Origin of the sequence: Bacillus sp. CCB-MMP212, assembly GCF_022748145.1 — a bacterium.
In the GTDB taxonomy this organism is placed as follows: domain Bacteria; phylum Bacillota; class Bacilli; order Bacillales; family Bacillaceae_G; genus Bacillus_A; species Bacillus_A cereus.
In genome coordinates this window covers 1-50,018 of record NZ_JALDQE010000021.1, presented here as the reverse complement: position 1 = coordinate 50,018, position 50,018 = coordinate 1, and the positions used below count along the sequence as shown (strand labels likewise).

The following is a 50,018-nucleotide window of genomic DNA, read 5'->3' as shown; positions in this document are numbered from 1 at the left end:
CTGTCTTAGGACGAATTCGTTAGCTACCAAAAGTAACGACTAACCGAGAAGCCCCCACTTCAAACAGTCCGTTAGGACGTTAAGTGGCGGGTAGTTCACGTTTGATTATAAGGCATGTGATATTTTGTGGCTCAAAAAATCCATACCTTATCAATTAAACCGATTGGTAACACATATTCCTTTTTTGTGATTTCCTTATATATAATGATTTTAAGAATTTATACAATTAAAATACTTGCTAATTTGTAATAACTCCTCTTTTATATTCTGAGAAAGGGGGCTTTTGTCAGAAACTGATAAGTCTTCTAATAGCTAACTGATTTTTTATTATTATTTTCTTATTTCCAACAGAGGCCATGAGTCCTAAACTTTCAAACTTATTCAATTTACGACTAATAGTCTCTCTTGTTACCCCCGCATAATTTGCCAATTCCTCTCGTGTCAATGGCAAGTTAATAAGTATTCCATCCTCAGTACTTTTGCCATATTTATCACAAAACTCCAATAGTATGTGAGCAATTCTAACTTCAGGATTGTTTGTAGCTAAATTTTGCACTAAATTCTCTATCTTAGCTAAACGTTTTGTGACAACTTTTAACAACTTTAATGCAATACTTGGATTTCGTTCCATTATATAATCCATATTTTCTTTTTTTAGCATACAGATATGAGTATCTTCTATAGCATATGCACTAAAATTACTTTTTTCATCATAATTAAATATATTTAATTCACAAAAGGATTCACCACTTGTTAGTATATGCAATATTTGCTCTTTCCCTTGAAGAGTTAATGTACATAGCTTTACTTGTCCACTATTAATAATAAATAATGTATCTGATTTATCTCCCTCAAGAATTAATGGCTGGCCCTTTTTAAACTTCCTATGTTTTGTCATTGAAGCTATATTACTAATTTCCTCTTCGGAAAGGGTCTTAAAAATTAGTACTTTTCTTGGACAAAGCTCTCTTGATTTTTTATGATTATCGACCATATTTTCTCACCTTACTTTAACTATAGAATTAAAAATATACTGATATTCAAGGTTATTATAGACATTTTTATCAAATATTGCAGTAACCCAAATCACAACTATATGTTTATGAAGACAGTGATATACACTATCCTCATAAACATATTTTGATATGGCATAGAAAAATATGGCCCTGAGGAGAAAGGGTGGCGCCAGGGCCATATAGAGTGTACCGAGAATGGCTGAATCGGTATAAGTATCTGCTACAAAATTATTATAGAATTTTTTAAAGAATATTTCTGTGACCAGAATCACATTCAAAAATATAAAAAACAATGAGAATACTGTGCAGTATTCTCATTGTTTTTTCCTTCTTATTCATCTAGTGGTGCAAAATGATTTTTATCTTCTCCGCACACAGGACAAACCCAGTCCTCTGGTAAATCTTCGAAACTTGTTCCTGGTTCTATATCCTCATCTGGATCCCCTACCTCTGGGTTATAAATATATCCACATGGTAAACAAATGTATTTTTTCATGATTTCCTCTCCTTTTTGTACAGCTTTATATTTTTTCTTTTAACTTGCTCATTATTTCACTTATGTTTGTATTTAATAAATCTATTCCTTCTAACGATACATGCTTTTCAATCGCAGATTTGTAAGGAATAGATGCAGCAACTCCTTCTAATGAAATCACACCGACTATTTTATTATCCTTAATAAATAACCTTGTATACTTCTCCTTACCATCTTCTTCAACAATTGTTGTATCACATTGCTCTTCATTAACAACTCCAATTGAAAATAAAGATACATTGAATGCGTTAAAAATAGTAGTTGGAATTTCTTTTTTATAAATAGCAGTTTTAGAGACCATATTACTACCTGCTACTCTTCCTTGTTCCAAGGCAGTCCCCCATAAGCCTTCAATTTCATTATTTACTTCTGCAACATCTCCCACAGCGTATACGGAGTCTATATTTGTTCTCATCTTCTCATCTACAACAATACCTCTATTTAATTTAATAGCAGTATCATGTACAAGTTTAGTGTTCGGAGTAACGCCAATTGAGTAAACAATACTATCACAATTAATTTGAGAATTGTCTTTCATCTTTATGCCAGTTACAGATTCTTTCCCGAGAATAGAATCAATAGAAGTATTTAAATACACCTTTACTCCTTCCTTTTCAATTTTTCGTTTCAAGAGAAGCGAAGATTTTGTATCTAATTGTCTTCTCATTAATAAAGGAGCTACTTCTACAATGGATACCTTTTTACCAGCTTTCAGAATAGACCATGCTGTTTCTAACCCTTGTACACCCCCACCAATGGTCACAACACTTTCTTTGTCTTCTAAATGACCTTTAAGCTCATCTGCTTCTTTCATGTCCCTAATAGTAAAAATATTTTTTTTATTAATTCCATTCATCTCTAATCTTCTATTATTCGCTCCTGTACAAATTAATAGTTTATGATAAGAAAATACCGCTTCATTGGATGTAACAATAAATTGCTCATCTGTATTAATTTTTACCACCTTTGTATTTATAAAAACTGATATGTGATTATCTTGATACCACTTTTTCTTTTTAATTAACACTTTTTCACTGTGTAAATCTGAATACAGATCCTTTGATAATTTAATTCTTTTATAAGGTAGTAATGGCTCTTCACCAAAAATAAATATATTTGATCCTTTATCATACTCTCTAATAGTTTTAGCGGCATTTACAGCAGCTACACCACTCCCAATAATAACAAAATTCTTTTCCATGTTTTCACCTCCATTTTTCTATTAAATAGAACTCAATAATAAATCTGTAACAAATGTTGTTGCATGTTGGATTTTCTTTACTTTTCCCTCATCTCTTGGAGAGAATCTAATCCGAATAGGAAATTCAACATGAGTCATACCTGTAGATTTGATAACTTTTGATGTGCTTTGTACATTCATATTTGTTTCATTGAGGTAATCTTGTATCACCTCAATTGCCTCTCCACTCCAACCATATGAACCGAATGAAGCTGCAATTTTCCCTTCTAGGTTCATTTCTGTCATTTCTTTTAAAATGTCTTCTAAATTACCAATCATATCTGCATATCTAGTTGAAGATCCTATGAAAACTGCATCTGCTTCTTGGATACTCTTTAAAACCTCTAATTTTTTTGATTTATCAGCGTTAAATACTGTTACATGAATATTATCTGCTTCTAAAGTTTCTTTAATAATATTTGCTACTTTTTTTGTATTATTTTTAATTGTTGTATATACAATTGTTACTTTTTTATCTTGATTCGTATCTTTACTCATATCCGCATATAATTTAATATACTTCTGTATATCCTGACGTAAAATGTAGCCATGTGATGGTGCAATCATTTGTACATCCAAATCTTTTAGAGCTTCTATTAATGTTCTTACATATCTTCTATGTGGATGGATAATGGCATTATAATAGCCAATAAAATCTTCCGTAATATCTACATTCGCTTTATCACTGAAAATCTCGTCATTTGCTATATGAGTACTAAAAATATCACAAGGAAATAAAATTTTATCCTCTACACAGTAGGTAATCATTGTTTCTTCAGTATGAAGATATGGCGTTTCTTTAAATTTCAATGTTTTTCCACCAATATCTAATGTATCACCGTCTTTTACTATTAAAAACTTTCGATTATGCAGCTTATACATCTCTTGTATTTCTGGTACTGCAATTTCTGTACATACAATCGTTGCATTAGTAGCTCTTGATGCTAATGCTGCCAATCCCCCTGAATGGTCGGGCTCTGTATGATTCACTACGATATACTGAATTTCTTGTGGATCAATTAATTTACTTAATGATTCTACAAATTCTCTTCCAAACTCTATATCAACTGTATCAATCACTGTTGGTTTTTCCGTTTTTAGCAAGTACGCGTTATAAGTTGTTCCTTTTGCTAAGATTAAACGATGAAATGGAACTTCTCTATTATCAACTTTTCCTACCCAATATATATCTTTAGTTAACTTAATTTCTTTGCCCATATAACTCAATTCCTCCTCAATTAGATTCGATTTACCACTGAATTATATAAACTTTTTTATAATTAAAAGAGGACTAGAATCACATTTTAAAAAATTAATAAAAAAACACCTGAGTAACAGCTTTCTACTCAGGTGTTTTTAAAATTTATTTTGTTGCTACAATTACTAATGCCGGACCATCAAGTGAATATATTTTTTTATCAAAATTAGCGTAAGTTTCTACTGACTCAAATCCACAATCTATTAATATGGGAAGTAATTGTTTTTTTGTAATTGGATATAACTCTATACTATTTGAGAATTCTTCACCACTTGTATTTAATGTTACAGTAAATAGCACCTTGTTTCTCTCTATTGCATAATCTCGTTTGAATGAGAAATGTTCTTTCTTAATTACTGGAAATATGAAATTTTTTTGATTTAATACTTTTTCATAGTTTACAATTTGAACTATGAACTTTCCATTTTTCTTAAGTTTTTTAAAAGAACGTTGAATGAAATCAGTAATTTCCTGTACATTGTCCAAATGAACCAACGTATTTCCAATACAATAAATACCATCAAATATCCCAGGCAAATCGTCTATTTGCTGCATTCTAAGTGTATTTACAAAAAGTCTTTCCTTATGGGTTATAGCCTTCTCAGAAATTTTATCAGCCATTTTCTTCTCTGGTTCCATCGCAGTTACAATCATTCCTTTTTCAACTAATGCATTAGCCACATTCCCTGTTGCCGCACCTACATCAATTACGGAGTCCCCCTCTTGTAAATATGAAGCAATAAAATTCAATTGTTTTTCATTTTCTGGAAAAATTTCATCATAATACGGCATTAATTTTTGGTAAAAAGTCATTATTTATACATTCCTTTCTACATCCAAGATTGGAGAAAACATTAATATAACAATTAATCCAAACGAATTAATATACGAATATAACATAAACAATATAAATCATTATTAGTCTTTACGAGACAAAATATTTAAATACTATTATTGTTGTAATAAAAACGTAAATAGCATTTATACTCTCTAAAATCCCCACTTTTAAGATTGAAATATTTCTTCCATACAGTACTATAGACCGTATCAAACTTGGGATAAAAATAATGGTAATCGTTGGTGATAAAATAAGCGTAACAATCACAAGTAATAAATGGTACCACCATGACAGAATGCGATACGTTGGATTCTTTTTTTCACGTATCATTGTTTTTACATAAAACGTACTTCCTATAAAATATAAAAATGTTATAGTCGCTATTATCAATATATTTTTATCGACTGTTTTCATTGTGAAGTAATAACTTATAATGCCCCCTATACAAAACAAAAGAATTGCACATACATCATTTAATAAGGCTCGTTCATTTTTTTTGCTAGAAAAATAAATGTTTATACAAAAAAACGGGAGCATAATAATAGAAAAGTAAACTATACGCCATTCATAACTAAGAGCAATAGCTGTACATATACAAGCCTCACCAAAGTAAAGAAAAAAATAATATAAATAATACTTCTTTCGCGGCTGTTTTACATACATCAATAAAGGATATGTAGCTAAATACACAAAAAACCACGCTAAAAAAAGAGGTATATGATACCATGTCCATTTACCAGTTAAAATACCTAAAACAAATGGAATAAGCAGCATTCCCCAGGCTCCATGCTGCTTTGGAATAATTAACTTCATTCTTCCACACCTCACATTTAATTTTTTATCAAAATGTTACGTAAGAATGATAATAAGTAGCATATATATCATTAAATTTATAGATAAAAAACTTTACCAGTGAGAGAATCCCCCCACTGGTAATCATACTCCACCAATTTAGGGAATACCCATCCCAAATAGTAAAATATAATGAATTTCTCATACTCACTCTTCCCTTATAAGATAAACTATGTTTTTAAAAAATACTGTGAGTGAAATCACTGCATTCTATTTTTATACCTTTTATTTTATAAAATAAAACATTCTTCATTGTGTTTTTACTCTCTATTGATACCCTCACTCTTTGAACCTAAAACAAAAGAATTTTTATCTATAAATAATTGAATCATTCTATATCTTTTCATTTTTTATGAGCAAGATAATACAATAAACTTCTAGATTTAATCTCTTCTAAATAGAAAAGATCACATACTTCATTTATTAGTACCATTGCAGAAATAAACTATATATAGTATCATTTATCAAGGTTGAGTACTAGATATTGAAAAGGAGTGGATTTCATGAACAACTCAGACAATGTAAAACAGCAAAAAAATACTTTATGGACAACTTTTCATAAAATTATAAACAGTAACGATCAAGACTTAATGCAAGAAAATGCAAATGTTGATGGTCGATCTCCAATGGGAATGATGGGAACATTTGCATCAGAGAGCGCAAAACTTTATGTAAGGGAACATTTGCTTTCTAAGCAAGTAAAAGAAGCTATTAATCAAAATATTTTATACCCACACGATTTAGATTTTTATGCAACAGGAACAACCACGTGTTCACAAATCCCTTTAGCACAATTGCTGAAAAAAGGGTTCCACACTGGACATGGCCATATGAGACAACCACAAGATATTAAAAGTGCATTAGCACTCTCGTCTATTATTCTTCAAGCCAATCAAAATATGCAACATGGTGGGCAATCTCTTGCCATGTTTGATATAGATTTAGCACCCTATGTGAGGAAAACATTTGAAAGAAATAAGAAAAAGTTAATAGACTATCCGCTAACAAAAGAACAAATCGAAGTGTTTGCATGGAGAGAAACAGAAAACGATACATATCAAGCATGTGAAGCATTTATTCATAATTCCAATAGTATGCATAGCCGTGGTGGTGGACAAGTTCCGTTTATTTCAATTAATTACGGAACGGACACATCAAAGGAAGGAAGACTATTAATTAAACAATTACTACAGGCAACACAAGCGGGATTAGGAAAAAGCGAAACGCCTATTTTCCCCATTCAAATTTTTAAGTTAAAAAAAGGTGTAAATTTTGAAGAAAAAAATCCAAATTATGATTTATTTGAACTTGCATTAGAAACAACAGCGAAGCGATTGTTCCCTAACTTTTCATTTTTAGATGCGCCATTTAATGCAGCGTATTATAATGGGCACCCAGAAAGTGAAGTATGTTATATGGGGTGTCGTACTCGTGTGATGTCTAATATTCATGGTGAGGAGACAGCAATTGGCAGAGGAAATCTATCATTCACCTCTATTAATCTAGTAAAATTGGCTTTAATAAATGATTCAAAAGAAGGATTTTTCAAATCGTTAAATCATTATATCAAACTTGGCATTCGTCAATTGCTAGAAAGATATTCATATCAATGTACAAAAAAGGCAAGAGATTTTCAATTCCTATATTCACAAGGGATTTGGCGCAATGGAGAAAAACTACAACCAGAAGACTCAGTTACTGAGATTTTAAAGCAAGGAACATTGAGTCTTGGTTTTATTGGACTTGCGGAATGCCTAGTTGCCCTAACAGGAAAACACCATGGGGAAGATACAGATTCATGGCGACTTGGAAAAGAAATTGTTACCTTTATGAGAAAAAAGATGGACCAAGCAACAAAAGAGCATTGCTTGAATTTCACCTTAATTGCAACTCCTGCCGAGGGACTATCAGGAAAGTTTATCAAAAAGGATCGTGCTGAGTTTGGAACTATTACAGGTGTAACCAATCATGATTACTATACAAATTCATTTCATATTCCAGTTTATTATCCTATTCAAGCAATTAATAAAATACGTTTAGAAGGACCTTTTCATGCTCTTTGCAACGGTGGTCATATTACATATATTGAACTAGATGGAGCGGCAGCACATAATCAAATGGCTTTAAAACAGATTGTTCAAGCAATGGCTCAGTATGAAGTAGGATATGGTTCAATTAATCATCCGGTGGATCGTTGTAAATGTTGTGACTATAATGGAGTGATTGAAAATGAGTGCCCTAGCTGTGGAAATTTAGAAGATCATCATATTGAAAGAATTCGCCGTATTACTGGATATCTTGTGGGGGACATGTCAAAATGGAACAATGCAAAGCGTAGTGAAGAAGCAGATCGTGTGAAACATAAATGAAGGTAATGAATATTATTCATGATAGTGTAGTAGATGGTGAAGGGCTACGGACAGTTGTGTTTTTTGCCGGTTGTCCGCATCATTGTTTAGGTTGCCATAACCCCAAATCATGGAATCTTTATAATGGTACCGAGATGAGTGTGAAAGAAATTATAAAAGAAATTTCCAAAAATCCTCTAACTGATGTAACATTTTCAGGTGGTGACCCATTTTTTCAAGCTATCGAGGTCAAAGAAGTTGCAAAAGCTGTAAAAAGTTTAAATAAAAATCTCTGGATTTACACTGGCTATACACTAGAAGAGATACAAAATTCACAAAACAAAGATATGATTGAGCTGTTACATTATGGAGATGTTTTAGTTGATGGAAGATTTGAAATCGAAAAAAGAGATTTGACTCTTCCATTTCGCGGAAGCTCAAATCAACGTATTATACGCTTAAAATAAATGTAATTTCTTTGCTTTTTTTCGATTATTAGTCATCACTAATCCAATATTTATGAGCAGAAAATATCTGCTCATAAATACTGGAAATATACAATAAAAAAATTTATAAAACAGGTTAAAAAAAGGACATGCTCAATTCTTACACTTTTTTTGCAATGCTTTTGGAACATATACACAAAAAGGCTCACTTTCCATGTAATCCCCCGTCATCGCAAATGCCCTAGAACGAGATCCCCCACAAACATATCGAAACTCACAAACACCGCATTTGCCTTTATAATTGTCTGGATTACGAAGACTTTGAAAAACAGGAGAGTTTCGATAAATTTCAGCTATCGGTGTTGATTTAATATTCCCGGTTTTAATCGGCAATAGCCCACTTGGGTATACATCTCCAATATGAGAAATAAATACAACTCCATTTCCATCATTCACTCCTTTTGGAGCGCGTCCAAGTCCATTAATTCCGTCCGTCATCCCTTCCATCAATACATCTCTATATTGAATAATTTGATCTATTTTTTTAATTCCCTTCATTTTTTCTTGAAGAACAACGCGTCTATAGTGCTGAGCAGCTGTGGTTTTTATATCAAAAGAAACAGTTTTACTAAGCTGATATAGCCAGCGGAACACTCTTTCATGTTGAATTGGTGAAATCATATCTTTCTTTTTACCACGTCCTGTTGGGACTAAGAAAAATACACTCCACAACACACAACCTAATTCTTCTACTAAATTTGCCATATCTTTAAGTACACTCAAATTATAATTAGAAACAACTGTATTAATTTGAATAGGGATTTTTAATTCATTTAAATGATGAATTGCATCCATTGTTAATTTAAATGACCCCTCTATTCCTCTAAAATGATCGTGTACTTCAGCTGTTGGTCCATCTATACTAAATGCCCATCTAGCAATCCCAACATCTTTTGCTTTTTTAATTGCTTCTTTAGTAACCTTTGGAGTAGCACTGGGCGTCATAGAAACCCGAATACCTTTCTTCACCGCGTATTCCGCAATATCATATATATCCGAACGCATTAATGGATCCCCACCAGTAAAAACAAGCATCGGATTATCCATTTCATAAATATCATCAATTAGTTTTTTTCCTTCTTCTAATGTTAACTCAAAAGGATCACGATAATGCTGTGCTTCAGCACGACAATGTAGACATTTTAATTTACATGCTCTTGTTAACTCCCATATTACAATAAATGGGTTTTTATTATAATCACGATTTGTCAAAAAGAAAGCCTCCCATCAACTTACATACTATATTGTAAAATTATATGTTCATTTATGTTGTGAGTTTTATCACGCATAAGTTTTTAGCAATTAAAAATCCCTCACCAAAATTGATCAAATTAAGATAAAAAAGCACTCACCTATAAGTAGGAGAGCACTTTTTATTTTAAAAATATCTTAAAAATTTATATTTTATATTTTTTTTATATAAATTTTATTTATTTATTATTTCTATTAGATTTCATCAAATCATCTAGTAATAAATCTAATTCTCTACTATAACAAATTACCTTTTCATGAGTGAATCCATACTGCTTAACAAGCGATATTAATTCCTCTTTTTTTTCAATTACTTGATTTAACTTCTTATAATTAGACATAGCTTTTGTACACTCCCATCTTACCTACATACAGGTCATCTAGGCAGCATTTTTGTTAGATGTTCTATTTAAAACAATGCTGTTTATAATATATATTTCCCCTTAACACCCATATACAATATATTTACAAATATCAAATACAAAATCTATGAACTTAAAAAGTTATACCTACTTAACTTATTACACACCTTTATATGCTTGTTTATATACTTCTTTTAATTCTGAAATCAATGGAAGTTTCGGATTTGCTGGTGTACATTGATCTTCAAATGCTCTTTCCGATAAGACATCCACAACATTGTCAAATGCTTCTTGTTTTACTCCTTGTCCTGCAATACTCATATTAATATTCAATTCTTTTCCAAGGCTGATAATTGCTTGTACAAGAGATTCTACCCCTTCTTCTACTGTACTTGCTGGCAGCCCCAATGTTCTTGCAATATATGCATAACGTTCATCTGCCACAAAATGCTCATATTTTGGGAACAATGCATGTTTTCTCGGCTTAATAGCATTATAGCGAATTACATGCGGCATTAAGATTGCGTTAGCGCGTCCATGTGGAATGTGAAATTCTGGTCCAAGCTTATGTGCCAAACTATGATTAATACCAAGAAATGCATTTGCAAAAGCCATACCTGCAATTGCAGAAGCATTATGCATTTTCTCACGTGCTTCTTCATCATTTCCATTTTTATATGCTCTCGGTAAATATTTGAATACGAGATCAATAGCTTTTAATGCTAATCCATCTGTATAGTCATTTGCCATAATAGACACGTATGCTTCAATCGCATGTGTTAACACATCCATTCCAGTGTCTGCTGTTACATGAGGTGGCACTGTCATTACAAACTGTGGATCAATAATCGCTACATCTGGTGTTAATTCATAATCAGCAAGTGGATATTTTATATTATTTTTTTTATCTGTAATAACCGCGAATGGTGTCACTTCTGACCCTGTTCCTGATGTTGTTGGAATCGCAACAAATTGTGCTTTTTGCCCTAGTGTTGGAAATTTACATGTACGTTTTCTAATATCTAAAAACTTTTGTTTGATTCCAAAGAATTTTGTTTCTGGATATTCATAAAATAGCCACATTCCTTTTGCTGCATCCATTGCTGAACCTCCGCCCAATGCAATAATTACATCAGGTTTGAAGCTTCTCATCATCTCAGCACCCTTGAATACTGTTTCATCTGATGGATCTGGTTCTACCTCTGAGAAAACACCTACTTTTACATCATTTAAATGCTGTTGTAAGTAATGTGTAACTGTATCAACATATCCCAGTTCTACCATTCCTGGATCCGTTACAATGAATGCTCGTGAAATGTTTGGCATCTTAGCTAAATATTGTGTCGCATGTTTTTCAAAAAAAACCTTAGGTGGTAATTTGAACCATTGCATATTATTTTTTCTATTCGCCAAACGCTTTACATTTATTAAATGTGTAGCTGTTACGTTTTGAGAAACAGAATTTTTACCGTATGATCCACAACCTAATGTTAAAGATGGAATAAATGCGTTATATATATCACCAATCCCACCTTGTGCTGACGGTGAATTTACAATAAGGCGACAAGCTTTCATTCTTAAACCAAATAGTTTTTGTACTTCTTTATTTGTAGAATGAATAACCGCTGAATGCCCTAAGCCACCTAAATTTAACATTTCTTCACAGTATTTAAATCCTTCTTCTCGTGAATTTGCTTTGATACAAGCTAATACTGGGCTCAATTTTTCACGTGATAGTGGATATTCTGCACCCACTCCCTTAATTTCAGCTACAAGTATTTTTGTATCTTCTGGTACCTTAATGCCTACTAATGATGCAATATAATGTGCTGATTTCCCAACGATATCACTATTTACTGCACATGTATTTTCATTAATAACAAGCTTCTCTAGTTTTATTCTCTCTTCTTCGGTAACAAAATAACAATTGTTGTCTTGCATTTCTTTTTTTACACTATTATAGATTTCTTTATCTACAATGATTGCTTGTTCAGAAGCACAAATCATACCATTATCAAATGTTTTTGATAAAATTAAATCATTTACAGCTCGTTTTACATGTGCTGATTTCTCTAAATAACAAGGTACATTCCCAGGTCCTACCCCTAAGGCCGGTTTCCCTGTAGAATATGCTGATTTCACCATTCCAGCACCCCCGGTTGCAAGAACAAGTGCAACCCCCTCATGGTTCATTAATCTTTTTGTTGCCTCAACAGAAGGTTTTTCGATCCATTGAATGCAATTCTCCGGTGCCCCTGCCTTAATTGCAGCATCTCTTAAAATTTTAGCCGCTGCAACAGAGCATTGCTGAGCAGATGGATGAAAAGCGAAAATAATTGGATTTCGTGTTTTCATTGCAATAATTGCTTTAAACATAGTTGTTGATGTAGGATTCGTTACTGGTGTCACACCAGCAACTACACCTACTGGTTCGGCAATTTCAATGACTTCTTCATGTGGATCTTCATGAATAATTCCTACAGTCTTATCTTTTTTTATGCTATGCCAAATATATTCAGTCGCAAATATGTTCTTTGTACATTTATCCTCATACACACCTCGACCAGTTTCCTCAACCGCCATTTTTGCTAATGGCATATGTTGATCTAATCCAGATAGTGCCATTTCATGAACAATATGATCTACTTGCTCTTGCGTATAAGATTCCAGTGCTTTTAGTGCTTCTTTTCCATTTTCAACTAAAGTATTAACAACTTCTTGTACATCATTTTCATCTTTAATTACTACGTTGACCATTGCTTGTACTTCTTTTTCATCTGTCTTGTTTGTCATATTAAAGCCTCCAGATCACTATAAAAATAGATTTAAAATGTTGTAACTTATTGTTTTCATCTTGCCTATTAAGTAAAGTCTTAAATCATGTGAAGTATTTCACAAATAATAATATGAAATTTTCAACTACTCCTACTATACATGAAATGACTATTTTTTATTGTGTATTTTTTGTGAAGTATTTCACAAATATTTATAATAATTCTAATCAATAATTACTTATTTACACCATCAATATATACAATTACATTCTCAGTTGTATTATTTCTCAATTCAATGTACACCTCAGCATTAAAATACAATATTTGTTGATGCCTTAATATCTCAATTTCATTATCAATTATAACCATTGTTTCACCGAAAACTGCATACATACATATATCCTTGTTCAAATATTTTGGTATGACAACATTACCTGACGGATTAATGAAAAAAAATGATGGAAATGTATTTTCAGTTTTATTAATAATTGTTTTGAATACCTCATCATTTAATCCCATAGGTGTTACATTTTTTAGCTGCATAAATATCACTCCTATTCATGTATAAAAAATTTAATAAAGTATAATAAATTTATACTCTATTTTTACAAACTTATAGCTAGGATCTCGACTTTGCCTATAAGTTTATAACTATTAATTTCCTAAAGCAACAGTAATTCATCTCCGTGTAAAGAACTATTAATTTGTTATAGTACGTAAATCTCTTTGTTGTGATAACTTTACTAAAGAAGACACTTAACACTTATATGTAATTTATCTAGTAGTATTTAATGTGTATAGTAGTTAGAACTTTTTATTAATAAATTTTAAAAACATTAGTATATATAATATAAATTATTTTTTTATTTAAAAATATATTGTTTGTCCCCATCCTTTCTAAAATATTCCCCCTTTTCTTAAAATCTTATATAAATATATATCTTATATATATTAAAAATATAAAGATAAAACTTTTATAGGTTCATAAAATATAGAATAAAGCTTGATATAACAATGTTTTTAACATGCCCTACTGTAAAAAATCATAAATGGTATGTAATGGGAGTGTAAAAATAGACTTTGTTGTACCATCCTTTCTACATAAAATCATAAAATAATACCACTATTCCTACATAAAAAATGAAGAAAAATAATTCACTGATAAGTATATTTATTCACTCATAAATAAGAAGATATTCTCAATATTTGTCCCCAATTTGTAGTCATTTGTACACAATCTATACACAATGATCATAATTTAATCCACTTAATCCAGTTATTCATATTTAATCACATAAAACTTGATGAATTTTAGTAGATTTACTTATAGAACCCTTATATAGCAACAATAGTATGATATTTTTATTCACAAATGATACTTTTTATAAACATATCCACTAAAAATTTAATTTTCCTTATGATTTTATGTAGAATAAAATCTCTATTTATATAGGTATTGGATACCTTTTCAAGTTACTATTGTGGAAATTAAGAATCATGAATAACTTATATTGTATAGAAGTGCATAAAAAAAGATTCTATTTTTAATAGAATCTTGTAGAAAAGTATATAAATGTATCTAATAGAAAGACTTTGAATGATAGAGCCAACACGAATAGCCCTCTACTTTGATTTTTTCAAATATAGAGAGCTGAAAATGATTACATTTCTTCCATTACTTTTAATACCTGTTCAGTTGATGTTACTTGAATTCCAGCACGTATCAGCTGTTCCATGGCACGTATAAAGGTAATTAAATTTATGCTATCAGGTACTTCAATTACCCTTAGCTTTTCTTTTGGTAATTTATCTATCTTTTCAATGAACAATTCACGTACATCACTAGGAATAAAGCGTTCTTTATGTCCTTTTATTTTTAGAAGTTCACGCATTTCTATTTCTAAAGCCATATAAGCATTTAGATTTGCACCTTGTTCATAAGCGTATTTTCTAAATAATGTTTCTTCTTGATATCTTAGATAATTACGATGGTAAGATTCCTCTGTAACAGGTACGGCAAATTTGTTCTTTAATAACTCAAATGTTTTACGGAACAGCTTCTTGATGCTTCGGCGAGAGTACATAGAGAAATGCAATCCGAAATCAAATATAGCTTGTTCTTTTTGTTTTGCTGGTACGTGCTGTGTAATAAGAGGATAAATCCCTTCTTTAGCTGCGGTATCAAGAATATGATACTGTGATGTTTGATTCAGTAATTTTTTCAGTGTATATACTAACTTACTTGGGTATTTTTCAGTGCGATCAATCATGTCACGCAAACTATGTATTACACTACGAATTTGTCGATGACAGGTATTTTTAAGTACATGAATAAATTTATTCATGTCTCGTGTAAATTCCCCAATATGCATTTCTTGTAGTGTAGATTCAATAAATCGGGCTTTACGGGCATACGTAACCTTTGGAGTAAAAGGATCACGATACTGTAGTTCGCCTGATTCTTTTCCACATAAGAAGTCTGAATGAATAGATAAAAATAAAGTCGTGTATTTTTTCTTGTTTTGAACCCCTTTTTGTAGTTTACAGATTTTGAATAGTGGAGTTCCTGTACAAGGCAATACAGTCGTTAGTTCTTTCATAACTGCACGAATTTGATGTGGATACTTCTTATGTAGAAAGCGGTACATCCCACCAAAGTGAGTCTTATTACCTCTTTCATCCTGTTTGTCTAAAGAACGTTTTAATGTAGTTTCTCTATGCTGTTGCATAGCAATATCTAAGAATAGCTTCTTAGATGCTACTGAAAGTTCAAAGAAAGCTTTTGTAAAGACTACAGGACTAATGTAAACATAAGGATTTGCTTTTTCTGTTTCTTCATTCATAAAATGAGTTATTTTAATGGTGTATCGACTATCTAATTCATTTTCAATCGTAATAATGTTATGTAGGCTTAATTTTTTTAATGCAATATAGAATTGAGAATGCTGTATACATGCCAATTCTTCTTTGTATTGCTTATAGTCTTCCCAAAGCATATGTACTGTTACGTTTGGAATAATACCATTCGTATAGCATTTTTTATGTAGGTAAAGGAATACTTCAAGATCTGCATTTGTAATACCGTACAATTTATGTTTTCTTTCCATTGTCTTTGAAGTAGTATGACGTGAAAAAGATGGCTTTGCTTGTGCAACAAATCCATCGATATCCGCAATACGTTCTTCATACGACATTTGATTAATAATATCTTCAAGGTATGTATCTTTATAGCTATAGTATTTTCCTTCCAATGCATCAACAAGTGCTTGCCAAGATTTTAATGTAACTATAACCGCATTAGTAGATTGTCCATCTAGACTACGTTGATTACGAATAACAAATGATTTGCTCATCTTTTTCACCTCCTATACAAATTAAAATATACATATCCGTACAATATAAAATATACCGATTTTAATTATAGCAAATCAAAAGTTGATGAAATGGGCCCCTTTAAGAGCCAACATGAAAAAATGAAATGTACGTTAATCCCTTTCATACCAAGGGGTTTCGGGTTTTGTTCTATTTTTTTTATGGACATGATATCACTATGAATTTTCATGTTCCGAATAAATAAGAAAATGAGTTGTAAAATGCTAATAAACGTTGTTCTAATGGGGTTAGAAGCTTATTTTCACAAAAATATAAGGGACATGATAGAGCTGTAGATTTTCATATTTCTATTTATTATAATTTACATGAAAATCATCAATAAACATTGATGTTAAAGGGATTTATATGAAATTTGGTATTTATAAAAGGAACGTGATACCGCTAGGGGTGATTCATCTTTTCAGATAGAAAGGGACATGATACCGCTATGAATTTTCATGTTTTATAATTCCCTGAAATTTGAGAAGATGTTGTATAAATGTATGTTATATAAGGGGTTTAGGAGGATTTATGAAACAAGAAAGGGACATGATACCGCTATAAATTTTCTTGTTTCATACCTTGAATATAGAAGAAACCCTTTTGTATCAAGGGTAGAAAAGATTATGAAAAAATATATAGTTTAATTTCATGAAACATTTTAGGCTGGATTTTTTTCATGTTTTAATCAAAAGGGACATGATACCGCTATAAATTTTCACTTTGTATGCAAAATTTAATGAGTTTTACCATATATACAGCGAAACTGTTAAAACATGAATAACCTAGCTTTTTCATGTTTAGTCAAAAGGGACATGATATCGCAAAAGAATTTCATGTTTCAGCTAATCCCTTGAAAAATATTGGTTTTCATATAACGTCTTGCCTTTTCCAAATGGATACAGTCTTGTATAATCAGTAAAAGAGGTGGTTATAAGCATACGTGCTAGATTATCACTAAGGGATGGTTGGATAGAACTTACTGTATTCTTTTTTATTTTCATGAATAAGAACATCATAAGGCTATATAGATTTAAGTTTAAATCATTCTCAATTGTAAATTAAATAAGGAGAAGGATGTATATGGATAATGTTCTACAATTGTTTAAAGATGCATTAGTAATATCAGCACCTATCTATAAACATAATGAACAATTGTGGTATAAATGGAATGCTTATTACTTAGAAGTTAAAGAAGATACTAGTAGGATCGTAACTTCGGACTATTTTTCCCCATCATTTTCAATGCTTGTACAGTGGCTTGAACAGCAACAAAAAAAGGGAATCTCCTCTTTGGAAATATTCACCAACATAGAAGCTTACCAAATTGAAATTGATGTGGCGATAGGATTATTTGTGGAGCAAGAGTTTTCAAGAGCTAACAATGAAACCTTGCAGCAACCAAAGGAATCTAATACAGGTTTAGAGCATGAGAATTATTATGAAGTAAATAATTCTGCGGTTTATTATAAATTAAGAGATGGTATAGCAAAGAATCAATTTGAAGAAGATGAAAATACAAAGTTGAAATCTTATCCAATTGAAACGAAAGATAGTAGTGGAGTTGCACAACTTTCTTCACATAAGGATGAAGATTTAAGATTAATAAATATTGAAGAAGCTGCTCGTTGGAATACATTGGTTGATGGTGTAATGAGTAATATGGATGATTTAACTGCTGACTGTCTAGATGCAATTACTATCCAATGGTTAAATGAGGCAAAGTCCCCTGATGAATTCATAGACTTTTCATATAATCAGGTATTAGAAATGTGTAGCATACCTAAAGCAAAGGCTAATAATACAGAATATTATCGAGCAGAAGATAAAATAAAGGTTGCCAAACGTATTGCTGCCTTAGCAAGTATTTTTATCTATTTAAATGATGATAATGAGGTAGTTGTATTAAATGATCGAGCTGAAGCAGGTAAACATTATGAAGTAAAGCGAGAAGTTATTAAGAGGCTTTTTGTATTAGATTCTGTGGTACTCTGGAGAGATACTAACACTAACGAATATATGGGGATAGAATCTTGCAGGATTAAGCCAGGGAGCTTCTTATCAAGTTATTTATATGGTTCTAGTAGTACAACGGCACTATTATCAAAAAAAGCGTTAGAATATAATAGTTATAGACATAAATATCATAAGAGGTTGATTCGTTATTTAACTTGGCAGTGGAGAATTCGTCAAATGTTCTCTAGTTTAAAAAGGCCTTACTCTATAGGAGGAGATAAGGGATTACTGGCTGTCATGGGTATAAATCAAAATCAAAAGCCAAATCGTATCCGTGAACAGTTAGAAAATGTTCTTATTGATTTAGAGAAGGAAAAGGTAATATCACATTGGGAGTACAGTGAAGATTTAAAAGAGGAAATGTTAACAAAGAAGAATTGGTTTAAGAACTATTATGCTCAGTTAGGTATAATAATTTTACCGCCGAAAGAATTAATGAATTCAATAGAAAAAATAGCGAAGAAAAAAACAGTAGAGATCATACAAGAAGATTCTCCAGTGAAAATAGAAAATAACACTTTAGATGTTGATGATTATGAAAATTCAATTAGAGAAAAAATATCATTCTTCCATATGAATAAAAAGATTACAATGCGAGAACTTTCAAAAGAAATAGGTATATCACAACCTACCCTTTCTAGGTTTTATAATAAGAAAACAAAACGCCTTTCAGGCACGGCTAAAGATAAATTAAATCAGTGGTATAAAAGACAAATTATTATTGATAAGATGTAGAAAAAGCTTAACTCCATGATAAAAAAGAGTCCCTAAAATAGGGACTCTTTTTTATCATGGAGTAATAACGCTAGTTACCAAATAAATTGGCCGTATCCAGATCTTCATATTCATCTTTTAGTACTGCTTTTTCAGTTGTTGATTCATTTTCTATATGTGTATCTTTAGAAGTAGAATTCTTTTCATTAGATGAGATTATTCTATTTGAATCAGCTACCTCTTCTTCAATTGCTTGGCTTTCTTTTTGAATAGTAAGGTTTGAATTATTTAAAAGTATACGCTTAACATCATTTAAAAAGTCTTTATCTTGAAGTAAAATTTCTTTTTGCATTTGTTGCTGTATCTTATAATCAGCCACGTCTTGTAAACCGTGTTTATCAATAAAATAGCAAACAAGTTTATACAAAGAATCGGCTATATTACTTTGTGACTCGAACCATTTAAAGAATTCTTCATTCTCAATCTTCTTGAGGTTCCAGAAGAAGGATTCTCTTTTTTTGTCGGACATACTATTTCACCTTTTTTCGAGAAAGAATTTTCTTGATAATTTGCATCCCCTTAGCATTCATATCTACAGCGTATTTCTCTGGAATCCACAATAAGTACATTCCAACTCGCTCACAATACTCTAATAATTGATTATATAATTCATCTTTAAAAGTAATACTTCCCCCACCATACACACATAAAACTTCAGCTTCACTGGCTGTATTGTTTACATATTTTTCATCTGTATCTTCTAGGATTAGTTCAGCTTGTTCCACTTTTGTAATATTAAAGTGGGTTGTTGCCTCTTCATGGTATTTATGATCTATATCTTGAAGAATTTGAGAGAATTGTTGGCGTTTAATGTTTGTGCCACGTTCTTGATTTAATAATTTTACAGCTTCTTCTGTAGCATGACCGACGCCACGTCTTTCACCGCTACAAGCATCAATTACTGGGTTCACGCCAACTGTATAGATATACTCAGTTGTTCCATCCCCAATATCAGAATGTAGAATCTTTTTGTTTTTAAAGAAAGAGCCGTCAATTTTTTTGATTTCAAGTTTTTTTGCATATAGTTTAGTAAAATCAGTAAACATCTCCTCTTCCCCTTCAAGAATTGCAAATAACGGAGGAACACCCTCTTGTGTAATGTTTGCACTATTAAATGTTAAGCTAACTGTTACCTGCTCTTCTCCTACATAAACCACTACAACATGATTTGAATTAGTAAAACGCTGTTCTAAATGTTTAGCGTTTACGGGTGTCCATTGGCTTGCTGGGATAGCTGAAATAAGGTCGACAGTCACATTGATTGATTGTGGTAGTTCTTCTGTGCGTTCCCATTCAAGTTGAACTGATTTGTTTGCAATTAATCCTAGCATATTAATTAGAGGCAAATCATCATTGTATTTTTGACCTACTTTAATGTTCATGTTTTTAGGATTTTTCCCTGTTAACATCGCTCGATTACCAATGAAATACATTCCGGATCTTCGAATTGATTTACTAGCAATATTCACGAACATATTATCTACTAAATTAACTACGTTTTTTTGGATGTTTGTCTCAGTAACATTAGGCATTGAGTAAACACTTTGATATACATTTTTCATTTTTATGTATTCACCATTGATGTAACCTTTAAATGAATCGTTCCCAATATCACCTTCTATGTCTATATGAAGAGTTTTGCCTTTTAAACTTGCCATTATACATCACCTCTATGAAATTTATTTCTAATTTATATCTAATAAATATATTATAACCTATAAAACCTTTAACAACAAGAGTTTTATAAGGTTTATGAATGAAAAATATAATTAAAATATAAAATAAATATAAATTAGATACTAAATCGAGGTGGGGTGGGTTATTTTGGGATATTTTTGATCTTTTGTATTTTTAGGTATATATTAAATATCTTTTAAATATCCATAAAATATCTATAAAATATAAAAGGCGTTATTGGTGGGAGGAATACGTTTGTCGAAGATGCCTTTTAAAATATCATGTTGTTTCTATGGTTTACGGATAGACTATTGATGATATATTTTGGGAATCCAAGGGATATCTAGTGGAATGAGGTATACATTTTAATTAGGAGGAAGAAAATTAGAATGCAAATAAGATTAATTACGAATATGACTTATACATACTTGAATAGTTAAAATGGTTAGCCGAATAAACGTTATAAAGGTGTTATTTCGGTGTTTGATATTATGTGAACGCTAGGCGTTATCAATGCGTTAAACCCCTTTATATCAACGATTTCAATGGTTTTTATAAACAAATAGCTGATAAAAGAAATGAGATTGGAAGATTAGATGTTTTTTGGTGTAGTAACGCATTGAAAGACGGTTTTAAACCGAGATTTTTATTATATAAGTTTGTTTTTGGCTATTTTGATGATAACTATAACTAAAAGACTAAAAAAGTAGTATGCAAATTAACCCTCTACATATCAAGTTACAATATGTATTTTTGTTGTATATGTTCTATTTGTATCTGCAGCACTCCTTTAAAAGAATAGAGAATCTATGAAATTTGATTTGAATATAAAAATTGAACAGGATTAATTACAGATTCATATATATTTGCTAAACAAACGTTATTATGGTGTTTATCTGGCGAACTTAGCAGATGAACACTAGGCGTTTTTAAAGCGTTAAACACTGTAATAGTAACATTTAAAGGTGGTTTTAAAGAGAAAATGGTTTACGTAATGATAAAACCTATAAATTTATTTTTCGAGTTCAATAATAAAAAAGTAGTTTGTATAGGCTGGCTGTAAAAAATTCAATTGAAGTATTTCTATATAAAAAATCACATAGATATCAAAGTAGTCTCTACATACTTACTTAGGTCATAGTGGCAATATAAAGCTATGTTGAAAAGATGTTTTTTAGGAGATCCATGGGTAACATACTTTGAAAAATATAACTTCTATCTGAAGCAACTAATATAATATGATTTAGGATTGGGTATATATCTAGAGTGTTGATTGGTTTGCATACTTTTACTGTTTATAGTATGAATGTAGTAATTGATTCTCCGTGAATGCCATGCGTTCACGGAGAATCGCAGGAATGCTGGCTTAAAGTTTAAAAGTAAGATACTTAAATAGATAATGAATAACCTTTATTGCTCTTGTTTTATTTTTGAAATTAACTCTAAATTTTTATGGTAAGACATCAAATTTTTTAACCAAAACTATATATTTAAGTTTCTTAAGTTACATTAAATACAATAGTTTTGTTATATGAACGTTTTAGAAGTGTTATTTAGGCGTTGTTATTTTGTAATGGGGCCTACTTGAATCAATGTTTAGTTGCATATTTACATATTAATTAATTCGATGTTTTTGATGGATAGAGCAGAAGCTTTGGTAAAGAGATAATATGAGTGTAATTTAAAAGAATCTTCTTTTTTATATAAGGAGATTCAAGATAGAAATCTTAGTCCGGAGAGAAGTACGATGGATATAAGCATATGTTTTTTGAAATGAATTACTCTAGTCCAAACAAAATAAAATTCTACAAAAAAACAAACGAACGGAAATATGGTTATAATGGTGATCAAACAAAAATATCTATAATCTACAGTGGAACGCTGTTGGCAAAGCCTATGAATTAGTACGACTGTTAGATGATACATAAAAGAATTAATGAAAATTGGTACTTCTGTTGAGAATGATGTGGGATTAGAAATTAAAGAAGTCTTTTTATTTATAAAAAAGCTAAATTTGTTCCAACAGTAGAAACTAGCTAATAAAAACAAAACGTATTCTTTTCAGAAGAACGAATGATACTTTGAACTGGCATATGTAGTCTAAAGAAGGCAATAAATTTTGATGTATCTTAGATGTAATTTCAATAACGTTGGAGTCGAAGGCAAAATGTAATGAGGAGAAAGTTATAGTTGTATCTAATCGCATGCTTTAGGCACTTATTTTAGAGGTTTTACGAATGAATTTTTCATTATTATGGCACATTTCATAATAGATATATTAATCAAGGATTAACTAAAAAAATAAATCAATTCATTTCTAGCTTTACAATATAATTATAAAAAAATAGAAAAATTTTATAATGGGATTTATGAGTGTAACGAAAGTTACTATCACACACTGAGGGTTTCATGAACGTTATAAAAACGGTCGTGAAACCCTCAGAAAATATTTTTAACACTACTAACAATTTTTTGTATAGGATGTATTTAATATGAGAATACTATTTATGTGAAACTGTGAACTCTTAACAATATTGCGATCTATTTAATATATGAGATTACTGTTTTATCCTGTTTTTCATAATTTCGTCAAGCATGGGACGATAGTTTACAATTGCAATGAGTTTTCTGCAACCAACATCCTATCTTAAGAATTCATGAAAAGCAATAGCTACAATTATATGATAACAAGCCAAGCATTTTGGCTTACGTCAATTGGCATACACCTACCACGTTCACATTTTTGAGGAAATAGTTCTTTGTCAGAGATTGATAAAATTTATGCAATAATTTTGAGAATGCTACTTTTAAGCAACTATGCTTTTAAATGATGTTACCAAATCGAAGACGTTATAAATTTCAATTATTAATCCTAACTATAATCTATAAAGGTTAAGTGAATATTTTAAGGTATCGGGATTCTCGGAGAATCTAAACGTTATCAAAGTGTTATTTTAGTGTTTATTTTCACGTGAACGCTATCCGTTATTTTACCGACTAATCCCTTAACTACAACGTTAAGAGTTATTTAAAGAGCGTTATACCTAACAGATGTATGAATAAATAAAATATATCTATAAATAAATTAGCATTCTATATATCATTTAATTTTTATAATATAATATATTGTTTTATAACTGGTACTAAATGTTATAAAAACAATTTCAACTAAATGAAGTAAAAATATATCGTATTAAATTCTTTAAACAGGGATCAACTTGCAAGAAGCAAAGCATAATCTTCAAAGGGCGTATTTCAAGAAATCCCCTAATTTTAGCCGTGTTATAGATGTTCATGAGAGTTTCATTCTTATAACACACATTATGATAAAGGTATTAACACAAGTTTAAATCATAAGAACGAAGTATTTTATTTATAAAGTATATGAATTATGAGAATAGCCACCTAACAAATAAGAAATGGAGTGTCTTTTTATTTAGTAATCTTGCGCCTCAAACAGCCTGTAAGGATGTTTGAGGCGCAAGATGTTTAATACTGTAGGAATAAAAAAATGAACGCTTACGAAACGTTAATTTAACGATTCGTAAAACGTGAACGCTATGCGTTCACAAGGAATCCGGTACATTAACATTATACGTTTAGATATAAATATATCTAAACGTATAATGTGGCTTTAGGATAGATATGTCTTATTTAACAGTGTTGATAACGCGTATAAATTAGTAATAATGAACGCTACGATGGTATGGTGCTTTTTTATTATTACAAATCTTAAGATCTATCCTAAGTTAATGTTAAGCTTAATATAACAAATACAATCTGATAAATTTATTAAAGTAGGCTGGAGATATATGAAGTATCTTTGGAATCCATAAGGCAGGACAAAGAGATAAGTAGTTGTGATTATGCTAAAATCTTTTTTAACTTAAGTGTTATTGATTGTTTTTTATGTGAACACTACCCGTTTTTTTGGCGTTTACCTCTTTAATATCAAGATCCTGAGTTGTTTAAAGGATACAATTTATGCTAAAGCAATATATAAAAATCTGATAGGGTGTATCAATTAATAGTCCATAATAAAGCTGTATGTTTCTATGGTGTACTAATTAATGAACGTTATAATAACGACCCTGACTATGCTATATATGTCATAAAGTATTTTAAGCAAGTGGTATGAAATAAAGTAGTTGCTAAATTAAAAATAGTTGATGTTAGTAGACTATGTTCGAAGTATGATTACGGAAATATAGACATTAATTGGCGTGTTCTTCCCGTGGTACATATCTTATTAGCAAAGTTTTAAATTATAAGAGCGATAAGAATCGTCTAAAAGGCCTAGGAGCTATGTGATAGCGGCCTAACAAATTAAAGAATGGAAAATTTTCTGTGTTTAGTGTTTTGAACTTGAAACGATCTGTAAGGATATTAGATGGCAAGTATTTTAATACAATAAAAAAAACGATATGAGCGCTTACAAAACGTTAATTTAACGTTTTGTAAATAATGAACGCATAGCGTTCATTAGAGATTCAGTGCATAAATATAGTAGTTTTCCTTTAAGGATATAATGTAACTTTAGAAGTAAAGATATGGCCTTTAATAATAGCGTTTATAACGTATAGGATTTAATAATAATGAATGTTGTGATTGATGACATTTATATGAAAAAATTTAGTCTGGCAAAATGAATTAAAGAAGACTAGAAAAAACATGGAGTTTCCTATACAGGTTTATTATGGGGTTAAGAAATTAGAGGATTTGTCAATCTTCCCTAAAAATTGACGAAGTAAACACTTAACTAATTTTAGGAAAAAGGATTAACATGTTTCTATTAGCGATATAGAGAGTTTTTGGAATCCATAAGAAAGGTCCAATAAGATATGTTAAGCAAAATATATTGGACAACTGAGTACTTAGTATCCTTGAGGTAATGGATACCTAAGTACTGAAGCCAAACGGTTTCTAATTCAGTAGGCTATCCCGATAGTGCCTACGGTTAGCTTCATTTCTAAGATTGAGTGCTGTGTTACGATCTCTATCATGATGTGTGCCACAATAAGGATAATCCTACTCACGAATGTTTAGATTTTTAGCATCTATGTTTTTATAGTTGCAATTGGAACATAATTGACTAGAAGCAAATGTTTTAGATATTACAACTAATTGTTCACTACACCACTTTACTTTATATTTCAACATTGTTTGAAATTGTGACCAAGACATGTCACTAATCGCTTTTACAAGCTTTCTATTTTTGAGCATACCACTGAATTATAAGTATTCTTTACCAATGACATGATGCTTTTTGATGATTTTAGTATAAAGTTTATGTAATTAATCAACCCTTATAATAGCATCATGTATCACAGGCTATTTATTCTAGTTAGGATTAGTAACACAAGTTGTAAAAAACTACACTCTTCGAAATTAAACAAGAAAAAACATATCATAGAAATTTTTTTACAAAACTACATATTCGTGTTGTAAGGATGAGCAAAAAAAAGCGGTAGCTACCGCTTTTTTTTGCTCAATTAGATATATTTGATAAAAAACGTATATCTGATTTAATTTAGATTAAATAAACGTTGAATGAACGTTTTTTTGGTGTTATCTTGCTGTTCTTGGCGATCTTCATTTAATAGTTCAATTGCTTTATCCAGTTTTTCTTGTAATAACTGAATCTGTAGATCTTTGTCTTCTTTTTCTGAGCGTTCCTGTAATAACAATTTAATGATATCTTGGTTCTGTTGTACAATTTTATCTTGTTGCTCAAGCATGTGAGAAAATTTTTCTTGAATCATCAAAATATCAGTTTCTGAACGTTTTCTGAGCGTTACTTGAACTTCATTTTCCTCGTGAACGCTATCCGTTTTCTGAGCGTTCTCTTCAGTATTCTCAATGCTTTCCATGCTTCTTGTTGCAGCTTCTTCTAGTTTCCAGTTTTGATTTAAGTATTCTTTCATTTGCTTTAAGATATCTATATCATTCTCATAGTAAATTCGTTGATTACGCTCATTTCTTTCAAATATATATTCCATTTTTTCTAATTCAATTGACCATCTGCGAAGTGTATTGGTGTTTATATCTAGTTGTTTTGCTACTTCTTGTGCAAAATATCCATATTCCAAACTTCACACCTCCATTATTTGTATGTTAGATATTGATTCGTTCTTGAAAAGATCTTTCCTTTAAGAGTAGAAATTTTTATAGACAGCCATCTAATCATTTGTACTCATATCAGTTTGTTTGTATACATACTTATATATTAAGTCAGTCTATACATCTAGCGTTAATGTTTTTTCAATAATGAACGCTATTCGTTCTAATAGCGTTCATTGTTGGAAGTGAACAAGTATTTATACAACATTAATGTACGTAGGAAACTAATTTAAAACTAACTATTAATATTAGAAGTTTGTTGCTGATATAAGAATTTTACTAGATATTTGCAATAGAATCAAAGCTTTCATTAATAGAATTAGCAATTAAGTACGGTTTTTATAGTACATATGCCTAAAAAGTAAATAATAAGTTTTATTTATATGTGAACGCTATGCGTTAAAGTAGCGTTTAATTGTTGTATGAAAGCTTGCATCAGTATTGTTTGAACTTTCAAACAATACTGATGTTATTTGTTAGGTTTTGAATCTGGAACAGGGTTATTTTTATAAGTGAAAAGTAATGAGGATATTGGGAGGTGAAATGTATTAATTGAATATCAAATAATTATAGCTGAAAAAACTTAATTTGAGGTTTTACTTGTATTAGTATGGACCAGATTTCTGAATAATATACATCATAAATTTGATATGAAATGTAGATATGTATAGGAAGATGAAAAGGGGAGCAATAGATCCAGACGTTTATTAATTTTATTAGTAATTAGGGTGAAGGATTTCAAGAGTCGTTAAAAGTAATAGAACAGATGTTAGAACAAAATGTAGATTGTACAATAGTTGAAAAGGGGGACGAAGACGCTTGTATAATGAAATCAGTTGTTAAGACAATGCGTGAAATAACTTATTATACTTTTTAAAGAGTGAAATCAATGAGTACGAAGATTTTAAAGAACATAAATAATTTAGAAAAAATCAATTGAATTATTGAACAATTTTGATGAATAACAAAAGGCCAATGTAGTCATATAACTAATAGAATCATATTTTAATCGATTGTTTAAAATATGATTTATGCCAAATTATATAAAAAATTAGGGAATCTTTTAGAAAATATGCTAAGTCTCCCTAAAAAGTTACAAATAGATGCAAAGTATTATATTTAATAAATCTTGTTTTAGAGATTAAAATAAATAAAAACATTAGAATTAATATTTGGGCCATAATGGTTATTGTATCAAGGTATTGGAGATTTTTACTTAGTAAATTTCTAAGTAAATAGTTTAGTAAATAATAATTGAATATACTGGATTCATAAGGTTTAAATTTTATAGTTGAATTCAAAAGAAAAAATTATAGTACATAGAAAATATATATGATTTATGAGTTGTTTGATTGAAGACCAACAAGGTTATAAAGAACTATAGGAAGACATTACAAATAGCCTTGCTGTATATGTTTTTTTCAGCAAGGCTATTTGTAATTGGATTTTTTTGATTTTAATCGTGTTCTTCTAAAAAATTATAGAAAACAAATGTATGACTATTAGTTGTATCTAAGAGTGAGCTTGTATTTTGTGCATTACGTTTTCTACGTTCTTGCTTCTGTTTAGATTTTTGATTAAACATTTTTATGAAATGTGCAGGATTACTGTTTTCAGCTTTATTAAACTGGAACCATTGCACACATTCTTCAAAATCCCATCTTGTGTAGCGATCAATATCCGGTGGCAATCTTAAGGCAATTGTATACGCATCAGTTTCAGATAGGTATGTTAGCTCTTGACTCAAAATGTAGTAATACGCTCTTTTCTGATCTTCACTCAAATAATCATTTAAGTTTTGTAATCTATTATTTTTCCCTTGTTTCTCATGATTGACAGCAGGTTTTGATTGCTCTTCAATGCCGAAAAAATCTAAGGAAGGTGAAGGTTTAAAATTGTTCTTTTGCATAAATTCGGGATCTGTTACATCAGACTTTTACTAATTTTGTTCTTTAAAAATCTAGTAAAAGTAGCACAAACATCAATTGCTACAGCCCATTTTATCTTGAAATATTCAACAATCCTTAAATAGTTATTATGTATTGTTAAGATGTAAACAGAGGGGGCGATCTTTCCATGCCGTCTTACCTTTATTTGTTGGCATACCCCTAAATCTTGCAGCCAATTAAAAACGTAATTAATAATAGGTTTTGAAATCCCAGATTTTTTGCTGATGTGTTCTTGTCTAACTTGACTATAGCCTTCTTGTACTAAATAAGATAAAACAGTCTCTAAAGCTTCGTATTTCCTTTTGGTAAGATAATCTTTTGCGGTAGCACCTTCACACTCTAGGACAATACTATCAATATAAGAAATTATTTTCTTGATTTCTTGATTGATAGCTCCAGGAGTTTTAGATAAGTGATGAATGTGGGGACTTAGTTCCGCTTTTGCTCGACTTAACAAAAAGTTTCGTGAATTCACAAAAAAACCTCCAATTTCTCCCACTAAACACATACAGAAAAAACATGGAAAAATAGAGGTTCTTATTCACATTAAATTCACCTTATGTTATAATTATCGTCATAAGTGAACATTAAAAATGTTAAATAAGACCCTTGCTATTCTAGGAGTTTTAAATTGGTTCATGTCGCCAAACTAGAGCCCAATTTAAAACTGAGTATAGTGGGGTTTTTTTCTGTCTACATATTTAAAAAAACATTTTTTCTTCAAAATACAATCTTTCTTTTTATCTTATATTGTTATTAAAATAATATCAATCCCCTCAAGTAGCATTTGCTATCCCATCTGTAAAAAACATGTGGATATATTCACTCTAAAAGCATATCTGAATTTAAAAGTTTGTATTTTCTTATTAAATTTTTAATTTTCTGATAAATATAAAATTTTTATAATGAGCACTTTACACATAACTATAAGGCCTTCGTGTTAAAATATTTCTAATTATACAATTTATGAGAAAAATATTAAGTTATATAATATAATGACAAGTTTTGATTACCCGATTATAAAAATTAATTATTAACCTCCAAGAATATATCAAAATACTACACTATAGATTAAAATGTCTTTTTAATAATTTATATTGGGTGATGTGTCTTGTGCTTGGAAGGGGGCTTTACATTGAAGAATTTAATGGGGAAATTGTCAGAAATTAAAACTGAAAAGAAAATAAGTAGTAGACAACTAGCAAAGGAAATTGGAACAAGTAAAACAACAATTGATAACGGACTTCAATGTAAAACAGAAGAGTTTAAATTTGAGATTTTCTTAAGGTTAGTTCAAGCCATTTGTGATAGTTCGGAAGAGCAAGGAAAAATCATTCATGAATATATTCTTCTTTGTAAAACACCATTAAATGTACAAAAAGCATTATGCTATTGCCAAGCAATGGGAGAATACAAATTAATAGCAGATATTATAGAAAAACATTCAGATACAAAAGGATTAAAGAAGTACTTAGCGGTTTATAAAATACAGAACAAAAGGAATCAAAACATAGCAAGAGGTCAGCAACTATTGGATGAGATGTATGTTAAAGATTTCTCTTCAGATACGGTGTGCCAAGCAGCCGTAAACATTTTATATATGGAAGCTATGTATGATAAGCAAAATTATAATGCTGTTATCCCTTATGCTGATCGCACAGATGTTATTTTAAAAGAAATAAAACAAGAGTACGTTAAGCAATGCTTGGAAATGAAATATAAAGAGCGTTTGGCTTATATATACTTAATGAGAAATGACTTAGAAAGATGTCGCAATACATGCTATGAAATTCTGGATTCTGAATTAGATATTTCTATTATTAAAGCTACAGCTTGGTGTTGTTTAGGAGAAAGTTTCACATTTGAATGCCCATCTACAGCTGAGAAGTATATTAAGAAAGCTATTTCTCTTTGTGAAAGTATTCAAGTTCCACAAAAAACACAAAAATATGTAGCGTTTCATACTACACTAGCGCATTTATATATAGAAAATGGTGTTAATTTGGATGAGATAAGATTTGATCTTATTCATTTATCTGAGAAAGCTTTTTTTGAATGTATGCATGGTGATAGGGAAACAGGAATTAAGCTATATGAAGAACTGAGAAAAGATGGCAAAAAATTCACGGCTTTTCAACAGTATTCGTTTTCGAAAATAAATAATGATATAATAGGATTAAAAGAATCATTAGAATCTTTTGAATTGACAGGTAATATATTTTATTCGCAATACGTCAAGAAAGAGCTATTAAAAGAAGAGGTGAAGTCAAGTGAATAAATTTTTAGCGGTTACGTTATATACCGTAATGCTATTGACATCGTTTTTTCAATTAGAAACACCAGATTCACAACATGCAAAAGTGCAAGATACAAATAAATATGTTATGCAAAGAATGGTCGACCCCGGCGGTGGTTAAGCCGTTTAAACAAGAAAGACGCTACTAAAAGGTAGCGTCTTTCGTACTTTATAATGGTGGTTCATTATTTAAAAGCGTAAAAATTTCGTGCCACTAACACATGAAAATATAAAAAATTCACGTAAATACGGGAGGGTTACAAAATGAATCTTAATCAAGAATGGTTTAATGAAATGATTGACCAGGACAATCAAATTTTAGAAACTTATCGTTAATTATTACTGTTAATTGGAAACTTTCAAGAAGAATAATGGATTTCAGCTATCTTTTAGTTTATTTTTAGTCTCAATTCTATGCGTTAAATATTTTGCATACTCAATCAATTCATTTTCTAATAGTGGTTTATCCTTATCAGGAACATTTTTATAACTTTCGTACAAATCTTGGGCTAAACGTTCTACAATTATTTTTCGATCTTCTGTTGTAAGAGCTTCACTATCACCAATTTTATGATTTAGGAGTCGATCAGTACTTACATTAAAATAAATGGAGATCTTTTGGAGCGTTTCAAAACTTGGCTCTTTCCTGTTATTTTCCCAGTTGGAAATAGTACTACTAGCGACTCCTAAAACATCACCAAGTTCCTTCATATTTAATCCTTTAAGTGTTCTTAGAATTCTAACATTTTCCCCGAAAAAATTCTGTATCATTTATTTCACTCCAATCGATTTATTCACCTTTGGGATAAAAAAGTTTCCCGAAAGGATTGACATTCTACTTTAAGGAGAATAGAATGTGATTAAGGGGGTGAGAAATTGACTGTTATACGCAATATTAGAGAATCAAAAGGGTTAACAATTCAAGAGCTGTCGGAGGCTTCTGAAATACCCGTGAAAACCCTGTATCACATTGAAACTGGTACAAAAGGAGTTATTGAAAATAGGGCCAAACTTCTTGCCGATATTTTCAATGAACCGATTGAAAAACTTTTTTTTGCTACGTACTATCGAGCAAGATTAGAATGAAACAAATTTCATTTACTCATTAAACAATAATTATACATCTATATTGTAAATGAACAATACAGAAAAAGGATAACTTAATTAGTATTTTTCAAGTTAATAAAACTGAAAATTCGGTTTTTGATGATCTTTGAAAATTGTATACCATATGAGGGAGCTGTTAGTCATGTTGAGACGTTCGTATCAAATGCTACTCATTACAATGAGTACGCTTCTTGTAGCAATAAACTTCCTATTTCCGTTTACTAAGGTAAGTGCTGAAGTAATTCAGCGTGAGCAATATAAAATGGATTGGAGTTATAGCCATCAATATGGGAAAGATGTTCGAACGGAACCCCTCAAAAATTCTAATGGGCAAATTGCGTACTGTCTTACATATGGACTACGTTCACCGAATGGTGAGGATCTTCCAGAAGTAGGGCGAACAGATAATGTGGTATATAGAATTTTAATGAATGGATACCCACAGAAATCTCCACAAGAATTAGGTGTTTCGAATTGGAAGGAAGCTCATTATGCAACGCAATTAGCGGTTTGGAATGCATTAGGACAATTATCTATTTTGGAGCTTGAGCATCGTAATGCTAATGTTGAAAAAGCAGCTAAGGCGATTATTTATGCGGTGAATCATAGTAACGCAACACAAGAAACTTACATGAATGTAATTCCAACTGATAAACAAGAAGCAAAACTTAATGGTGAGTACTTTGAAACGAGTTTGTACCAAGTAGAAAGTAACGCTAAAAATGGTGTATTCACTGTAAACCTTAAAAATGCACCGAATGGTACAAAAATTGTTGCTGAGAATGGAGAAATGAAAGAACAATTCCAATTGGGAGAGAAATTCCGTATTTTGGTTCCGAAATCCTCCAATACAGGTAACCTTTCCTTAAAAATCACTTCTAACCTAGTCAATTTACATGCAGTTGCTTACAAAGGAACTGATAAAATTCAAGATGCTACCGTACTATTAGAGCGTAGTGAAGAAAAAGTAAGTACGGATTTAAATGTGAGTTGGAAATCAGTAGGTCAATTAGAAGTTATTAAAGTAGGAGAACAAAAAGAAGTATTACAAGGTGCTGTATTTGATGTGTTTAATAGTACGAATGAAAAGGTTGGTACTATTACTACAAATGAAAAAGGAATTGCTAGCCTTTCTAGTTTAGAAATCGGAACTTATACTCTTAAAGAGGTAAAATCACCTACTGGTTATGTAATGAATGAACAGCCACAACAGATTGAAGTTAAAACAGGTGAGATTGCAAGAGTTACAGTACAAAATAATAAAGTAAAAGGGAGTATCGAAATTAAGAAATTAAGTGACAGCGGAAAGCCTATTTCAAAAGTAGAGTTTACAGTGTTCACAGCAGAGGGAAAAGAAGTCACAAAAACAATTACAAACGAGCAAGGGATTGCACAAGTGAAGGATTTTCCGTATGGAAAGTATTATTTTGTTGAGACAAAAGGGGTAGAAGGATACCTTCTTAATCAAACTAAATATCCATTCGAGATTAAAGAGCAAGGAAAAACGCTAACATTCACAGTCGAAAATAAAGAAGTAAAAGGAAACGTGCAACTTCTAAAAGTAGATGGAGAGAATCCAGATAAAAAATTAGAAGGTGCAGTGTTCGTTCTTCAAGATAGTAAAGGGAAGAAAATAAGTGAACACAAAAGTGATAAAAACGGTTTGATTGAAGTGAAAGACTTATCATTTGGAGCATACTCATTTGTTGAGAAGCAAGCACCAACTGGCTATGTTTTAACGAAAGAATCTATTCCTTTTAGTATCTCGGAACAAGGAAAGACAATCATGCTAACAGCGAAAAATAAGCACATCACAGGAGAATTGGAGATTAGCAAGGTAGATATTGCGGATGGCAACAATAAACTTCCTAACGCTGAATTTACTATCTTTAACGAACAAGGAAAAGAAGTTGCAAAAGGCAAAACGGATGAAAACGGCATTGCAAAATTCAAGCTTTCATATGGAAAGTACACGTATAAAGAAACATTCGCACCAGACGGCTATTTACTGAATGAAGAAATATTCTCTTTTGAAATTAAAGAGGATGGTCAAATTATTAAGCACACGGTGAAGGATCAGAAGAAACCGACACCACCTACACCAGAGACACCAAAACCAGAACAGCCAGAAATACCACAAAAACCAGAGCAACCAGAAGCACCACAACCACAGGTACCGGAACAACCAAAAGTAACCGAAAAACCTGTCATTCCACAACTAGAGAAACCACAACTAGAACAAACACCAAAGAAAATCGAAACGTATCTACCGACAACAGGCGGTAAAGCCGAAAATCCATACATAAAATGGATTGCTCTTGCATGTGTCGTACTTGGCTTAATTGGAGCCGTATTTGCAGTAAGAAACCGTAAGAAAGTTCAATTATAATATGAAAGAATATGAAGCTCATTTTAGTGAAGTAGATGAAAATTCGTTAGGCTTTGCTATTGGATTTCGAAATGCATGCATACTCGTAATTCCTATTTGGACAGTTGTTTTTTGGATAGGGAGCAAGATATAAGAAACCGAGAGGGAGATGAAATGAAATGCCAGAAATCTACGTCGGTAAACTGAAAAATTTAGGGAAACCTGGGGAAGACGTTATGCAGCGCAAGAGTGCTTGGTTACCTGAAGAATTGATGCAAGCAATTTCAATCGCTCAAACTGTAATTAAGCCATTAAAGCAACATGATTATTGGATAGAATCCGCTACAAAATTATTGGCAGGAGTTATTTTGTATCTGGATCAACGGCATAAAAACCTATATTACCTAGATGTGAAAAAAGTTATTGAGTTCACGGAAAAAATGTATGAGAGTGAAGCAAACTTGGTAGAGGTAGTAAATTCGCTCGAGAATGAGCATCCAGCTTATCATATCTTCCATGAGCTAGGTCTTTATTCAAAAGAAACAAGGGATGCGATAACTATCACTTTGCTATACATTCTTGAAAAACATCAACGTGAAAAGCAAGGGGAACAAAAAGAGTATTTTTGGTTTCAGTAGTAGTCAGAAGAGGGAAATGAAATAGAAAGGAGTGCAATACATGTTAGGCGTAGCTAAGAAGTATACAAAGGTGATTAGAGCGTTGAAAGAACTGAATGAAGGGGGAAAGGTTGCAGGTGTCATAAAAGCTCGTTTTGGAGCTTATAAAACGGTCATAGAAGGTGTGAGGAAAACAACAGATGATTTTATTTTCATTTTTGATCCGAAAGGCATCTTTTATGAAGATACCCATCAAGAAAAACGAAAACAAGGATATCAAATCATCAAACATGATTTACTAACTGGTTATGGAACACTACAAATGGATCTAAAACAAAAATCCGTTGTGTACATCAGTGTAGAAACGGAAACGAGTACGTATCAAGAGAGAGGAGAAGCATTATCAAATTTTCTTCAATATCTAACAGAATGCAAGAATATAAGACCGATTCACCTGGTATTTCATCAATATGATTTGTACCCAATCCCTCATATGGAGCAGTTTTTAAAAGAAAGCGCAACATACCACATTCAGCATTCAATCGTTGTTGAATCTCAATCCGCATTACAACACATATACGGAAAAGAAGCAGCGCAACGCATCATAACCTCGTATAACACAACAATCCTAGCATGATATGAAGCACTCGTTCACTATTTCATCCTATCTAGATGGCTAGAAAACTAGACAAGGGAGAAGCGTTTTTCTCCCTTCTTTATCAAAAATAGGAGGCGTTCATATGGGAAAAGAAAAAAGACTCACATTTTATGATATTGCGGCATCACAAGCTCATAGTGTTAAAACTTTTGATGGAAAAACATACGAACTGAAAGGCACGATAGCAATTGAAAATAGCACAGGAAGCATTGAGAAGGTGGCTCAAATTTATTATCAAGTGCGCTCGGTTAGAGATGAACATCAAAACTTAATTGCTAAACGAAAAAATAAACATGCGGAATTAGTAGCTGTAAAACAAAAGTGTAAATAAAAAAAGCGATTTTGAAGTGTGCTGAGAACATAGCACAAAGTAAGTTGCTCTTTGAAAATTTAGATATATATTGCGTATCTTTTCCTTTCAGTAATGATTTAGAAGGATAGTATACGACTTTCAATATATATGCGTGCCTCCCTTCGAAAGGTCACTAGAAGGGTTAGGTATACGGTTATCGTTGGGTGAGTAAGATCGTAAAACTCATCTGTGACCACTGGGAAATGCATTGTATCAAAGACCTGTTTGTGTCAGTACTCGTGAGGAATATCCCATTTTGACATTCTGAAGAAGCGAGGAACATCACAACAGTAGATACATAAGGTTCTACGTTCACGCCAAAATACGTAGTGCGGTATTGGGCATATAGAAGCTAGGTCGGGATTAGTCTCTATACGCATGCCAATACAGGGTTCGTCATTCCAGCCATAAATGATATTTCCATTTTCTATCCCACTTTCCTTTAAATGTTATAAAATAAAGACAGATGTTGGAGTTTAAAAGTGTCTCATCACACTTCAAAATCGCTTATAAAAATATGACATAGGGAGGAACATGCATGAGTCGTAAAGGGTGGATCATTTCCGCTGTTGTTGGACTGTTAATTGCAATTGGTATTGGTTCAACATTTGTCTTTAGTTCGGGAAAAGGGGAAGTAATGGAACTTAGTCCGTTAGAAATGAAGAAGTTCATGAGTGAAGATGGCACAGGTTTTGTTATGTTAAGCGCTGACAAGAAAAAGCGAGAAGATTGGCTTCATTTTGTAAAAAAAGTAGCTAAACAAGAAAATGTTGAAGTACACGAGTTAGATGAAGAACGTGAGGATATACCAGGTACCAGCAATCCTCATGATTGGGGACTATCTCAAAGACGAAGTTCTCTTGCGTACTATGAAAAAGGAAAGCCGAAAAAAGATATTAAGCTGTCAGAAATTAAAGCATCAGAGCTTGAAAAAGAAATTAGTTTTTTTGTTAAAAATTGCAAAGAACAATATCAGAAGTAATCACATAATCATTGAAAGGTGGTGATATAGTGGCGATTACACAGAGGGAATTAAAAAAAGAAAAAGATATGGTAGCAAACCTATTAAGAGCCAATGGTCAGGATTATAACCATTGGCTTCATTTACATCATCAGAAATACATTGAAGAAAATCAAGATTTAGTAATGAAAGCTTTACAAGCTTATAAGGCAACATCAACAGAAGTAAAAGAAGACAGCAAGGCGAATGAATCAAGTCAGCTTAGTAACGTATAAGCACTTAAAAATGAAAAGGGAGTGAATGTATATGTCAATGTTGGAAACATTATCTCAAATGTTAGTGTTAGGTGATGCGATGGACGGTCTAATTAATACAGGGAATTCATTTATTGCATGGATGCAAAGAGGGGCAATGGTTAGTACAGCGATTGTCTTTTGCTGGGGCGCTTATCTACTAATTTGGGGCGGTGAACGAGGAAGACATAAATGTATATGGTGGTTTCTTGGTGGGGCAGCCGGACTCGTTATTGTAATGGGATGCCAATACTTAGCAGAGAGCGTAAATAGCAATGTAAAATTTGGTCAAATCTTATTCCCGTTTTTCTGGATGAAATAGTGAAAAAATATAATTAAGGCAATGAGGAGGCTATGCAAAGGGTATGGCTTTTTTTGTTGCCTTTTTTTCATAGAATTTTAGTTTTATTAAGCAATCGGGGTGTTAATTATGAGATTACCAAGTGTATTGGAGAGCGTTTCGGTTATTGGTAATATACAACCGATCATGACAGTACCAACAACAGAAGGGCTGTTAAGAGCTTTAGTATTCTTCATCGTTATTTGGGTATTGGTATCTGTTTTTTGTATCTATTATAAGTACGCAACCATTAAAGCTGAAAATAATAATTCAAGAGATCAGTTGAAGTGAATTTAAATTAAACGGAAGAAAGGAGAAGCCATGTTTGTCATTTTTAAGAGTAGCAATGGAACAGAAATTGAGTTGGGTAAGCAATATTCGTTTCATGAAGCTTATATCTTAACGAAGCGATTAGAACGAGTTTATAGAGAGGCAGGGCGGCAAGAACATATTGACTTCGATTTGTTAGATGGTCATTCTAATGAAATTTATAACGGTACGTTATCACTTGGTTCGAGATATGCAGATCACATTTTTGATCACATTTCTAAAAAAATGAATGTGATGCAATTAGATCCAGAACAAGAGGAACAAAAGAAGGAGCTGTTAGAAACATTAGAAAGAGAAATCAATGATTCTCCTTTTCATGAAGAATATGAATATCAAGAAGAATCATCAGAAAGGAAGGAAGAACCCTCTTATAGTCCAGCGGATGAAGTAAAAACGCTAGTAAAGCCTGGAAAGGAAAATAGAAAAGGATTCAAGATTATTGCGAGTGTCATAGGAAGCGTGGTGTTAATTGGAGCTGGTGCCATATTTGCCTTCAAGTTATTCTCTTCTGAACCAGTTTCGAGCGCAAATGCTGGCTCTGAACAATATGTAGTAAAAGGATTACAACAAGCAGCCATTCAGCAGTATGGAGAAGCCGTTAAATACTTCGATAAGGTCAATTACACAGAATTAGATAAAGATAGTCAGAAGGCAGTTTTATTTACTTATTTATTAAACGGAAAGGCAAATAAAGCATTACAATATGAGCCGAAATTTGCAGAAAGTGTGGTTGCTTATTTTATTGGGATAGACAACATGAATAAAATCAATGAAATTGATGTCAAAAATGATGTAATCAACTTTGAAAAGGCAGCACTTAATAAGAAATATGAGGAGGTAATTAAGCTTAAGGGGAAAGTCAATATGGACGGTAGACGTGAAAAACTCATTGTTGAAGCTTTTGTAAATCTAAAAAAATATGAAGATTGTTATTCCTTTGCTAAAACGCAAGGAAATAAAAATGTAATGAAAGAGGTCAAAGAATTAGAGGAACGAGATATTCAACAATCTACGATAAGTGAAGAAGAAAAGAAAGCTAAGATTGAAAAAATTGATAAAGATCTACAGAACATCTAAGGGGGAGAGAATAACATGCCTTTAAATTATGAGAATCTGTACAAAAAAATGGGAATTGTTTTTCTTGGTGGTTCATTGATATTAAGTACGACAGGTTGCAGTTGGTTTGGAAGTAAGGACTCATCAAAAAGTAAATCAGCTATTACAAAAAAAGTAGATAAGAATAAGCCGGAGGAAAAGAAAGAAGATCTGAACAAACAAGATTTTGAAGCAATTACAGAGAATGCAATTCAAAGTAAGGATAATGAAGTTGCTTATGTACTCGAAGAGCTGGATAAATCAAAAATTAATTTTAAAGAAAAATCTATTGTAAGTAATCTTCAAAATGGGGATGACACCACTTCTCGTGTTCTAGCACTCTTTGACAAAGAAACAACAGATAAAACACTTCAAGATACAACAAAAGATAATGTGATTGCAGCTATTACGGATAATAAGCCACAAGTCACCGTGAATGGAGATCATTTTGCATTCGGTGATCAAAATATTGATTCTTCAGTAGCGAGTATAGGTGATATTCTTCCACCAGAGAAGAAACCAGATACAATTGTAAACCCACCAATTATAACGGAGGGTGAGAATGGTAATACGGAAAATACAGGGACAGAAAAACCAAAGCCACCAATAGAACCGGAAAAACCAACAGAACCAGAAAAGCCAACAGAGCCGGAAAAACCAACAAATCCAGAGAAACCAACAGAGCCGGAAAAACCAACAAATCCAGAGAAACCAACAAATCCAGAGAAACCAACAGAGCCGGAAAAACCAACAAATCCAGAGAAACCAACAGAGCCGGAAAAACCAACAAATCCAGAGAAACCGACAGAGCCGGAAAAACCAACAAATCCAGAGAAACCGACAGAGCCGGAAAAACCAACAAATCCAGAGAAACCGACAGAGCCAGAAAAACCAACAGATCCAGAAAAACCAACAGATCCGGAAAAACCAACAGATCCAGAGAAACCGACAGATCCAGAAAAACCAACAGATCCAGAGAAACCAACAGAGCCAGAAAAACCAACAGAGCCAGAAAAACCGACAGATCCAGAGAAACCAACAGATCCAGAGAAACCAACAGATCCAGAGAAACCAACAGAACCAGAAAAACCGACAGATCCAGAGAAACCAACAGACCCAGAAAAGCCAACAGACCCAGAGAAGCCGACAGATCCAGAGAAACCAACAGACCCAGAAAAGCCGACAGAACCAGAAAAGCCAACAGACCCAGAGAAGCCGACAGATCCAGAGAAACCAACAGATCCAGAGAAACCAACAGATCCGGAGAAACCAACAGACCCAGAGAAGCCGACAGAACCAGAAAAGCCAACAGAACCAGAGAAAACAACGAATCAAGAAAAGCCAGTTCTGAAACAAAATGAAAAGATGGTAGCGAGTAAATAAAGAGAAAACAACTGATTTTGCCAAAAAGGTACTCATAAAAAGAGTACCTTTTTAATTTGAAGCTGGATTGAACAGAGGTGATTCTTTGATATGTATAGTGAAAAGATATCAATCAAATATAAATTAGCTGAAAAAGAAGTACTCATTCCATTGAGTGCTTTTTTGTTTGTTGGAATGTTATTGATCGCTAATTTTTTACTCAACTTATCTTTAGAGCTGATAGAAACAACATTTAGTGATTTATTACATCCAAAACCATTTCATATGGAGATAGGATTTCTTTTTCAGATGCCAATTGCAGAGCATCCAATTTACTACTTGCTTGTTTTCCTTGTAGTGATTGGAACTATAGCGAGAACAGTGTACAAATTGAAATCTTCCTTTAAAAACTTAAATAATCATCAGAAAGGGTCTAGTCGTTTTACAACAGTTGAAGAGTTGAAAAAACAATATCGAGCTGTACCAGATCGAAAGGAATCATTTAAAGGTGGCGGTGGTGTTGTTATCTCCCGACTAGGTGACAAGGTATTTATAGATGATAGTCCGGTAAACAATTTAATTATTGGTACAACACGCTCTGGTAAAGGGGAAATTTATGTATTTCCTACAATTGATGTTTATTCCAGGGCGGAGCATCAGCCTTCTTTAATTATTAATACACCAAAAGGGGAACTATTTACGGCATCGAAAGATACCCTGGAAAAAAGGGGGTATCACATTGAAGTTTTGAACTTGTTAAATCCACTTGATTCTATGAGTTATAACTTATTGCAGCTTGTCAAAGATGCTTATAAAGATGGAGATTATTCAACAGCGCAAGCGCTATGTAAAACACTTTCTCACACTTTGTATTACAATCCAACTGTAAAAGATCCTTTTTGGCAACAGTGCGCTATGAGCTTGTGTAACGCCATGATATTAGCCGTTACAGATAAATGTATTGCGGAGGGTACAGAAGAAAAAATCACAATGTATGCAGTTGCAAATATGTTATCAGAGCTTGGTTCAAAAGAGGTAATCGTAGATCCGGAAGCTGATCCACAAAATGCATTAGATTTATACTTTGAAGGCTTACCAGCGGATAGTGTTGCGAAGATGCAATATGCAACCTCAAACTTCTCAAAAGGAACGACACGAGGCGGAATTTTTACCCAAACAATGAACGGACTTTCTATTTTTACATTTGATGAAATAGCTAAAATGACAGCAAAAAATAGTGTGGACTTAAAACGTGTCGGTTTTGGAAAAACGATAAAAGGAAAAGTGACACCTAGAAAACGAGTAGAAATTATATTTCCGGATGGCTCAAAGGAGTCTATCAAGGCAGATATTACAGGACGTTTTGCATTAGATTTTAAGCAAGTAATACAAGTTGGAGATACGATTCAATGTAATGAAAAGGAAAATCCTCAAACGAAAACATCTATTTTCATTACAAAAATAGATGAAAAAACGGGTCATACAGAATTTAAAGTAGTAGAAGAACATGAAGATATGAAAATAACAAAAGTGGATTATTTCAATAAACCAGTTGCTATTTTTATGATTACACCAGACTTTGATTCTTCAAATCATGTGATTGCTTCTATTTTTGTAAGGCAGCTTTATTTTATATTGGCAAAGGGTGCATCCCTCGCTCGTGGAGGGAAATGTCACCGTGAAGTGGTTTTTTGCTTAGATGAGTTTGGAAATATGCCGAGTATTGAAGGAATGGCAAATATTATCACGGTTTGTCTTGGTAGAAATGTTCGCTTTAACCTTGTAATCCAGGCATATGCACAATTGAAAAATAAGTATGGTGAGGATGCAGATACGATTGATGGAAACTGTGGGAATACCATCTACATTCTAACTAACGATCAAGAAACCGCCGAAAAAGTGTCCAAAAAACTAGGGAATCAGACAATTAACCTACCTTCCCGAAGTGGAAAAGGTCTTTCTACTGATAAAAATAAAACGGAAGGTCTAGATCAACGACCATTGTTAACAGCAAATGAACTTATGAATTTTAAAGAAGGAGAAAGTGCCGTTATACGTGTCATAAAACGTCAGGATAATAACAGAAAACGGATCAGACCTCGCCCGATTTATAATACGGGGGAAACAGCCTTAAAATACAGATGGGAGTACTTAGGAGTAGAGTTCGATACAGATAAATCTATTTTAGATATAGATATCGATTCTCTACATGATGATGTAAATCCAAAATCACTCATTGTAGATTTTCTAGGAGAGAGAAAAGCAGAACAAATTGAGAAAAAGACATTAGAACCAGAACAAGTACAAGAACAAGAAGCTTCTTCCCAAATAGAGACACCGCAGCCAGTAGAAGAACCAACAATGATGGGAATTGATGAAGAGATTCCGGAAGAGGCGTTTCAGCAGGAAGATAGCCCGTTTAATTTCCTCTCCATTGAAAATTGGAAAGAAAAAACGGTTAATGAATTTTTCGAATCTGATCTAGCAGTTTTGAAATTGGTTGATAAGTTCTTTTTAGCGCAATTAGGTAAATCAATAGATGAAGTTGAAAATCAAGAAATGGGCGAGTTTTACAGTGAATTTCAAATGTTGGCTCACAATGACCACATCGACAAAAGTGTTTATCAAGCAGTTGAAAACAAGATTAATCGAATCTTGCGTGATTTAGAAGAAAAAGAACAAGTAACAAGTTAGAAAGAACTCAAATGATTGAGTGCTTTTTTGAATCCAAATATAAAGGGGGAAGAGGTAATGGGTGTACCGACAATAACGGATAAAATGCAATTGATTTTAGATAGCTACTCGCCATTTGTGACAGAAGAAAATGAGGTCATTCTTGGTCTAGAAGATGCGGTTCTTTTCCTTTCAGTAGATCGGGAACAAAAAGGGAAATTGATTATTCGTATCGACAGACTAAATGAGAGAGTGAATTGGACAGCAAAAGAAGTATTAGGGCAATAGCAAGCATGAGAGGAGGGTAAATAGTGAAAGATGAAGAGATTTTAAAGGTTTTAGAATCGTTCTCGGATTATCTTCAAGTAGGAGACATCGTGAATTATGTATTGCGTTGGCTAGGATGGTTCCTAATTGTAGGCTTATCTTTAGTTGTAGATGCTTTAGAAGGTGTGACAGATGCCATACTGGGGATTAAAGGATTCTTTAATTCACCGGAAATACAAAATTTTGTTGATATGTTATATCCATTGTTTGTCGTTCTTTTAGCCATTTCGTTTTTATATATTGGCTACATGTTTATTATGAACAAACAAATGAATCGTTCTCAAATTATCATTAATATTTTCATAACATTGAGTGTACTTTGTTTATTAAGTACTGGTATGACAAGGGTCGATAAGTTCACCGATGATGCCATAGCTGTTGTGAAATCTGAACAAAAGGGTTCTTTAAGTGATGAAATTATTAAGAAGAATATAACGGATGTTGCAGTAATAGATCAAAACGGATGGAAAAAGAAAGAAGATATGAATCCGAAAAATAATATTCCTGAAAAAAATATTAGACAGATAGATATTACTGAAAAAATAGATGAGGATTTTGAATTTACAAAGGACAAAGATTTATCAGATAACGGAAAGAAAATTTTGAAAAATAAAAGAGTAATGGATGCGTTAGGAGTTGCATCTTTAGCAGAATTGAAGGATGGATGGTTTGATTTCTTTCCAGAAAAGTATTATCGCTGGCATTGGAATTTCTGGAATATATTCTTTACTTTACTGATAACAGGATTAACGTTGTTATTGGTGAGTATTAAACTAGCTAGGTTATTTTATGAATTAGCATTTAACTACTTGTTAGCGAACATATTAGCACCAGCCGATGTTGCGAATGGTCAAAAGTTAAAAGCTGTATTATCTAATATCCTCAATATATTTATAGCAACGATTATGATATTCCTATCTTTGAAGCTATATCTAATTGGGACGGCATTTCTTCATGACAAATTAAATGGTGTACCGTATCTGATTGCATTAGCGGCATTTAGTATGGCAGTACTAGATGGACCGTCAGTCGTAGAAAGGTTATTTGGTATAGATATTGGGTTAAAAAGCAGTTGGGGCATGTTAGTAGGTGGTTTCGCACTTGGTAAAGGAATTGGCAGTCTCGCAAATTCAAAACCAATGAAGAGTCTCGGAAATATGATTGGAAAAGGAGCGAAAGGTGCAGCAGAAGGAACTGGTGTTGCAGCAGCTAAAACAGCAAGTGCGGCAGCGATGGCAACAGGTGGAATGGCTGGTCTCATAAGTGGCTTGAAAAATGGAAATGAGTCTGAAAATAAAGATTCATTACAAGATCAAATGAAAAAAGCTGGTGAGAAGAAAGCAAATGGAAATGATGAAGCAAATAAGGAAAAAGAAAAAGGCAACTTAAATAAGGAAAAAGATAAAAAGAATAGTGGTACGCCATCACTTCAAGAAGACATGAAAAAAGGAGGGAACGAAAACCCTGGGGTAGCGAATGGGCAAGAATCGGGAACAACAAGTCTTCAAGATGAAATGAAAGAAGCTGGAAAAGCAAATGGAGCAAATGAAGGAAATCAAGCACCAGGAACAGTAAAACAAGGAACAAGTGAAGGAAGTCAAACACCAGGAACAGTAAGACAAGGAGCAAATGAAGGAGTTCAAACACCAGGAACAGTAAAACAAGGAACAAGTGAAGGCAGTCAAGCACCAGGAACAGTAAAACAAGGAACAAGTGAAGGAAGTCAAACACCAGGAACAGTAAGACAAGGAGCAAATGAAGGAGTTCAAACACCAGGAACAGTAAAACAAGGAACAAGTGAAGGAAGTCAAACACCAGGAACAGTAAGACAAGGAGCAAATGAAGGAGTTCAAACACCAGGAACAGTAAGACAAGGAGCAAATGAAGGAGTTCAAACACCAGGAACAGTAAGGCAAGGAGCAAGTGAAGGAAATCAAACACCAGGAACAGTAAGACAGGGAGCAAATGAAGGAAATCAAACACCAGGAACAGTAAGGCAAGGAGCAAGTGAAGGAAGTCCAACACCAGGAGGCGTAAGACAAGGAGCAAGTGAAGGAAATCAAACACCAGGAACAGTAAGGCAAGGAGCAAGTGAAGGAAGTCCAACACCAATAGAAACACCAAGACCAGCATCAAGCGGAAGTAGCCCGGCACCAGTAGAAACACCAAGATCAGTACCAGTACCAAGTGGAGGAAGCCCGGCATCAGCCGACATCGTAACGGTGACACATAGTAGCCCAATTATTACTTATGAAAGTGATAAAGAAGTGGCAGCAAGTAGAGGTCAAGAAACACGGACATTAGGACAATATACAACCGAAAAAGTTAAACATACGACATCATCGGTGAAACAAAAGGTAAGAGGAGTGCAAGAACGCATTCATAATTCGGAAACGGTACAGAATACAAAGCGTTTTTATCAGATGGGGCAAAACACGAGTAAAAGTTGGAGAGATATTGTGAACAAAAATAAAAACAATACAGATAAAAAATAAGCGTAATCGTACGCTTATTTTTTATTGTCGAAAAGGAGGGAATCCCGATGAGAAGCTATCGGATTCCGAAGGAAATCAGTACAGAATTACGGATTAATAAAGTGCTTTATTTAATAGATTTCTTTTTATTAATTGGTTTATTAGTTGTAACAATGATTCTTAGGAACTTCGTACATGAGTCCTTTCAGTTACCATTTATTCTTTTCATGGTAGCTATTGCAATTATCATGATTTGGCGACCAAGTACGAATCCTCAAAAACGAATGTATGAAGTATTGATTATTACATTGCTAAGAAGGAAAGGTGCATATTGCGCCATTGATAACGATCAATAAGGGAGGGATCACATATGGCGTTATTCAGCGAAAAAGATGTAGAGAAAGAAGAGCCAAAACAACTAGAGAGACCAAAGAAAAATGCATTTCGATTTAACGAAAAAAATGTAAAAGAATCAATTTCTGAACCAAAAGAAATTGTGAGAGTGGTACCCAACAAAAAGAAAGAAGAAAAACCAAAGGTAGAACCAAAAGTAGAACCAAAGGTAGAAAAAAAGAAGAAAGAAAAGCCAAAGAAAGACGCTTCGAAAAAGAAAAATCCAAAACTGTTAGGTTTTTTATCTAGAAAAAAGAAAGAAGCACCACCAAAGGTAAAGAAAAGTATTGCGGATATTATGCAAATTGTAGACATGACAGAGGATGGCATATTTGAACTGAAAAATGAGGAGTTTTTAGAAATTCTTCAAGTGGAAGGTGATGATATGTTCTCTAAGAATAGCGATGAACAAGCATTTGTCATTTTCTCACATGCGTATTTTTATCAAGCATACAAACAGTCCATAAAACTCGTTTTTTTAAACTTCCCATGTCAAACAACTGAACAACAGCGATATATTGAGAAGAAAATTAAAGAATGTACCAGTCCTTTGTATGAACGAATTTTAAATCAAAAGTTAAAAGAACTGCAGTTTTTAGAATGGGGCAGAACCAATCGGGAAGCCTTCTTATTTATTTACGGAGAAACGGAGTTAATCGTAAAAGAACGTGTAGATGCAGCAAAGCGATATATCAAACGCTCTACGGAACTATTAGAGGTGGATGAAGAGAAAAAGTTAGAGCTTATGTTTAAATTGTTTAATCAAAATGCAAAATTAGGAACGAAAAATATATGGTAGTAAGGGGGCAACAATATGTTTGCGTTCAGGAGTAAAAAATCTAAAAAAGAAAAACAAGAGGAACTAAAAAAGAAGAAAGGTTACAACCCCTTTTTAGTGGCTAGAGTTCAGCCACAAGGGGGAATTAGTTTTAAAGAAAGTTATTTTCAAACAGGTGATGGATTAGGTACTTGCATTCATGTCTATGATTATCCAACAGAGGTAAATGATTTTTGGTTAGAGCAAATTATGAATATGCCAAATGTGATCACAACATTAGATGTCATGAGTGATAATCGAAATGAAGTTGTTGAATCAATTAATAAATCCATGAGTGAGCAAAGCGTTCGGCATGATACAGCAAAGGATAATATAGATCGGATCGATGCAAAAAATGAATTTTTAGAGCTGGAAGCTCTTTATACGGATTTGAAACAAGGTGAGGTCATGAAACGTATTCACATTCGTATTTATGTTTCCGCTAGAACAATAGATGAGCTAGAAAAACAAGTAAAAGAGATCCTGGAAACATTAGAATCTTATAATTTTCGAGGAGCTGTCTTTTTAAATGAACAAGAGTATGAATGGGATGCACTCGTAACGAGCTTTGATACACAAAAAAATTATGTGAACCGAAGAAAAGGGAAAGAAATTCCGGCAGTCAGTTTGGCTGGTGGGTGTCCGTTTCATTATTCCTATTTGCACGATCCATACGGTACGTATTATGGAACAACGAAAACAAAAGGAAATGTTATTTTTGATATCTTCCACAAAGACAATCAAAGAAAGAGTTATAACGGTGTAATGATTGGGAAGTCTGGTGCGGGGAAATCAACATTGTTAAAAAAGAAAAGTGTGGATTATGCAAGTAAGGGTCATTTTGTTCGGATATTTGATGTTGTAGAAGAGTTTACAGATACAGTGAAAGAACTAGGAGGAAAGACCATCTCATTAGACGGTTCTCAAGGTCAAATTAACCCACTTCAAGTCTACAAAACAGCAGAACTTGAAGAAGTTAGTTTCACTCAACATCTATCTAAATTGACAATTTTTTATCGATTCATTGCGCCAGAGGCAAAAGATGATGAAATTAAAGAATATGAAAATTTGCTTCGTAAATTATATATTCGTATGGGATTATGGAATGACGAAAAAGGAGCGAAAAATGAAATTACAACAAGAAAATCAAAAGAATATCCGATTTTCTCTGACTTTTTAATGTTTGTTCGTAAAGAATTATATCAAGATGTAGAAGCTAGAAAGCATCATGATAATTTAGGAGACAGTAGAATTCATCGTTTAGAATTAATTGAATTAAATCTTACAAATTTAGTAGAAGCATATGCAGAATTATTTGATGGTCATACTACAATTGAAGAGTTCAAGAAAGAACAAGTTGTATCCTTTTCCTTACGGAATATATCCAGCTTTAAACCAGAAGTATTCCAGGCACAGATCTTTAATGTGTTAAATCTCCTTTGGGATGAAATGATTTCAAATGGTGCGCCTCAATTAAAAGCCTTTAACAAAAAGCAACTTGCTTTTGAAGATGTAACTCGTTATTTCATTATTATTGACGAGGCTCATCATATCATCAACACGAAAAAAGAAAGCGCTCATGCGCTACAATTTTTAACGAAACTTAGCCGAGAAGATCGAAAATACTTTGCAGGGCTTTTATATGCAAGTCACACAATTCGTGATTTTGTACCGGAAGGTTCTTCACAAGAAATGATTGATGAAATTAAAAAACTATTTGAACTTACACAGTACAAATTTATCATGCAGCAAGATAATAACAGTTTAGATATGTTACGAAAAGTATTTGCAGGACAGTTAAGTGAAAGTGAGATTGCAGCGATTCCACATTTGCCAACAGGGGATGTCATCTTAAGTATTGGGGCTGTAAAAAACATTCATTTTCATGTAGAAGTAACAGATGAAGAATTGATGTTATTCGGGGGAGGTGCTTAATACCATGCATCTAGTTTTGAAGGTTATACCAAAGAAATGGCTCATCACTTTAGCGCTACTTGTGATGGGTCTTTTTTCTTTTCTTTTACTTGGAGTTATGAGTATTTTTATTGCGGCAATGGGGAGCGAAAGTGGAACGGACGCAGGGGATATTACGTATACAGGTGAAGGGCAAGTCATGAATGTTTCACCTGAAGTTCTAAAATGGGAACCTACGATTCGGAAGCATGCGAAAGCCTTTGGCGTGGAACCGTTTGTTGCTTTAATGCTTGCTCAAATGATGCAAGAGAGCGGAGGACGTGGTAGTGATCCGATGCAGAGTTCCGAAGGCGCTTTTAATACGAAATATTGTAAATCACCAAACTGTATTACAGATCCGGACTACAGTATTTGGGCTGGTGTACAGGAGTTTAAACATGCGATAGAAAGAGCCGGAGTAACGAGTCCAGGGGACATGGATCATATTAAAACAGCCCTTCAAGCTTACAATTTCGGGACAGGATTTTTTGATTTTGTTGGCGCAAATGGTGGTAAGTATACGAAAGAATTAGCAATCAAATTTTCACAACAACAATATCAAAAAGTGAAACATACAGGAATGTACCATTGCCTTAGACCAGAAGCCGTACCATATCAAGCGTGTTATGGCGATATTGTGCGCCCATAAGGGGGCAAGGAAAAACGGTGATTGCAAGCCATTAGGTTAACCTTAAATGACCTAGTATCACTTGG

Annotated in this window: 36 protein-coding genes and 3 pseudogenes; 22 read left to right on the top strand and 17 right to left on the bottom strand. The window is 32.5% G+C overall.

The genetic code is table 11. The features are described 5' to 3' along the window. Window positions 1–286: 286 nt before the first annotated feature. The 6 genes from MRP26_RS29730 to MRP26_RS29705 all read right to left on the bottom strand — a co-directional run bounded on the left by MRP26_RS29730 (window position 287) and on the right by MRP26_RS29705 (window position 5,700). On the bottom strand, window positions 287–994 hold the full coding sequence (locus tag MRP26_RS29730; protein WP_016083471.1) for a Crp/Fnr family transcriptional regulator: 708 nt from the start codon (window positions 992–994) through the stop codon (window positions 287–289). 353 nt (window positions 995–1,347) lie between these two features. After that, the gene (gene rd, locus MRP26_RS29725; protein WP_000759867.1) at window positions 1,348–1,512 is read right to left on the bottom strand and encodes a rubredoxin; all 165 of its coding nucleotides are present in this window, start codon (window positions 1,510–1,512) and stop codon (window positions 1,348–1,350) included. A 25-nt stretch (window positions 1,513–1,537) separates the two neighbouring features. After that, window positions 1,538–2,752, bottom strand: coding sequence for an NAD(P)/FAD-dependent oxidoreductase (locus MRP26_RS29720; protein WP_242807429.1), 1,215 nt, complete (start codon window positions 2,750–2,752; stop codon window positions 1,538–1,540). A 21-nt stretch (window positions 2,753–2,773) separates the two neighbouring features. Then, window positions 2,774–4,009 (bottom strand): FprA family A-type flavoprotein, encoded by a 1,236-nt coding sequence (locus MRP26_RS29715; RefSeq protein ID WP_242807427.1) that lies wholly within the window; start codon window positions 4,007–4,009, stop codon window positions 2,774–2,776. A 145-nt stretch (window positions 4,010–4,154) separates the two neighbouring features. Next, window positions 4,155–4,862, bottom strand: coding sequence for a class I SAM-dependent methyltransferase (locus MRP26_RS29710; protein ID WP_242807426.1), 708 nt, complete (start codon window positions 4,860–4,862; stop codon window positions 4,155–4,157). Between the two features lie 112 nt (window positions 4,863–4,974). Then, on the bottom strand, window positions 4,975–5,700 hold the full coding sequence (locus tag MRP26_RS29705) for a YwiC-like family protein (protein ID WP_000766863.1): 726 nt from the start codon (window positions 5,698–5,700) through the stop codon (window positions 4,975–4,977). 542 nt (window positions 5,701–6,242) lie between these two features. On the opposite strand from MRP26_RS29705, the gene MRP26_RS29700 reads away from it, so the two are divergent. Both MRP26_RS29700 and nrdG read left to right on the top strand, forming a co-directional pair. Beyond that, window positions 6,243–8,108 carry an anaerobic ribonucleoside triphosphate reductase gene (locus tag MRP26_RS29700; protein WP_242807424.1) on the top strand — a complete coding sequence of 622 codons (1,866 nt, stop codon included), beginning with the start codon at window positions 6,243–6,245 and terminating at the stop codon, window positions 8,106–8,108. Next, window positions 8,105–8,554: an anaerobic ribonucleoside-triphosphate reductase activating protein gene (gene nrdG / locus MRP26_RS29695; RefSeq protein ID WP_214632336.1), complete on the top strand. Its 450-nt coding sequence runs from the start codon at window positions 8,105–8,107 to the stop codon at window positions 8,552–8,554. Before MRP26_RS29700 ends, nrdG begins: the two co-directional genes overlap by 4 nt. A 132-nt stretch (window positions 8,555–8,686) precedes the next feature. Here nrdG and MRP26_RS29690 read toward each other — a convergent pair whose 3' ends face one another. The 5 genes from MRP26_RS29690 to MRP26_RS29670 form a co-directional block, all read right to left on the bottom strand. Further along, on the bottom strand, window positions 8,687–9,805 hold the full coding sequence (locus MRP26_RS29690; protein WP_242807422.1) for a TIGR04053 family radical SAM/SPASM domain-containing protein: 1,119 nt from the start codon (window positions 9,803–9,805) through the stop codon (window positions 8,687–8,689). A gap of 218 nt (window positions 9,806–10,023) precedes the next feature. Beyond that, window positions 10,024–10,185 (bottom strand): Spo0E family sporulation regulatory protein-aspartic acid phosphatase, encoded by a 162-nt coding sequence (locus tag MRP26_RS29685; RefSeq protein ID WP_002099070.1) that lies wholly within the window; start codon window positions 10,183–10,185, stop codon window positions 10,024–10,026. Window positions 10,186–10,365: 180 nt separating this feature from the next. Continuing rightward, window positions 10,366–12,963, bottom strand: a complete 2,598-nt coding sequence (gene adhE / locus MRP26_RS29680) for a bifunctional acetaldehyde-CoA/alcohol dehydrogenase (protein ID WP_242807433.1) — start codon at window positions 12,961–12,963, stop codon at window positions 10,366–10,368. Window positions 12,964–13,214: 251 nt separating this feature from the next. Then, a complete protein-coding gene (locus MRP26_RS29675) occupies window positions 13,215–13,523 on the bottom strand; it encodes a hypothetical protein (RefSeq protein ID WP_001176240.1) in 309 nt (102 codons plus the stop codon). A 1,118-nt stretch (window positions 13,524–14,641) separates the two neighbouring features. Then, entirely contained in the window at window positions 14,642–16,333 is a 1,692-nt protein-coding gene (locus MRP26_RS29670; RefSeq protein ID WP_242807420.1) for a hypothetical protein, read from the bottom strand. Window positions 16,334–17,435: 1,102 nt separating this feature from the next. On the opposite strand from MRP26_RS29670, the gene MRP26_RS29665 reads away from it, so the two are divergent. After that, a complete protein-coding gene (locus MRP26_RS29665) occupies window positions 17,436–19,103 on the top strand; it encodes a helix-turn-helix domain-containing protein (protein ID WP_242807418.1) in 1,668 nt (555 codons plus the stop codon). A 70-nt stretch (window positions 19,104–19,173) separates the two neighbouring features. On the opposite strand, the gene MRP26_RS29660 is transcribed toward MRP26_RS29665, so the two are convergent. The 5 genes and pseudogenes from MRP26_RS29660 to MRP26_RS29640 all read right to left on the bottom strand — a co-directional run bounded on the left by MRP26_RS29660 (window position 19,174) and on the right by MRP26_RS29640 (window position 29,396). Further along, window positions 19,174–19,611 (bottom strand): hypothetical protein, encoded by a 438-nt coding sequence (locus MRP26_RS29660; protein ID WP_001280891.1) that lies wholly within the window; start codon window positions 19,609–19,611, stop codon window positions 19,174–19,176. 1 nt (window position 19,612) lies between these two features. Then, window positions 19,613–20,800 (bottom strand): ParM/StbA family protein, encoded by a 1,188-nt coding sequence (locus MRP26_RS29655; protein ID WP_000157615.1) that lies wholly within the window; start codon window positions 20,798–20,800, stop codon window positions 19,613–19,615. 4,942 nt (window positions 20,801–25,742) lie between these two features. Next, window positions 25,743–26,114, bottom strand: a pseudogene (locus MRP26_RS29650) (RNA-guided endonuclease TnpB family protein); the annotation flags it as partial. Window positions 26,115–26,344: 230 nt separating this feature from the next. Further along, window positions 26,345–26,908, bottom strand: coding sequence for a MerR family transcriptional regulator (locus MRP26_RS29645; protein WP_000455691.1), 564 nt, complete (start codon window positions 26,906–26,908; stop codon window positions 26,345–26,347). 1,487 nt (window positions 26,909–28,395) lie between these two features. Continuing rightward, window positions 28,396–29,396: pseudogene (locus tag MRP26_RS29640) on the bottom strand (Replicase RepFR55). A gap of 639 nt (window positions 29,397–30,035) precedes the next feature. Between MRP26_RS29640 and MRP26_RS29635 the strand changes: the two are divergent. Next, window positions 30,036–31,166, top strand: a complete 1,131-nt coding sequence (locus MRP26_RS29635) for an AimR family lysis-lysogeny pheromone receptor (protein ID WP_242807431.1) — start codon at window positions 30,036–30,038, stop codon at window positions 31,164–31,166. A gap of 396 nt (window positions 31,167–31,562) precedes the next feature. Here the strand turns inward: MRP26_RS29635 and MRP26_RS29630 are convergent, their stop codons facing one another. Beyond that, window positions 31,563–31,955 carry a helix-turn-helix domain-containing protein gene (locus MRP26_RS29630; protein WP_098818479.1) on the bottom strand — a complete coding sequence of 131 codons (393 nt, stop codon included), beginning with the start codon at window positions 31,953–31,955 and terminating at the stop codon, window positions 31,563–31,565. Between the two features lie 105 nt (window positions 31,956–32,060). Here MRP26_RS29630 and MRP26_RS29625 point away from each other — a divergent pair, with 105 nt between their 5' ends. From MRP26_RS29625 to MRP26_RS29540, 18 genes and pseudogenes are all read left to right on the top strand, one after another. Next, window positions 32,061–32,270: a helix-turn-helix transcriptional regulator gene (locus MRP26_RS29625; protein WP_000216138.1), complete on the top strand. Its 210-nt coding sequence runs from the start codon at window positions 32,061–32,063 to the stop codon at window positions 32,268–32,270. Window positions 32,271–32,433: 163 nt separating this feature from the next. After that, window positions 32,434–34,680, top strand: a complete 2,247-nt coding sequence (locus MRP26_RS29620; protein ID WP_242807416.1) for a SpaA isopeptide-forming pilin-related protein — start codon at window positions 32,434–32,436, stop codon at window positions 34,678–34,680. Between the two features lie 158 nt (window positions 34,681–34,838). Beyond that, complete coding sequence (locus MRP26_RS29615) at window positions 34,839–35,297, top strand: type IV secretory system conjugative DNA transfer family protein (RefSeq protein ID WP_214632342.1); 459 nt, start codon at window positions 34,839–34,841, stop codon at window positions 35,295–35,297. A gap of 40 nt (window positions 35,298–35,337) precedes the next feature. Then, entirely contained in the window at window positions 35,338–35,913 is a 576-nt protein-coding gene (locus tag MRP26_RS29610) for a type IV secretory system conjugative DNA transfer family protein (RefSeq protein WP_242807414.1), read from the top strand. Window positions 35,914–36,016: 103 nt separating this feature from the next. Further along, the gene (locus tag MRP26_RS29605; RefSeq protein ID WP_000514061.1) at window positions 36,017–36,265 is read left to right on the top strand and encodes a hypothetical protein; all 249 of its coding nucleotides are present in this window, start codon (window positions 36,017–36,019) and stop codon (window positions 36,263–36,265) included. Between the two features lie 559 nt (window positions 36,266–36,824). Continuing rightward, complete coding sequence (locus MRP26_RS29600) at window positions 36,825–37,268, top strand: hypothetical protein (RefSeq protein ID WP_012263729.1); 444 nt, start codon at window positions 36,825–36,827, stop codon at window positions 37,266–37,268. A gap of 29 nt (window positions 37,269–37,297) precedes the next feature. Then, complete coding sequence (locus tag MRP26_RS29595; RefSeq protein ID WP_001018798.1) at window positions 37,298–37,522, top strand: hypothetical protein; 225 nt, start codon at window positions 37,298–37,300, stop codon at window positions 37,520–37,522. A gap of 31 nt (window positions 37,523–37,553) precedes the next feature. After that, window positions 37,554–37,862 (top strand): hypothetical protein, encoded by a 309-nt coding sequence (locus tag MRP26_RS29590; RefSeq protein WP_000062187.1) that lies wholly within the window; start codon window positions 37,554–37,556, stop codon window positions 37,860–37,862. Window positions 37,863–37,970: 108 nt separating this feature from the next. Then, the gene (locus MRP26_RS29585) at window positions 37,971–38,171 is read left to right on the top strand and encodes a hypothetical protein (protein WP_242807412.1); all 201 of its coding nucleotides are present in this window, start codon (window positions 37,971–37,973) and stop codon (window positions 38,169–38,171) included. A 30-nt stretch (window positions 38,172–38,201) separates the two neighbouring features. After that, window positions 38,202–39,287 (top strand): hypothetical protein, encoded by a 1,086-nt coding sequence (locus tag MRP26_RS29580; protein ID WP_242807410.1) that lies wholly within the window; start codon window positions 38,202–38,204, stop codon window positions 39,285–39,287. Between the two features lie 15 nt (window positions 39,288–39,302). After that, complete coding sequence (locus tag MRP26_RS29575) at window positions 39,303–40,688, top strand: hypothetical protein (protein ID WP_242807408.1); 1,386 nt, start codon at window positions 39,303–39,305, stop codon at window positions 40,686–40,688. Window positions 40,689–40,778: 90 nt separating this feature from the next. Beyond that, a complete protein-coding gene (locus MRP26_RS29570) occupies window positions 40,779–43,361 on the top strand; it encodes a VirD4-like conjugal transfer protein, CD1115 family (protein ID WP_242807406.1) in 2,583 nt (860 codons plus the stop codon). Window positions 43,362–43,418: 57 nt separating this feature from the next. Continuing rightward, a complete protein-coding gene (locus MRP26_RS29565) occupies window positions 43,419–43,628 on the top strand; it encodes a hypothetical protein (protein ID WP_000538815.1) in 210 nt (69 codons plus the stop codon). Between the two features lie 23 nt (window positions 43,629–43,651). Then, window positions 43,652–46,162, top strand: coding sequence for a pLS20_p028 family conjugation system transmembrane protein (locus tag MRP26_RS29560; protein ID WP_242807405.1), 2,511 nt, complete (start codon window positions 43,652–43,654; stop codon window positions 46,160–46,162). Between the two features lie 47 nt (window positions 46,163–46,209). Further along, the gene (locus MRP26_RS29555) at window positions 46,210–46,497 is read left to right on the top strand and encodes a DUF5592 family protein (protein ID WP_001258281.1); all 288 of its coding nucleotides are present in this window, start codon (window positions 46,210–46,212) and stop codon (window positions 46,495–46,497) included. Window positions 46,498–46,511: 14 nt separating this feature from the next. Continuing rightward, complete coding sequence (locus tag MRP26_RS29550; RefSeq protein ID WP_001173334.1) at window positions 46,512–47,333, top strand: hypothetical protein; 822 nt, start codon at window positions 46,512–46,514, stop codon at window positions 47,331–47,333. A 15-nt stretch (window positions 47,334–47,348) separates the two neighbouring features. After that, the gene (locus MRP26_RS29545) at window positions 47,349–49,286 is read left to right on the top strand and encodes a VirB4 family type IV secretion system protein (RefSeq protein ID WP_242807403.1); all 1,938 of its coding nucleotides are present in this window, start codon (window positions 47,349–47,351) and stop codon (window positions 49,284–49,286) included. A gap of 4 nt (window positions 49,287–49,290) precedes the next feature. Continuing rightward, window positions 49,291–49,944: pseudogene (locus tag MRP26_RS29540) on the top strand (lysozyme family protein); the annotation flags it as partial. Between the last annotated feature and the right edge of the window lie 74 nt (window positions 49,945–50,018).

What these genes read in the sequence shown, in the direction of transcription:
- MRP26_RS29730 (WP_016083471.1), bottom strand. Translation starts at nt 994, where the DNA reads ATGGTCGATAATCATAAAAAATCAAGAGAGCTTTGTCCAAGAAAAGTA.
- rd (WP_000759867.1), bottom strand. Translation starts at nt 1,512, where the DNA reads ATGAAAAAATACATTTGTTTACCATGTGGATATATTTATAACCCAGAG.
- MRP26_RS29720 (WP_242807429.1), bottom strand. Translation starts at nt 2,752, where the DNA reads ATGGAAAAGAATTTTGTTATTATTGGGAGTGGTGTAGCTGCTGTAAAT.
- MRP26_RS29715 (WP_242807427.1), bottom strand. Translation starts at nt 4,009, where the DNA reads ATGGGCAAAGAAATTAAGTTAACTAAAGATATATATTGGGTAGGAAAA.
- MRP26_RS29710 (WP_242807426.1), bottom strand. Translation starts at nt 4,862, where the DNA reads ATGACTTTTTACCAAAAATTAATGCCGTATTATGATGAAATTTTTCCA.
- MRP26_RS29705 (WP_000766863.1), bottom strand. Translation starts at nt 5,700, where the DNA reads ATGAAGTTAATTATTCCAAAGCAGCATGGAGCCTGGGGAATGCTGCTT.
- MRP26_RS29700 (WP_242807424.1), top strand. Translation starts at nt 6,243, where the DNA reads ATGAACAACTCAGACAATGTAAAACAGCAAAAAAATACTTTATGGACA.
- nrdG (WP_214632336.1), top strand. Translation starts at nt 8,105, where the DNA reads ATGAAGGTAATGAATATTATTCATGATAGTGTAGTAGATGGTGAAGGG.
- MRP26_RS29685 (WP_002099070.1), bottom strand. Translation starts at nt 10,185, where the DNA reads ATGTCTAATTATAAGAAGTTAAATCAAGTAATTGAAAAAAAAGAGGAA.
- adhE (WP_242807433.1), bottom strand. Translation starts at nt 12,963, where the DNA reads ATGGTCAACGTAGTAATTAAAGATGAAAATGATGTACAAGAAGTTGTT.
- MRP26_RS29675 (WP_001176240.1), bottom strand. Translation starts at nt 13,523, where the DNA reads ATGCAGCTAAAAAATGTAACACCTATGGGATTAAATGATGAGGTATTC.
- MRP26_RS29670 (WP_242807420.1), bottom strand. Translation starts at nt 16,333, where the DNA reads ATGAGCAAATCATTTGTTATTCGTAATCAACGTAGTCTAGATGGACAA.
- MRP26_RS29665 (WP_242807418.1), top strand. Translation starts at nt 17,436, where the DNA reads ATGGATAATGTTCTACAATTGTTTAAAGATGCATTAGTAATATCAGCA.
- MRP26_RS29660 (WP_001280891.1), bottom strand. Translation starts at nt 19,611, where the DNA reads ATGTCCGACAAAAAAAGAGAATCCTTCTTCTGGAACCTCAAGAAGATT.
- MRP26_RS29655 (WP_000157615.1), bottom strand. Translation starts at nt 20,800, where the DNA reads ATGGCAAGTTTAAAAGGCAAAACTCTTCATATAGACATAGAAGGTGAT.
- MRP26_RS29635 (WP_242807431.1), top strand. Translation starts at nt 30,036, where the DNA reads ATGGGGAAATTGTCAGAAATTAAAACTGAAAAGAAAATAAGTAGTAGA.
- MRP26_RS29630 (WP_098818479.1), bottom strand. Translation starts at nt 31,955, where the DNA reads ATGATACAGAATTTTTTCGGGGAAAATGTTAGAATTCTAAGAACACTT.
- MRP26_RS29620 (WP_242807416.1), top strand. Translation starts at nt 32,434, where the DNA reads ATGTTGAGACGTTCGTATCAAATGCTACTCATTACAATGAGTACGCTT.
- MRP26_RS29615 (WP_214632342.1), top strand. Translation starts at nt 34,839, where the DNA reads ATGCCAGAAATCTACGTCGGTAAACTGAAAAATTTAGGGAAACCTGGG.
- MRP26_RS29610 (WP_242807414.1), top strand. Translation starts at nt 35,338, where the DNA reads ATGTTAGGCGTAGCTAAGAAGTATACAAAGGTGATTAGAGCGTTGAAA.
- MRP26_RS29605 (WP_000514061.1), top strand. Translation starts at nt 36,017, where the DNA reads ATGGGAAAAGAAAAAAGACTCACATTTTATGATATTGCGGCATCACAA.
- MRP26_RS29600 (WP_012263729.1), top strand. Translation starts at nt 36,825, where the DNA reads ATGAGTCGTAAAGGGTGGATCATTTCCGCTGTTGTTGGACTGTTAATT.
- MRP26_RS29590 (WP_000062187.1), top strand. Translation starts at nt 37,554, where the DNA reads ATGTCAATGTTGGAAACATTATCTCAAATGTTAGTGTTAGGTGATGCG.
- MRP26_RS29585 (WP_242807412.1), top strand. Translation starts at nt 37,971, where the DNA reads ATGAGATTACCAAGTGTATTGGAGAGCGTTTCGGTTATTGGTAATATA.
- MRP26_RS29580 (WP_242807410.1), top strand. Translation starts at nt 38,202, where the DNA reads ATGTTTGTCATTTTTAAGAGTAGCAATGGAACAGAAATTGAGTTGGGT.
- MRP26_RS29575 (WP_242807408.1), top strand. Translation starts at nt 39,303, where the DNA reads ATGCCTTTAAATTATGAGAATCTGTACAAAAAAATGGGAATTGTTTTT.
- MRP26_RS29570 (WP_242807406.1), top strand. Translation starts at nt 40,779, where the DNA reads ATGTATAGTGAAAAGATATCAATCAAATATAAATTAGCTGAAAAAGAA.
- MRP26_RS29565 (WP_000538815.1), top strand. Translation starts at nt 43,419, where the DNA reads ATGGGTGTACCGACAATAACGGATAAAATGCAATTGATTTTAGATAGC.
- MRP26_RS29555 (WP_001258281.1), top strand. Translation starts at nt 46,210, where the DNA reads ATGAGAAGCTATCGGATTCCGAAGGAAATCAGTACAGAATTACGGATT.
- MRP26_RS29550 (WP_001173334.1), top strand. Translation starts at nt 46,512, where the DNA reads ATGGCGTTATTCAGCGAAAAAGATGTAGAGAAAGAAGAGCCAAAACAA.
- MRP26_RS29545 (WP_242807403.1), top strand. Translation starts at nt 47,349, where the DNA reads ATGTTTGCGTTCAGGAGTAAAAAATCTAAAAAAGAAAAACAAGAGGAA.